At 67.0% G+C, this 56,820-nt stretch carries 53 protein-coding genes and 1 pseudogene (1 of these 54 only partly in view); 25 read left to right on the forward strand and 29 right to left on the reverse strand.

Annotated elements, in window-relative coordinates; genetic code table 11:
• From A8M77_RS35560 to yjjJ, 7 genes and pseudogenes are all read left to right on the forward strand, one after another.
• Nucleotides 1-156: pseudogene (locus A8M77_RS35560) on the forward strand (maleylacetate reductase); the annotation flags it as partial.
• Between the two features lie 48 nt (nt 157-204).
• Entirely contained in the window at nt 205-1,458 is a 1,254-nt protein-coding gene (locus A8M77_RS26360) for an ABC transporter substrate-binding protein (protein WP_086924489.1), read from the forward strand.
• 13 nt (nt 1,459-1,471) lie between these two features.
• On the forward strand, nt 1,472-2,191 hold the full coding sequence (locus A8M77_RS26365) for an ABC transporter ATP-binding protein (protein WP_086924490.1): 720 nt from the start codon (nt 1,472-1,474) through the stop codon (nt 2,189-2,191).
• A 55-nt stretch (nt 2,192-2,246) separates the two neighbouring features.
• Entirely contained in the window at nt 2,247-2,948 is a 702-nt protein-coding gene (locus A8M77_RS26370) for an ABC transporter ATP-binding protein (protein WP_086924491.1), read from the forward strand.
• An 18-nt stretch (nt 2,949-2,966) separates the two neighbouring features.
• Entirely contained in the window at nt 2,967-3,827 is an 861-nt protein-coding gene (locus A8M77_RS26375) for a branched-chain amino acid ABC transporter permease (RefSeq protein ID WP_086924492.1), read from the forward strand.
• A 4-nt stretch (nt 3,828-3,831) separates the two neighbouring features.
• On the forward strand, nt 3,832-4,875 hold the full coding sequence (locus A8M77_RS26380) for a branched-chain amino acid ABC transporter permease (RefSeq protein ID WP_238136973.1): 1,044 nt from the start codon (nt 3,832-3,834) through the stop codon (nt 4,873-4,875).
• Nucleotides 4,876-4,974: 99 nt separating this feature from the next.
• Complete coding sequence (gene yjjJ / locus A8M77_RS26385) at nt 4,975-6,348, forward strand: type II toxin-antitoxin system HipA family toxin YjjJ (RefSeq protein ID WP_337590030.1); 1,374 nt, start codon at nt 4,975-4,977, stop codon at nt 6,346-6,348.
• 172 nt (nt 6,349-6,520) lie between these two features.
• On the opposite strand, the gene A8M77_RS26390 is transcribed toward yjjJ, so the two are convergent.
• From A8M77_RS26390 to A8M77_RS26410, 5 genes are all read right to left on the reverse strand, one after another.
• Nucleotides 6,521-8,452, reverse strand: coding sequence for an ATP-binding protein (locus tag A8M77_RS26390; protein WP_086924494.1), 1,932 nt, complete (start codon nt 8,450-8,452; stop codon nt 6,521-6,523).
• A 284-nt stretch (nt 8,453-8,736) separates the two neighbouring features.
• A complete protein-coding gene (locus tag A8M77_RS26395) occupies nt 8,737-9,270 on the reverse strand; it encodes a 2,4'-dihydroxyacetophenone dioxygenase family protein (protein ID WP_086924495.1) in 534 nt (177 codons plus the stop codon).
• Between the two features lie 8 nt (nt 9,271-9,278).
• Nucleotides 9,279-10,673, reverse strand: a complete 1,395-nt coding sequence (locus A8M77_RS26400) for an MFS transporter (protein ID WP_086924496.1) — start codon at nt 10,671-10,673, stop codon at nt 9,279-9,281.
• 130 nt (nt 10,674-10,803) lie between these two features.
• Nucleotides 10,804-11,625, reverse strand: a complete 822-nt coding sequence (locus tag A8M77_RS26405; RefSeq protein ID WP_086924497.1) for an alpha/beta fold hydrolase — start codon at nt 11,623-11,625, stop codon at nt 10,804-10,806.
• Nucleotides 11,626-11,665: 40 nt separating this feature from the next.
• Nucleotides 11,666-12,886, reverse strand: a complete 1,221-nt coding sequence (locus tag A8M77_RS26410; protein ID WP_086924498.1) for an alpha/beta fold hydrolase — start codon at nt 12,884-12,886, stop codon at nt 11,666-11,668.
• A gap of 336 nt (nt 12,887-13,222) precedes the next feature.
• Here A8M77_RS26410 and A8M77_RS26415 point away from each other — a divergent pair, with 336 nt between their 5' ends.
• The gene (locus A8M77_RS26415; RefSeq protein ID WP_086924499.1) at nt 13,223-14,296 is read left to right on the forward strand and encodes a LacI family DNA-binding transcriptional regulator; all 1,074 of its coding nucleotides are present in this window, start codon (nt 13,223-13,225) and stop codon (nt 14,294-14,296) included.
• Nucleotides 14,297-14,686: 390 nt separating this feature from the next.
• A complete protein-coding gene (locus A8M77_RS26420; RefSeq protein ID WP_086924500.1) occupies nt 14,687-15,892 on the forward strand; it encodes an MFS transporter in 1,206 nt (401 codons plus the stop codon).
• A 163-nt stretch (nt 15,893-16,055) separates the two neighbouring features.
• On the opposite strand, the gene A8M77_RS36625 is transcribed toward A8M77_RS26420, so the two are convergent.
• The 20 genes from A8M77_RS36625 to A8M77_RS26515 form a co-directional block, all read right to left on the reverse strand.
• Nucleotides 16,056-16,562 carry an L-dopachrome tautomerase-related protein gene (locus A8M77_RS36625; RefSeq protein WP_202820659.1) on the reverse strand — a complete coding sequence of 169 codons (507 nt, stop codon included), beginning with the start codon at nt 16,560-16,562 and terminating at the stop codon, nt 16,056-16,058.
• Nucleotides 16,553-16,966 carry an L-dopachrome tautomerase-related protein gene (locus A8M77_RS36630; protein ID WP_202820660.1) on the reverse strand — a complete coding sequence of 138 codons (414 nt, stop codon included), beginning with the start codon at nt 16,964-16,966 and terminating at the stop codon, nt 16,553-16,555. Before A8M77_RS36630 ends, A8M77_RS36625 begins: the two co-directional genes overlap by 10 nt.
• Nucleotides 16,967-17,423: 457 nt before the next feature.
• A complete protein-coding gene (locus A8M77_RS26430) occupies nt 17,424-18,347 on the reverse strand; it encodes an alpha/beta hydrolase (protein ID WP_086924501.1) in 924 nt (307 codons plus the stop codon).
• Nucleotides 18,348-18,369: 22 nt separating this feature from the next.
• A complete protein-coding gene (locus A8M77_RS26435) occupies nt 18,370-19,089 on the reverse strand; it encodes an SDR family NAD(P)-dependent oxidoreductase (protein ID WP_086924502.1) in 720 nt (239 codons plus the stop codon).
• A 594-nt stretch (nt 19,090-19,683) separates the two neighbouring features.
• Nucleotides 19,684-21,276: a phospholipase D family protein gene (locus tag A8M77_RS26440; protein ID WP_158101000.1), complete on the reverse strand. Its 1,593-nt coding sequence runs from the start codon at nt 21,274-21,276 to the stop codon at nt 19,684-19,686.
• Between the two features lie 17 nt (nt 21,277-21,293).
• Entirely contained in the window at nt 21,294-22,187 is an 894-nt protein-coding gene (locus A8M77_RS26445; RefSeq protein WP_086924504.1) for a glycine betaine ABC transporter substrate-binding protein, read from the reverse strand.
• A complete protein-coding gene (locus A8M77_RS26450) occupies nt 22,184-23,032 on the reverse strand; it encodes a VOC family protein (protein WP_086924505.1) in 849 nt (282 codons plus the stop codon). The genes A8M77_RS26445 and A8M77_RS26450 overlap by 4 nt, the downstream gene beginning before the upstream one ends.
• A 34-nt stretch (nt 23,033-23,066) precedes the next feature.
• Nucleotides 23,067-24,134: a major royal jelly family protein gene (locus tag A8M77_RS26455; RefSeq protein WP_238136974.1), complete on the reverse strand. Its 1,068-nt coding sequence runs from the start codon at nt 24,132-24,134 to the stop codon at nt 23,067-23,069.
• A gap of 495 nt (nt 24,135-24,629) precedes the next feature.
• Nucleotides 24,630-25,181 carry a substrate-binding domain-containing protein gene (locus tag A8M77_RS26460; RefSeq protein ID WP_158101001.1) on the reverse strand — a complete coding sequence of 184 codons (552 nt, stop codon included), beginning with the start codon at nt 25,179-25,181 and terminating at the stop codon, nt 24,630-24,632.
• A 158-nt stretch (nt 25,182-25,339) separates the two neighbouring features.
• Complete coding sequence (locus tag A8M77_RS26465) at nt 25,340-25,897, reverse strand: hypothetical protein (RefSeq protein ID WP_086924508.1); 558 nt, start codon at nt 25,895-25,897, stop codon at nt 25,340-25,342.
• Nucleotides 25,898-25,967: 70 nt separating this feature from the next.
• Entirely contained in the window at nt 25,968-26,948 is a 981-nt protein-coding gene (locus A8M77_RS26470; protein ID WP_086924509.1) for an NAD(P)H-dependent flavin oxidoreductase, read from the reverse strand.
• A gap of 61 nt (nt 26,949-27,009) precedes the next feature.
• Nucleotides 27,010-28,266 (reverse strand): CaiB/BaiF CoA transferase family protein, encoded by a 1,257-nt coding sequence (locus tag A8M77_RS26475; RefSeq protein WP_086924510.1) that lies wholly within the window; start codon nt 28,264-28,266, stop codon nt 27,010-27,012.
• A gap of 31 nt (nt 28,267-28,297) precedes the next feature.
• The gene (locus A8M77_RS26480; protein WP_086924511.1) at nt 28,298-29,845 is read right to left on the reverse strand and encodes an AMP-binding protein; all 1,548 of its coding nucleotides are present in this window, start codon (nt 29,843-29,845) and stop codon (nt 28,298-28,300) included.
• Nucleotides 29,842-30,663, reverse strand: coding sequence for an SDR family oxidoreductase (locus A8M77_RS26485; RefSeq protein WP_086924512.1), 822 nt, complete (start codon nt 30,661-30,663; stop codon nt 29,842-29,844). Before A8M77_RS26485 ends, A8M77_RS26480 begins: the two co-directional genes overlap by 4 nt.
• The gene (locus A8M77_RS26490; RefSeq protein ID WP_086924513.1) at nt 30,660-31,868 is read right to left on the reverse strand and encodes an ABC transporter substrate-binding protein; all 1,209 of its coding nucleotides are present in this window, start codon (nt 31,866-31,868) and stop codon (nt 30,660-30,662) included. The genes A8M77_RS26485 and A8M77_RS26490 overlap by 4 nt, the downstream gene beginning before the upstream one ends.
• Nucleotides 31,865-32,512: a TetR/AcrR family transcriptional regulator gene (locus tag A8M77_RS26495; protein WP_086924514.1), complete on the reverse strand. Its 648-nt coding sequence runs from the start codon at nt 32,510-32,512 to the stop codon at nt 31,865-31,867. The genes A8M77_RS26490 and A8M77_RS26495 overlap by 4 nt, the downstream gene beginning before the upstream one ends.
• Nucleotides 32,512-33,459, reverse strand: a complete 948-nt coding sequence (locus A8M77_RS26500; protein WP_086924515.1) for a branched-chain amino acid ABC transporter permease — start codon at nt 33,457-33,459, stop codon at nt 32,512-32,514. The genes A8M77_RS26495 and A8M77_RS26500 overlap by 1 nt, the downstream gene beginning before the upstream one ends.
• 4 nt (nt 33,460-33,463) lie before the next feature.
• Nucleotides 33,464-34,333 carry a branched-chain amino acid ABC transporter permease gene (locus tag A8M77_RS26505; protein ID WP_086924516.1) on the reverse strand — a complete coding sequence of 290 codons (870 nt, stop codon included), beginning with the start codon at nt 34,331-34,333 and terminating at the stop codon, nt 33,464-33,466.
• Nucleotides 34,333-35,073, reverse strand: coding sequence for an ABC transporter ATP-binding protein (locus tag A8M77_RS26510; protein WP_086924517.1), 741 nt, complete (start codon nt 35,071-35,073; stop codon nt 34,333-34,335). Before A8M77_RS26510 ends, A8M77_RS26505 begins: the two co-directional genes overlap by 1 nt.
• Nucleotides 35,057-35,776 carry an ABC transporter ATP-binding protein gene (locus A8M77_RS26515; RefSeq protein ID WP_086924541.1) on the reverse strand — a complete coding sequence of 240 codons (720 nt, stop codon included), beginning with the start codon at nt 35,774-35,776 and terminating at the stop codon, nt 35,057-35,059. Before A8M77_RS26515 ends, A8M77_RS26510 begins: the two co-directional genes overlap by 17 nt.
• 227 nt (nt 35,777-36,003) lie before the next feature.
• Here A8M77_RS26515 and A8M77_RS36230 point away from each other — a divergent pair, with 227 nt between their 5' ends.
• The gene (locus tag A8M77_RS36230; protein WP_158101002.1) at nt 36,004-36,153 is read left to right on the forward strand and encodes a hypothetical protein; all 150 of its coding nucleotides are present in this window, start codon (nt 36,004-36,006) and stop codon (nt 36,151-36,153) included.
• A 290-nt stretch (nt 36,154-36,443) separates the two neighbouring features.
• Here A8M77_RS36230 and A8M77_RS26520 read toward each other — a convergent pair whose 3' ends face one another.
• Entirely contained in the window at nt 36,444-37,403 is a 960-nt protein-coding gene (locus tag A8M77_RS26520) for a Bug family tripartite tricarboxylate transporter substrate binding protein (protein ID WP_086924518.1), read from the reverse strand.
• 46 nt (nt 37,404-37,449) lie between these two features.
• A complete protein-coding gene (locus A8M77_RS26525) occupies nt 37,450-39,021 on the reverse strand; it encodes an alkaline phosphatase family protein (protein ID WP_202820662.1) in 1,572 nt (523 codons plus the stop codon).
• Nucleotides 39,022-39,123: 102 nt separating this feature from the next.
• Between A8M77_RS26525 and A8M77_RS26530 the strand changes: the two genes are divergently transcribed.
• Nucleotides 39,124-39,918, forward strand: coding sequence for a helix-turn-helix domain-containing protein (locus A8M77_RS26530; protein WP_086924520.1), 795 nt, complete (start codon nt 39,124-39,126; stop codon nt 39,916-39,918).
• 35 nt (nt 39,919-39,953) lie between these two features.
• On the opposite strand, the gene dhaK (A8M77_RS26535) is transcribed toward A8M77_RS26530, so the two are convergent.
• Both dhaK (A8M77_RS26535) and A8M77_RS26540 read right to left on the reverse strand, forming a co-directional pair.
• Nucleotides 39,954-40,940 carry a dihydroxyacetone kinase subunit DhaK gene (gene dhaK / locus A8M77_RS26535; protein WP_086924521.1) on the reverse strand — a complete coding sequence of 329 codons (987 nt, stop codon included), beginning with the start codon at nt 40,938-40,940 and terminating at the stop codon, nt 39,954-39,956.
• A 58-nt stretch (nt 40,941-40,998) separates the two neighbouring features.
• Nucleotides 40,999-42,030 carry a LacI family DNA-binding transcriptional regulator gene (locus A8M77_RS26540; protein WP_143694763.1) on the reverse strand — a complete coding sequence of 344 codons (1,032 nt, stop codon included), beginning with the start codon at nt 42,028-42,030 and terminating at the stop codon, nt 40,999-41,001.
• Nucleotides 42,031-42,247: 217 nt separating this feature from the next.
• On the opposite strand from A8M77_RS26540, the gene A8M77_RS26545 reads away from it, so the two are divergent.
• From A8M77_RS26545 to A8M77_RS26610, 14 genes are all read left to right on the forward strand, one after another.
• Nucleotides 42,248-43,585, forward strand: a complete 1,338-nt coding sequence (locus A8M77_RS26545; protein WP_086924523.1) for an ABC transporter substrate-binding protein — start codon at nt 42,248-42,250, stop codon at nt 43,583-43,585.
• A 23-nt stretch (nt 43,586-43,608) separates the two neighbouring features.
• Nucleotides 43,609-44,562 carry a carbohydrate ABC transporter permease gene (locus tag A8M77_RS26550; protein WP_086924542.1) on the forward strand — a complete coding sequence of 318 codons (954 nt, stop codon included), beginning with the start codon at nt 43,609-43,611 and terminating at the stop codon, nt 44,560-44,562.
• Nucleotides 44,559-45,506 carry a carbohydrate ABC transporter permease gene (locus A8M77_RS26555; RefSeq protein ID WP_086924524.1) on the forward strand — a complete coding sequence of 316 codons (948 nt, stop codon included), beginning with the start codon at nt 44,559-44,561 and terminating at the stop codon, nt 45,504-45,506. The genes A8M77_RS26550 and A8M77_RS26555 overlap by 4 nt, the downstream gene beginning before the upstream one ends.
• The gene (locus tag A8M77_RS26560; protein WP_086924525.1) at nt 45,503-45,691 is read left to right on the forward strand and encodes a hypothetical protein; all 189 of its coding nucleotides are present in this window, start codon (nt 45,503-45,505) and stop codon (nt 45,689-45,691) included. The genes A8M77_RS26555 and A8M77_RS26560 overlap by 4 nt, the downstream gene beginning before the upstream one ends.
• Before the next feature lies 1 nt (nt 45,692).
• On the forward strand, nt 45,693-46,805 hold the full coding sequence (locus A8M77_RS26565; protein WP_086924526.1) for an ABC transporter ATP-binding protein: 1,113 nt from the start codon (nt 45,693-45,695) through the stop codon (nt 46,803-46,805).
• The gene (locus A8M77_RS26570; RefSeq protein ID WP_086924527.1) at nt 46,792-47,823 is read left to right on the forward strand and encodes an ABC transporter ATP-binding protein; all 1,032 of its coding nucleotides are present in this window, start codon (nt 46,792-46,794) and stop codon (nt 47,821-47,823) included. Before A8M77_RS26565 ends, A8M77_RS26570 begins: the two co-directional genes overlap by 14 nt.
• Entirely contained in the window at nt 47,820-48,452 is a 633-nt protein-coding gene (dhaL, locus tag A8M77_RS26575) for a dihydroxyacetone kinase subunit DhaL (protein WP_086924528.1), read from the forward strand. The genes A8M77_RS26570 and dhaL overlap by 4 nt, the downstream gene beginning before the upstream one ends.
• The gene (dhaK, locus tag A8M77_RS26580) at nt 48,449-49,432 is read left to right on the forward strand and encodes a dihydroxyacetone kinase subunit DhaK (RefSeq protein WP_086924529.1); all 984 of its coding nucleotides are present in this window, start codon (nt 48,449-48,451) and stop codon (nt 49,430-49,432) included. Before dhaL ends, dhaK (A8M77_RS26580) begins: the two co-directional genes overlap by 4 nt.
• Before the next feature lie 68 nt (nt 49,433-49,500).
• On the forward strand, nt 49,501-49,941 hold the full coding sequence (locus A8M77_RS26585; protein WP_086924530.1) for a thioesterase family protein: 441 nt from the start codon (nt 49,501-49,503) through the stop codon (nt 49,939-49,941).
• 52 nt (nt 49,942-49,993) lie between these two features.
• Nucleotides 49,994-52,849, forward strand: coding sequence for an ATP-binding protein (locus A8M77_RS26590; protein ID WP_086924531.1), 2,856 nt, complete (start codon nt 49,994-49,996; stop codon nt 52,847-52,849).
• Between the two features lie 117 nt (nt 52,850-52,966).
• The gene (locus A8M77_RS26595) at nt 52,967-53,185 is read left to right on the forward strand and encodes a hypothetical protein (RefSeq protein WP_086924532.1); all 219 of its coding nucleotides are present in this window, start codon (nt 52,967-52,969) and stop codon (nt 53,183-53,185) included.
• A gap of 40 nt (nt 53,186-53,225) precedes the next feature.
• On the forward strand, nt 53,226-54,677 hold the full coding sequence (locus tag A8M77_RS26600; RefSeq protein ID WP_086924533.1) for an efflux transporter outer membrane subunit: 1,452 nt from the start codon (nt 53,226-53,228) through the stop codon (nt 54,675-54,677).
• A 20-nt stretch (nt 54,678-54,697) separates the two neighbouring features.
• Nucleotides 54,698-55,873 (forward strand): HlyD family secretion protein, encoded by a 1,176-nt coding sequence (locus tag A8M77_RS26605; protein ID WP_086924534.1) that lies wholly within the window; start codon nt 54,698-54,700, stop codon nt 55,871-55,873.
• A gap of 10 nt (nt 55,874-55,883) precedes the next feature.
• On the forward strand, nt 55,884-56,820 hold the 5' portion of the coding sequence (locus A8M77_RS26610) for a DHA2 family efflux MFS transporter permease subunit (protein WP_272947455.1). 593 nt of this gene lie beyond the right edge of the window; only the first 937 of its 1,530 coding nucleotides appear in the window; it begins with the start codon at nt 55,884-55,886; the stop codon falls past the right edge of the window.

Here is a 56,820-nt window from a genome sequence, read left to right on the forward strand (position 1 = left end):
CTGAAGGACATCGGCATGAAGGAAGCCGACCTGGACCGCGCCGCGGACATCGCAGTGGCCAACCCCTACTGGAACCCGCGCCCCTTCGGCCCGGCCGAGCGCGATGCGATCCGCGCGCTGCTGCAGCGCGCGTACATCGGCGCGCCGCCGGCCTGAAGGCATCGAACCGTTTTGTGCAGGTAGACAACGAAGAAGGAGACAACCATGGCCCTCAATCGCAGACAGTTCACCCAGGCCGCAGCGGCTCTTGCTGCCGGCAGCGCCGCGCCGCTGGCGTTCGCCGCCGACACCCTCAAGATCGGCTACGTCTCGCCGCAGACCGGCCCGCTCGCGCCCTTCGGCGAGGCCGACAAGTGGGTCATCGACCAGATGAAGACCGCCTTCAAGGACGGCCTGAGCGTGGGCGGCAGGAAGTACGCGGTGCAGATCGTCCTGAAGGACAGCCAGTCCAATCCCAACCGCGCGGGCGAGGTCGCCAACGACCTGATCCTCAAGGACAAGGTGGCGCTGGTGCTCACCGCCGGCACGCCCGAGACGGCCAACCCGGTGAGCGACGCCTGCGAGCTCAACGAGGTGCCCTGCATCTCCAGCGTGGTGCCCTGGCAGCCGTGGTTCTTCGGCCGCAAGGGTGACCCGGCCAAGGGCTTCGCCTGGACCTACCACCTGTTCTGGGGCCTGGAGGACGTCATCGCCAACTTCACCAACGGCTGGAAGACGGTCGCCACCAACAAGAAGGTCGGCGGCCTGTTCCCGAACGACGGCGACGGCAACGCCTGGGGCGACAAGGAGCTGGGCTTTCCCAAGCCGCTGTCGCAGATGGGCTTCACCCTCACCGACCCGGGCCGCTTCCAGAACGGCACGCAGGACTTCAGCGCGCAGATCGCCGCTTTCAAGCGCGACAACGTCGAGATCGTGACCGGCGTGGTGATCCCGCCCGATGCCAAGACCTTCCTCACCCAGGCGCGGCAGCAGGGCTTCAAACCCAAGGTCATCACGCTGGGCAAGGCGCTGCTGTTCCCCGGCGCGATCGAGGCGCTGGGCGACCTGGGCGACGGCCTCTCCACCGAGGTGTGGTGGAGCCCCTCGCATCCCTTCACGTCCAGCCTGACGAAGCAGAGCGCCAAGTCGCTGGCCGAGGCCTACGAGGCCGGCGCGAAGAAGCAGTGGACCCAGCCCATCGGCTTCGCGCACGCGCTCTTCGAGGTGGCATCCAATGCGCTCACGCGCGCCAAGTCGGTCAAGGCCGCCGACGTGCGCGACGCCGTCGCCGCGACCTCGCTCGACACCGTCGTCGGCCCGGTGAAGTGGGGCGGCCAGGGCCCGTTCAAGAACGTCAGCAAGACACCGCTGGTGCTGGGCCAGTGGGGCAAGGGCCAGAAGTACAAGTACGAGCTGACCCTCGTCAACAACGAGGCCGCGAAGAACATTCCCACCAGCGGCACTTTGAAGCTGCTGTGAACGGTCAAGTGCCATGACCCTTCTCGCGCTGCACGGCGTTCGCAAGTCCTACGGGGCGCTCAAGGTCACCGACGACATCACGCTCGCGGTGACCGAGGGCGAGACCCTGGGCATCCTCGGGCCGAACGGCGCGGGCAAGACCACGCTGTTCAACCTGATCTCGGGCGACGTGCGCGTCGACGCCGGGCGCGTGGAGTACCAGGGGCGCGACGTGACCGGCCTCAAGCCGCACCAGCGCTGCCATGCCGGCATCGGCCGCAGCTACCAGGTGCCGCAGCCCTTCGGCAACATGAGCGTGTTCGAGAACCTGGTCACGGCCGCCTGCTTCGGCGGCGGCCAGGCCGAGCGCGAGGCCTGGCAGACCGCGCACGAGGTGCTGGCCGAGACCGGGCTGATGGCCCATGCCAACAAGCCGGCCGGCGGGCTCACGCTGCTCAACCGCAAGCGGCTCGAACTGGCGCGCGCCTTGGCCACGCGGCCGAAGCTCCTGCTGCTCGACGAGATCGCGGGCGGCCTGACCGAGCCGGAGGCGCAGGAACTCGTGGAGGAACTCCAGCGCATCAAGGCGCGCGGCGTGACCATGATCTGGATCGAGCACGTGGTGCATGCCCTGCTGTCGCTGGCCGACCGCCTCTTCGTCATCAACTTCGGGCAGAAGCTGGCCGAGGGCGAACCGCGGGCGGTGATGAACGATGCCGAGGTGCGGCGGGTGTACATGGGGATGGAAGCATGAGCCGCCGGGCCGCTCCCAAGGCGAATACCGCAGCGCGGAGCGCGGAGGTTTTCCAATGACGAACCTGCTCGAATCCCGCGGCCTGCAGGCCTTCTACGGCGATGCCCAGGCACTGTTCGGCGTCGACGTGTCGCTCGCGCAGGGCGAACTGGTCGCCATCATCGGCGCCAACGGCGCGGGCAAGTCCACGCTGCTGAAATGCCTGACGGGCCTGGTGCGCGCGCCGCGCGAGGCGGTGCGCTTCAAGGGCGATCCCATCGGCGGCCTTCCGCCCGGCGAGATCGTCAAGCGCGGCCTGGCCATGGTGCCCGAGGGTCGCCGCCTCTTCCCCAGCCTGAGCGTGGAGGAGAACCTGCTGATCGGCGGCCTCACCGGCCGCAAGGGGCCCTGGAACCTGCAGCGCCTCTATGGCCTGTTCCCCATCCTGGCCGAGAAGCGCCACAGCCCCGGCACGTCGCTCTCCGGCGGCCAGCAGCAGATGGTGGCGCTGGGCCGCGCGCTGATGAGCAACCCCGAGCTGCTGCTGTGCGACGAGCTGTCCCTGGGCCTGGCGCCGATCGTCATCCGCGAGATCTACGCCGCCATGCCCGCCATCACCGGCGAGGGCATGACGGTGGCGATCGTCGAGCAGGACGTCACCATGGCGCAGCGCGTGTCGCAGCGCATCTACTGCCTGCAGGAGGGCCGCGTCTCGCTCACCGGCCGCTCGGATGCGCTGTCGCGCGAGCAGATCTCGCAGGCCTACTTCGGCCTCTGACAAGGACACGTACGCGCCATGCTCGACATCCTCGTCCAAGGCATCCTGCTCGGCGGCCTCTACACGCTCTTCGCGCTGGGCCAGTCGCTGATGTTCGGCGTCATGCGCCTGACCAACACCGCGCAGGGCGACTTCATCATCCTCGGCGCCTTCGCCGTCATCGCCGGCACCGCGCTGGCGGGCGGCGCGCCCTTCCTCGTCGCACTGGCGGTGCTGCCGCTGGCCTTCGGCTTCGGCTATGCCATGCAGCGCTATGTGCTCAACGGCACCCTGGGCAAGGACCCGCTGCCGTCGCTGGTCGTGACCTTCGGCCTCTCGATCGTGATCCAGAACCTGCTGCTGGAGCTGTTCTCGGCCGATCCGCGATCGATCGAGACCGACGGGCTCAACACGCGCGGCCTGGCGCTCGGCGATTCGCTCTCGGTCGGCGTGCTGCCGCTGGTGATCCTCGCCGTCGCGGTCGGCGCCACCGCCGCGCTGCAGTGGCTGTTCGCGCGCACCGCGCTCGGCCGCTCCTTCCGCGCCGTCTCGGACGATCGCGAGATCGCCGAACTGATGGGGCTCAACGCGAAGAAGGTGTATGCCTTCGCGACCGCCATCGCCTTCGTGCTGATCGCCGTGGCCGGCGCGCTGCAGGGCATGCGCACGACGGTCTCGCCCTCCGACGGTCCGTTGCTGCTGCTGTTCGCCTTCGAGGCCGTGATCATCGGCGGCATGGGCTCCTTCTGGGGCACGCTGGCCGGCGCCATGATCCTGGGCATCACGCAGCAGATCGGCTTCCGGCTCGACCCCGGCTGGGGCATCTGGGTCGGCCACATCGTGTTCCTCGTCGTGCTGGTGCTGCGGCCGCAGGGACTGTTCCCGAAGACGCGAGGTTGATGCGATGACCAAGAACCCCGTCCTGACGACGGCCGCCACCCATCCCGGCTTCGAGGTGGTGCGCGGCACCGCCGCGAGCCGGGCCGCGCTCGGCATCTCCATTGCGCTCGTCCTGCTCGCCGCGAGCCTGCCCTTCTGGGGCGAATCGAGCTGGATGCGCGAGTTCGTCGAGATCGCCTGCTACTTCATCTTCGCGATGATGTGGAACCTGCTGGCCGGCTACGGCGGCATGGTCAGCATCGGGCAGCAGGCCTTCTTCGGCTTCGGCGGCTACGTGATGCTGATGCTGGGCAACTTCGCGGGGCTCAATCCCTTTGTCGCCATCCCGCTGGGTGCGCTGGCCGCGGGGGCGATCGCGGTGCCGGTGTCCTATGTCGCGTTCCGGCTCTCGGGCGGCTACTTCGCCATCGGCACCTGGGTGATCGCCGAGGTCTTCCGCCTCAGCTTCGCCAACGTCTCGGCGGTGGGCGGCGGCTCGGGCACCACGCTCACCGCGCTGCGCGGCATCGAGCGCGCCACGCGCGAGAGCGTGACCTACTGGATGGCGCTGGCCTGCGTGGTCGCGGCCATCGCGCTGGTCTATCTGTTCCTGCGCAGCAAGCGCGGCCTGGCGCTGCTGGCGATCCGCGACAACGAGGTGGCGGCCGAATCGCAGGGCATCCCGGTCGCGCGCATGAAGCTCGCGGTCTACGTGGTCGCGGCCTTCGGCGCGGGCCTGGCGGGCGCGCTCTACTTCGTGGGCAACCTGCGTATCAGCCCCGACGCGGCCTTCAGCGTGAACTGGACCGCCTTCGCCATCTTCATGGTGGTGATCGGCGGCATCGGCCGCATCGAGGGGCCGCTGGTGGGGGCGCTCATCTTCTGGGCGCTCAACAAGTTCCTGAGCGACTACGGGACCTGGTACCTGCTGGGCCTGGGCGTGCTGGCGATCGTGGTGACGATCTTCTTCAAGCAGGGGCTGTGGGGGTTTGCGCAGCAGCGCTGGGGGTGGTCGCTGTTTCCGACGCAGCGGGTGCTGGTGCGGGGCGAGCCTGCCCCGAGGCGTTGAGTGGCAGCCTTGACCGAAGTATTTATTCAGATTAATATTCAGATATCTATTCATCTTGCCGATTCCCAAAGGGAAAACTAGGGAACTGAATCTATTCAAATGAGCGACCTGACGGAGCGCGTTCGTCAAACGCTCCAGGGGGCCGGTGCAGTCCGAAGCCCCGAGCTGCAGCAGGTCACTGGAGCCAGCCAGGCTTCGATTTCGCGCGCCTTGGCGCCGCTGCTTGCCGCCGGCGAGGTGCTCAAGGTCGGCCGCGCACGAAACCAGGCCTATGTCATGCCGCGCCGTGTGGAGGGTGCGGGCACCACCGGCACGATCCCGATCATGAAGGTGGACGGCACCGGCAAGGTCTCGGAGTTCGGCTCGCTGATCCCGTCCATGCGCGGCCGATGCTGGGTCGAGGAGTTCGATCCGCCTCTCGCGCAACTACACGACGGTCTCCCTTGGTTTCTGGCCGACATGCGGCCCCAGGGCTTCCTGGGGCGTGCGTTCGCGCATGCCCGGAGGGATCTGCGCCTGGCCGACAACCCTGAGCATTGGACGGACGACGACGTTCTGAAGGCGCTGTGCCAGGCCGGCGAGGACTTGCCGGGCAACCTGATCATCGGTGCGCAGTCTTTCGAGCGCTTCATGCACTCCCTGCCGGCTGATCGAGTGCCTCCCAGCAAGTATCCCGAGCTGGCCGAGGCCGCAATGCATGGCGCGCTTCCTGGATCGTCCGCGGGCGGCGAGCAGCCCAAGTTCTGCACAGTCCGCGAGGACGGCCAACCGGTGATCGTCAAGTTCTCGCCTGCTGGCGGCTCCGCGCCCGAGCGCCGGTGGGCGGATCTGCTGGTGTGCGAGCACCTGGCGCTGGCGACGCTGAGCGCGGCGGGCGTGCCCGCGGCGAAGACCCGGATCTTCAGCGGGGGCGGCCGTATCCTGCTCGAAGTGGAGCGCTTCGACCGCACGTCGCGCGGCCGCATCGGCATGGTCTCCCTGCTGGCCTTCGACAGCGAATACATCGGCCAGATCGACAACTGGGCGGCCACCGCCGAGCGCATGAGCACCCGCGGCCTGATGCGGTCGAGCGATGCCGACCGGCTCCGGCTGCTGGAGGCATATGGGCAACTGATCGGCAATACCGACCGGCACTACGGGAACATCTCGCTCGTCATCGATCCCTCGGGCAACTGGGCGCTGGCGCCGGCGTACGACACCCTGCCCATGATCTACGCGCCCGTGGCGGGCGAGCTGGTGTCTCGCGAGGACTTCGACCCGGGAAAGCTGGCGCCCACGGCCGACACGCTGCGGGTGTGGGACCAGGCCAGGGCGCTCGCCATCGCGTTCTGGCGCAGCGTGGCGGCGGAGAAACGAATCTCGAGCGCGTTCCGCCGGACGGCCAAAGGTCACGCGGGCAGCCTGGAGGCACATGAAGAACCGTTGCTGCCCGGCGCGGACGAACCCGTGTTTCAGCGAGCGCGGCCGAGTTGACGCCAGCGGGCCTCGTCGCGACTGCGCGGAGTGGTCGAGGCAGGGCGCCTGGAAGTGGCTGCCGTCGGCGCCGGAAGCAGGCCGCGGCGCGGTAGCGCCACGCGCGAATGCTGGCGCGCCGCAGAAGCTTCGAAGAATTGGGATGCGGCAGAGTTTCGCAAGTGCGGCGTCTTCAGCCGCCATGGCACCTATAGCGTGTTTCGATGGTCTGGATCGTTTCCTCGTTCTTGCCGCCAAACAGATGGTAGGCGGCCAACATTCGAAGACAGCGGAGGCGAAAATCAATGTGGCCTATCCGATCGGCAATTTCCAATGCGCGTTGCAAAGCCTTCTCGACCTGAGGCACGCAGCCTTGCAAAAACATCGTCGTGCCGGCGAGCGAGGCCTGAAGCTGCATCTCGAATGCGGCACCGGCGAATTGCGTCGCATCAAGCTGCCCGATGGCCCGTACGACATGTTGCCGACACTCCTCCATCAGCGACAGGTGCTCCCACAGCACGATACCGGCCACAGTCAGCTCGATCTGCAAATCTGCGCGGTCTTGGTCTTGTCCGGCCCAGGCAAGCGCACTGCGCAGGTCGTCTATGAATTGTTTGTAGGTCGCACCCCATTCAATAGCGGGGCGCTCCCCCCGTTCACGCGCGGCGCAGCGCAGCAGCTCAAGGACATGTTGAGCATGTCGGCTGCGAACTTCGTCTTCGACGCCGCTCGATCTCAAGAGGCCGGCGCAATAGTCGCGCGTCGTTTCGAGCATGCGGTAGAGAACATCCTCTCCATCCAGCTCCGTCGCGAGCAATGACTTTGACGCGAGTTGCGCAAGCCCTTCCGATGCATCGGGAACGGCGATTGCCGCGACGGCCGAAGCACTAACGGAATCGAAGCATGCGGGGAATGCCGAGACTGCGCGCAGGAGCGTGGCTTCATCTTCCGATAGCAGCCCATAGCTCCAGTCAAGCGTTGCAGTCAGTGTGCGGTGTCGCTTCGGTCCCGCTCTCCGACTTCCTAAAAGTCGGGACCCATCTTCAAGCTGCTTGAGTATGCCAGCGACACCGAATGCCTCAATGCGTGTCGCTGCAAGCTCGATGGCCAGCGCAACACCATCCAGCCTCCGACATATCTCCGCAATTGCCGGAACGTCGGCATCCCGCAGCTTGAACCGATCCAGGGTTTCAGCAGCCCTGTCGACGAACAGCTGGACGGCTGGAAATGTGAGCGCCTCCGTCGCACGGAGATGGGACGACTCGAAAGGTGTGCCTAGGCCGGGAAGGCGACGGACGCGTTCTCCCGACACCCGCAGTGGCTCCCTACTTGTCACAAGAATTCGTGGGCATACAGTTGTTGCCAGAATCCGCTCAACGCATTCGGCCGTCGCGTTGATCATCTGATCGCAGTTGTCAAGAACAAGCAAGACATGTCGCCCATGCAATGCTTCACACAGCGCGCCAAGCACGTCTGCCGTGTGAACCGTCAGCCGCATCGTTGCTGCCAGCGCGTTCGGGATCAGAGCGGGGCTGTTCACCAAGGTCAGGTCGATCCACCATGCGCCGTCCCTGAATCCGGAAGCCGCTTGCTCCGCGGCGGCCAGCGCGACAGTTGTCTTTCCGATGCCCCCGGCACCGACGATCGATACGAGGCGCGTGACGCCGAGGTCATGTTGAATCGCGTTGATCGCTTCCCGTCTCCCGAAGATCTTTGTTCGCGCGATCGGAAAGTTGTGCCCAGGTCCACTTGGTTCGGCCAAAGGAGCCGAATGACCCATTTCGTCCCCAGTTTGAACTCCCGCGATAAAGCGGTACCCCCGGCCGTTCACTGTCGCGATGTACCTGCAGGGGCCAGGACCGTCGCCGAGAACTCTTCTTAGGTTGGCAATGTTGACTTTGAGGTTGCCCTCTTCCACGACGGTTTTATGCCAAACACGCTCCATGAGTTCTTGCTTGCTCACGAGCTGACCAGAGCGCTCCAGAAGCATCAACAAGATGTCAATTGCGCGCCCGCCGATGCGCACCTGAACGCCGTCCCGCAGAAGGAGTTGGCGCCCAGGCAGCAACTCAAACGGCCCAAAGATGTATGAGCAGTGAGTTCTGTCGACGAAGTCATTCGGCAATGCCGTCTCCTGGTGGCGATCTATTCTTTCGCGAACAGTGTCAGATTCCGAAACTCCTGCCCCCTGAGCCACCTGTCGCCGGCAGGCTTGGCGGACCTCACCTGCATCAGCTCCATCGGAGCAGGGTCGGTCGGGATCCGAACAATCGGAAGCTCGCGAGCCGAATCCAATGGCTCCGCTGCGACCTGGGCGCGTCGCTGAGGCGCCCGTGGTGACGTCGCCAGCGGGCGCAATCGTCGCCGTGGGTCCAGCCGCATTAGCACTCCCAGTGCAAGCGGCGGTCCTTAGCGGATGAACTGCTTCACGTAGTCTTCGCCGAGGCCGACGGTCTCGTAGTGCTGGGCTGCCGCTTCGATCTTGGTGAACACGTCTTCGTGTCCGACCGGCATGCCCTCCCCGTTGAGATAGGTGTAGGCACCGGTGACGTGGAACAGCGTCATCATTTCGCTCACGTCGTCGGGCACGTACAGGGTGTGCACCTCGCCGGGCACTTCGTGGGCGTAAGAGCCTTCGGTGGCCGTCCATTCGTGTTCGAGGTAGTACCAACGGCCTTTCAGCACGTGAGCATGAACGGGGCCGTCGTGCCGATGGCGCGACAACACGCCAGTCTTGCGCACACGAAGGATGTTGACGAAGTATCCTTGCGTGACATTCAGCATGAGCGGGCGGAACCAGACGTTCGCAGATTGCGGCACCCACTGTCTTTCATCCTCGGGAAGGACCTCCGGAATCACGAGCTCGGGCGCAGCGAAGCGTGGGATCGGCACGCGGAAGCCGACGAGGCCAGGCGGATGGGAGCGGGCAGTTGATCGGGACATGAGGAGCCTTATTTGAGGTTGCAGGAAGCCTTAGAGACGATGGCGCGATCGAAACGGCGGAACCAGCCCGTGGTTTCGCGCGTAAAGAAGGCCGTGAGGAGGAAGGCCACCAACATCAGACCGGAGATGAAGTACAGAGCGTCGTTGTAGCCCTCGACCACGCCGAAACCGCCCTTTGCCCCGATCAGCGCGCCGATCACGAAGGGTCCGAAGCCGCCAAGGTAGATGCCGACGTTGATGATTGCGCCGGCGATGCCCGAAGTGCCGGGCTTCGTCGAATCGAAGGCGATGGCGTAGACCAGCGTGTACGGCGCGTTCAGTGCCAGCCCGGCGAACAGCTGGATCGCGACCAGCGCTGCCAGGCTGACGTAGGTGTACTTGAAAAGCAGCAGCGCCACCGCGAGCCAGACAAAAAGAATCATCAGGCAGAGCTTGCGGCCGATCCGATCGGAGAGCCAGCCCCAGCCGATCTGTCCGAGGCCGCCGGTGATCGTGAAGAGCACGCTGTAGGCCGCCGCTTCGGCGAAGTTGTACTTGGCGACGAAGGCGAGGTACTGCGGCAACCAGAAGCTGATGCCGAAGTAGCCGACGATCGCCAGCAGCGAAACGATGGCGATGACCAGAATGTTCGGATTCTTCAGCGCGACCAATAGTGAGCCCTTCGGCGCGCCGTTGCCGTGCCCGGCGAAGTCCGCGGAAGGGGGCGTCTCGCCGGCGGCGGCCACGTGCTGTTCGAGCGCCTTGTAGTTTTTCTCACTGCAGTAGCGCCAGTAGATGAGGAACGCGATGAACATCGGGATAGGAAACAGCAGGAACGCGAGGCGCCACTGATCTGGCCCATAGACGCCGAGCAGTGCGCTAACGGCGAGGCCCCCGATCAGGGTGCCCCACGGATAGCCAGTGTGATGCACGCCGAGAGCGAAACCGCGGCGCTCGCGCGACCACCATTCGGAGAGAGACGTGACCTCGATGGCCTCCCCGGCGCCGCCGAACGCGTGCGACAGCACCTGCATCAGCACGAGCAGGCCGATGGTGCCAGTCCAGGCATTGATGCCGGTGAAGAAGGTGAAGATGGTGTAGCCGATCACGATCGGCAAATGGCGATACTTGCGCCGCCAGCCGTGGCCGCCGCGATCGGCCCACACCATCGCTGGGATCGCGATCAGCGCCGTGGCCATTGTGATCATCGTGGCATAGAGGCCCATGGTGGCTGCGTCAGTGCCGAACTCCTGCGTGATCGAGGGCAGCACCATGAAGAACATCTGGCGCGAATTGGCATCGAGCGCATAGATGACCCACAACAGTGCGAGCGCGATCCAGGATTGTCGGGCGACGCCCGACCGCTTCGTGCCGTAAGCGCCGATCGAACCGGCAGTGCCCTTGTGGGCGGAGATGGATTCCATTGCAAGCTCCAGTTAGGTGGGTGGCGGCAACGGCACGGCCGCCCGCGGCGCCGTGACGCGCCACGAGTTGCCTGCGATTGCGATGAAGGAGGGCGGCACGGCCCGCTCGGGGCCGCTCAGTCCGTCTGCGTTAGACGCGCGGCTCGACGAAGAAGCCGACAATCTCGGGCAGCACCTGCTCGGGTGCTTCGAGCGTCGGGCTGTGGCCGATCTTCTTGAGACGGATTAGCTTTGAATTTGGCAGATTGGCCTTCATCTGATCGGACCAGGCGGGCGGACGCGGCATGTCTTCCTCTCCGTTGATGATCAGCACCGGGATGTGTATTGAGGGCAGCAATTCCACCGAGCTCTCACGGTGCATCACGCCCTTCATCGCCGGCCGCAGCGCCTTCGGTAGCGACGCGATCCGCTCGCGCCAGTACGACACCATCGCCTGCTTGGCTGGATCAGCGCGTGTAGTCTCGCCGAACATCACGCGCATGGTCATTTCCAGGATCTCGCCAGTGAAGCCATGGTTGCCGGCATCGACCACCCACTGCGCGAACAGCGCCCCCTGGTCCGCCGGCTCGGAACAGGCGGAAGAGCCCGCGACGATCAGCGATCGGAACAGCTCCTGGCGCCTTGCGATCAGGCGGAACGCAACGTCGCCGCCCATCGACTGGGCCATCACGTTGATCGAGCTCAGGCCCATCAACTCGATCAGTGCTTCCATGTCGTCCGCGCATTGATCCATCGTGATGATGTCGACGTCTTCGATCGCGCTGCGGCCCTGACCACGGAAGTCCGGACGAACGACACGGAACCGGCCTTCGGCGGCCTGAACCAGTTCATCGAACATCGTGCCGTCGAGAAAGCAGGAGTGCAGGCAGAGGATGATCGGAAGATGCTGCTCCCCGGTGTCCTCGACCCAGAGTGTCGTGCCGTTGACCCGCATGAATTTGCCTTGTGCCATGAGAAGTGCTCCGTCGTAAGTGTGTTGATGGGATTGAAGATCAATGCCGGGCGTGGCGCGCGTCGGTCTTTTCGAGGAAGGCGCGTACCGTCTCGCAGAACTCCAGCGGGTTCTCGATCATCGGGTAGTGTCCGGTGCCGGCGAGCACCGCGATCTCGCTGCCCGGAATGCGCGACGCGGTGTCTTCCACGCGGCTCTGGCTCACGAGCCAATCTGCATCGCCGCGCAGCAGCAGCACGGGGGCGTCGATGCGGCCGACACGTTCGCGCTGATCGAAGTTGCCATAGCCCGTAAGGTCGCCGCGCATTACTTCGGGCGTCGTGCGCGAGATCTGCCAGACGACGTCGCGGGCGCGGTCCGGTGGCGTGCGGTCTCCGGTCATTGAACGCGACCAAGCGGCGATGATGTCGGTGCCGTTCATCAGCAGCATGTCGAGAAAGAACTCGGAGACGGTGGGCGTGTGGTCCGCGCCTTCGGCGGCGACGATCGCGCTGTAGGCGCCCGGCCGGCGGGCGCCGAGCTCGAGCACCATGTTGCCGCCCATCGAGCAGCCGATGATCACCGGCTTCACCAAGCCGAGCTGATCCATTAGTTTCTCGTTGAACTCGGCGTGGCGGGTGAGGTTGCGAAACGGGCCATCGGCCGGCAGCTGCGATTTCGCATGGCCCGGCGCATCGACCGCGATTACACGGTACTGGTCTGAGAGGCCCTCGAGCACGTGGCGGTACATCAGCGTGTCCTGCGATGCCGCGTGGAAGCAGACGATCGGCGTACCTTCGCCGGCCTCTTCGCAATAAACGCGGATGCCGTCGACCTTGAGATACCTGCCAATGATCTCCTTGCCGGAGGGCCTGCCATCCGGCGATGGCGCCACCGTGCGGACGTTGGTTCTGCCGACGCGCGGCATCGCATCGAAGGCCCGCGCCATCATGTCCACAAAGCGCCAGGCGGCCACCGCGTTGCCGGAAAGCGCGAGGTGGCCCAGCCCGGGCGACAGCGCCTCGAACCAGTCGATTCGGCCCTCAAGTACCCGCTGCCACTCCTCGTTAGGGCCGCCAACCACGATATCAGCACCTAGCGGAAAGCCGCTGGCGTGAGCCGCGACCGCTCGACCGCCGACCACGCTGAGCGTGGCGTGGCCGTGGTCATGGTCGAAACGGATCTGGCCACTGAAATACTTGGCCGCCTTCGTCCACTCGACGTCGGCATTGAGTTCGGCGGTGTAGAGGCTCCACCAGGTATCGTCCGAAAGTTGAAACATGAGCAGTCTCCGAAGTAATTGCCATCTGGTATCTGAAGCGCTTCAAAAATGGAGGGAACTTGCGCGCAGAGATCCAAAGGAGGGATGAGTCAGAAGAGGATATGAAGCGCTTCAAGTATGGACGATCATGTTCGCGCATGAATAGGTAGAAACCCGCGGAATGACATTTCTGCTAAGTGAATTTCCCAGCGTGCCTGCCCCCGGAAAAGCCGCCTCGTCCGCCAAGTGAGGACAGTTCCATGAAGCGCTTCAAATCGACTGGATGCCTATCCGTAACTCCACTGAAGCGCTTCATCAACGAGCTATGATGTTTGCAACACTGCACCGAGACTCATCATGAATACACCGTCGGGCTCACGCCCAACGCTTGAGCACGTTGCGAAGCTGGCCGGCGTCTCGCTCGGCAGTGCATCGCGGGCGCTGTCCGTGCCGGATCAGGTGAAGCCCAAGACCCTTGCTTCGGTCAGGCGCGCCGTCGAGCAACTCGGCTATGTCAGCAATGGCGCGGCGCGGGCGCTGGCCTCGAGGCGCACGTATACGATCGGCGCGGTCTATCCGACGATGTACAACCAGGCCTTCGTCGAATCGCTGCACACGCTGCAGCAGACCCTGTGGGGCTACAACTACCAGCTCGTGCTGGCGATCCACGAGTACGATCCGGACCGCGAGTACGAAGTCGTGCGGGCTATCGTGGAGCGGGGGGTCGATGGTGTCGTCCTGGCGGCCACGTCTCACGCTGACAGAGTGTTCGATCTGATCCGCCAACGCCGTCTGCCGCTCGTCGTGACCTGGCAATCCGATGAGCCGCGATACGGCCAGAGTGTCGGCTTCGACAACCGCAGGGCCACTTACGAGATGACCCGTCGGGTGCTTGGACACGGCCATCACGACATCGCGGTTGTGTGTGGCTCGCGAATGCACAACCAGCGAGCGCGGCAGCGCGTGCAGGGCACGATCGATGCGATGAAAGAGGCGGGACTCGAACTGCGTCCCGACCGGATCGTCGAGGTCCCCTTTTCCATCGAAGGTGGGCGGACGGCCCTGCGGCAGCTCGCGGGCGGAAAGGGCCGTCCTACGGCGTTGATCTGCCACACTGATCTTCAGGCCATCGGCGTGTTGCACGAGTGCCGCGCGCTTGGGATCAGGGTACCCGAAGACCTCTCGGTCACCGGCATGGACGACATCGAGCTTTCGGCGCTGACCACACCAGGCCTGACCACGCTGCAGGTGCCTACGAGAGAGATCGGCAGGCTCGCGGCCCGTCGCATCGTAGGCATGATCGAGAACGAGACGGTCACTGATCCCACCGAACTCGATTGCCCTATCGTCCTTCGCGACAGCCTGGGGCCTGTTCCCTCTGGCGCGCCGAAGAGTGCGCGCGGGATCCGCGAGACTCAAGTCGAACTGTAGGGCGCGGGCTTGGCACTTCAAGTCCGGGTGCGTCGAAGCCCGAGCGGTCTCCGAATGCTCACTGGCGCGCCTGTCTGCTAACGCAGGGCTGTGCAGTTCCGCAAGACTTCAAGAAGCAGCTCGCGCGATGAGCTCATTGCGATGGCGTGCCGCCTGTTGTTGAGGTTCTTAGGTGCCAGGAGTGCATCATTTCTGGTAGGACGTTACCCTCTCCCGATGAGATGCGGCGGCCGTCCATCTTTGTGCGCTGCTGGTTAACCAGATCCCCGTCCGCCCGCAGCGCCGCCATTCACCCTTGTTGACCACTCTTAACGCGTCATTTCTGCGGTTCCCACCTAGAGTTGGCGCTGGTCGCACTGCTGTACTACGCAAGGACATTGGGGGGGCTGCATGCCATTCGCCGTCTACATCTTCGCGTTGAGCGCTTTTGCACTCGGGCTTGCAGAATTTGCACCCATTGGCCTCAGCGCGATTGTCGCGGCAGACATGGGCGTGGATCTTGCCCTGGCCGGTAAGTCCATCACGCTCTTCGCGCTCGGCGCCACGATTGCAGCGCCCATTCTGTCGGCGCTGACGTCGCACTGGACACGCAAGAACACGATGCTCATCACGATGGCCGTCTTCTGGATCGGCAGCGCCATTGCCGCCTTCGCGCCAACGATCACCGTGCTCCTGATCGCGCGGTTCATTGCAGGCCTTGGGCATGGGCTTTTCCTCGCCGTGGCCTCAAGCACGGCGGCCAGGCTGGTCGGGCCCGCGAAGGCTGGGGCGGCCGTGGCTGTCGTCTTTGGAGGCTTCACGCTGGCGATGGCAGTGGGCGTACCCATCAGCACGTACCTGGGCGGCATCGTTTCATGGCGCCCCATATTCGCCGCGATCGCGGTGTTCGGTGCGATGGGCATGGTGGGCCTCCGGTTCGGCATGCGCTCGAGCGAAGAGCCCAGTTCAGTCGAGACATCGGGAACAGTCAGACAAGCGGTGGCCGCATTGGCCAGCCCGTTGCTGCTGTCCTCGGCGCTGATCACCGTACTGGGATTCGGTGGGTCCTTCACGGTCTACACCTACATCGCGCCACTGCTCACCCAGGCCGCACAGGTCGGCGCATCGACGGTGGGCGCATTCATGCTCCTCTATGGCGTCTTCGCCGCCGTGGGCAACCTGATCGGCGGTTCGCTCACCGACCGCCTGGGCGCAAACCGCGCGGCGATGACAATCATCGGAGGCATTGCGCTCGTGGCTTTCGGTATTTGGTTGTTCGCTGCCTCGCCCGTCGCGATGGGCATTCTGGTCGCGCTGCTGGGCCTGTTCAGCTTCGCGTCGGTGCCTGCGCTCCAGGCTCGCTTGATCGGCATGGCTGCGCAGTGCTCACCGGAGGCTCAGAATGTGGCCGCCGGCCTGAACGTCGCCGGCTTCAACTTTGGCATCGCATTGGGCTCGTTGCTGGGCGGCGCCATCGTGGCAACTTCGGACATCGCGTACACCGGCCTGGCAGGCGCCGCGATGTCTGCGCTGGGCCTCGTGGTGTTGGGCATTCAAGTATCGCGTGGCATGGGCTCCACGTCGCGCGCGGTCCGCACCGCAGGGCACTGCGTCTAGCCGAAGCAGTGGCGGTCGGCATCTGCCGACTGTTTGCTGACCACTTCTCGTGCTCAAGCCACGCAGCAAGGACCGCCAGTTCGCAGGCAGACGCGGCCCGCAATGAGGAGGATTCCAGTGTTCGACGCGTGCTAAGCCGGCGCTTCACCGCGCCGCTGGGCCTTCAACGGCCTGGTTGACCGCGAGTGCCGGTCCAAACCCGCGCAATCAAATAGGGAGCGCGCCGCGTATCAGCCTCGCCCGTGAAGGCGGGATTGCGATGCAGCTGGGTGATGGCCACGTACAGCCAGGAGTCTGGCCCGAAGTGCAGGTTGTCGGGCCAAAGGAATCGGGGATCGCGCACGAACGGCTTCAACTCTCCCTTTGACGTCAGGATGTCGATGCCGTTGTCGGCCAGGTTCGTGATGAAGTGGTTACCTTCCGCGTCCGTGCTTGCACCGTCTGAAACGGGCTTGGAGCCGACACGCTGAATGGCTGAAGCAATCTGGGCATCTGCAGCGCCCTCCCGTAACAGTCGGGCGGGAACCGAGTACCAGTTGATGCCGTTCATGGCTCCGAAGTAAATGGTTTCGCCATTGGCCGATAGGGTGATCGGATTGATGCCGATGCGTGCCGGTGATTTGCTTCCCCCTTCACCGCCCAAAAGGAAGGGCTTGCCCTCTACCACCACGTCGATGTCTTCGGCGGCCAGCGACGGGTGACCCCGGAAGCGGCGCGCCGTGTTGCGCTGGATGTCGACGATGACGATGGCCGATCGGCACCACAGTCGGCAACGTAGACAAAGCCTCGATCCGTATCGATCGCCAGATCCTGAAGGACTTGCCCGTCCGGTGCCATGGAGCATTCGAAGTCGTGACGATGGGTCAGCTTGCGACTGTGGATGTCGAACGCGACCAGCTTGGGTGGCTGAGGCTTCGCGATCCAGTTGCCATGATCGATGATCCACAGTCGATCCTTGGTGTCAATTACCACGCCATGCGGTGTGTTGAGTACCTTGCGGCCTGATGCCGTCAGTTCGTTCCAGCTGATGTCCGGGAAGGGGATGTGCGACCGGCGACCGGTGATCTCGATCAAGCCGGGGGCGCTCGCCCAGCATGCTCGCGAACACGCGTCCCGTCCGGGAGGCGGTGACATTGCCCGGCGCGATATCGAGTTCGGCGACGATCTCGATCTGCCCGACCTTCGGCTCGCCCTGGGCTTCGCTCGCAGCGGTACGCTGGTCATAGCGATCTCTCCGTATGAGCCTCAGGCGACCGTCCGCAGTACGCGCTGGTCTCTGAACAGCGGTGCGTCCCACCATCCAACACCGGCAAGCGACGCGGCTGTATCAGCCCGCCCCTGGTCACAATGGCGATGGCTTGCGTTCGGAAACGTGCAAGCGGGAGCCTGACTGCTGGTTGGCCTCGAAGCAGTGCAGCTCTGCGTGCGATGCAGCGTCGCCATCAGGCCGGTCCGCAGCATCGGGTTGCCGAAGATCACCTGGACCTTGATCACCTCAGTGGCAGCCATGGGGGCGTCCGGTGGCCTGGGTTCAGCACGGCGCTTTCAAGGATTCATCGAGAAAGGCGGCCGCGCGCTCTAACGCCTTCCTGCCTTCGGGCAGTTCTGCCGCGAACAGATGCCACACGTGGAACATGTCGGGCCAGACTTCCAACGTGACCCTGACGCGGTTCTCGCCGAGATGCGCGGCGAGCCGCATGGCATCGCTAAGCATCACTTCCCGCTCACCGATGTGAACTAGGATCGGTGGCAGGCCGCGCACGTCGGCAAAGATGGGCGAGGCATCGGGATCGCTTTTGGGCGTACCGTTCAGGAAAGCCTTCGCCATGAGGTTCAGGCCGGCCAGGTTGACCGTGGGATCGATGCCGTCGCGCGTAAGCATGGATGCGCCTGAGTGCTCGAGGTTGGGCCACGGTGACAAGGCAGCGCCCGCCGCGGGCAGCGGCAGCCCCTCCCGCTTCGCCGCCACCATGACCGACACAGTCATCGCGCCGCCAGCTGAATCGCCGGAGAAGACGATGGAGTCGGGCGCAATGCCCTGATCGAGGAGCCAGCGATAAGCCGCCAACGTGTCCTCGATCGCCGCCGGAAACGGATGCTGCGGCGCCAGGCGGTAGTCGGGCATGTAGACCCGCGCGTTCAGCAGCTTGGCGTAGTTCCCGGCAATGCCGTGGTAGCCCGATGGGCTGCCCGCCACGTAGCCGCCGCCGTGGATGTAGAGCATCGCTCGATCGTTGATCACTTCCTGCGGCGTGACCATGGTTGCCGGCACTTCAGCCATATGGATTTCTTGGACAGACACGCCGGCAGGCGTTGGGTGCTGGGCTTGATGGTTCGCATAGTTCCTGCGCGCCGTTGCCCAATCGTCGGACTCGCCGAGCAGCAACGGGCCGAACGCCAGTGACACTTCGTTCCAGGCGTCGATGCGCTGCTGAACAACTTGGTTGAACTTCATACTGCCCTCGCACCGCTGCCGGTTACTGCGCCAGGTAGCCCCCGTCGATGATCAGTTCGACGCCGGTGGTGAAGCTCGACTCGTCGGAGGCAAGATACAGGCAACCGTATGCAATCTCAGCAGGCTTTCCGCCGCGCTTCATCGGCGTCGCGTCGATGACCGCCTTGTTGAGGGCCTCGTCCTGGGAATCGGTCAGCGGCGTTACGATGAAGCCCGGATGCACCGAGTTCACGCGAATGCCTTCGCCCACATAGGTCATCGCAGCGTTCTTAGACATGTTGCGTACGGCGCCTTTCGCGGCGTGGTACGAGTGCGCACCGGAGACGGCGGCGCTGCCCCAGATCGACGAGATGTTCACAATGGAGCCGGATTTTTGCTTGCGCATGACCCGCACCGCCTCGCGCATGCCAAGAAAGACACCCGTCTGGTCGACGGCGATCATTCGATTCCAGGCCTCCATGCCCAGCTCGTGCAGCGGCTCATAGGCGATGATGCCGGCGTTGTTGATCAATACATCGAGCTTGCCGTGCTTCTTGATGATGCCGGCCACCGTCTTTTCCCATTCGCCTTCACTGGTGACGTCCAGCTTCATCGACTCGACGCCAGCGGGATAGACCTTCTTCGGCTCGGCGATGTCGGTGGCGATGACGGTCGCGCCCTCTTTGGCAAAGAGTTCCGCTATGGCATAGCCGATGCCGCTAGCCGCGCCCGTTACCAGCGCTACTTTTCCTTGAAGTCTCATTTCGGATCTCCGCGATGCTTGAGTGCCCCTTCGACAAGGGCAAGGATTGCGATCCACCATAGAGTTGATGGCGTGACGTGTCTTGCTAATGCTTGACCAACGGGTTTCGCTGGCAGGGAGCAGACCGCACAACATTAGCCTCGGACCGCCTTTAGCGGGGTTAAACGAAGTCAATAGGAGTCAATGCGTCACGACGAGCATGCCTCGATCACTTGCCCGAGAGGCTGAAAACACTAAGCAATGCGTAGAGGCGGCCGAGCGTGTGCCTCAAAGCCAAAGCGAGCAAAAGGCTTTCTGTTCGAAATCGTAGAAGGTCGCGACGTCCACGTAGCCAAAGGCCCCGATGGAAGCGGCAATGCTCCCCTCGCATGACATGAAGCGCTCGTCGAGGTCGACGAACTGCCACCCGAGCCGCTAGGCCAGGATGGGGCAACCGAGGTCTTTCCGGCACTGCCGGATCCAACGTGATGATGAACTGTCATCACCACTCTTGAAGTGCAGCGTCAAGGAGCTGGACGTTGCCGAGGTGGCACGAGCGAGTGCGAGCGGCAGATCGCCGAGAGCTAGCCGCGGCGTGGATGTCTCTGCACGCCTTCAAAGCATGCTCTCGGCTACCAAGGGTGCCAGCAGCTGCAGATAGAGACGCATCGAGAAGTCCACGTCCGGCTCATCCCGGCGGACGACTTCCTCGTACTCGTCGATGCCGACCCATTCGAGTGCCTTGTCGATCGGCGACAGGCGCACCAGGTAGGAACTCTGCAGCTTGTCCAGGTTCATCAGGCGAAGTACTTCCCTGGCGAGTTGGGGACCTTCGAAGACGACGCCGATCTCTGTGTTCAACGCATCGGATCGCGGATCGAAATTCATGGATCCGATGAAGACCGTGGACCCATCGACAACCGCAGTCTTCGCATGAAGCCTTGCGAGCGACTTGCTGCCCATCAGCCCGAAGCCGCGGTCGCGGCTGGCTCGCGTCGGACTGAGCTCGTAGAGTTGCATGCCCATCTCCAGCATGCGGCGCCTGTACCGCCTGTAACCCGAATGAGCCAGCGGCTCGTCGGTGGCGGCGAGCGAATTCGTCAGCACCTTGAAGCTGATTCCGTTGCGAACACCCTCTTGGAAGAGGTCCATTCCGTTGCTCCCTGGAATGAAGTAGGGCGAGCTGAATGTGACATCTCTCCGGGCGCCGCGCATCATCTCCTCGACCTTCAACCTGACGGTGTGAAGGTGAGGCGCGGTGCTTCCCTCAGGAATCGGACGGCAGTTCCACACCTTGTCTGTCAAGTCGACCCACGCATGCGCCACGCCCCAAATCAAGCCGAGCCGCGCGTCGTCCAGTTCTTCCGCGATCGGACCGTAGCCCAGCACGTCGATGGTCCCGCGGACCGCCAGCGTCGCGATGGTCTCGTCGTCGGTCAACTTGAATTTTTGCTGATGCGCCTGCGGCATCGGGCCACGCGCGAAATGTTCGATCGGAATGGAGAGTTCGCTGTTCCAGTAGTCGTCGAACGCCTTGGCGAGTTCGCCGACGACGGCGCCCACCATCAAGGCGTCTACGTCGGCAAAGTTCTGGTTCGGGTCCCTCATGAAGTAGGAGTCCGCGATGTTTCGACCACCCACGATGGCCATCGCGCCATCAGCGACGAAGAGCTTGTTGTGCATCCGATGATTGACACGATGGAAGTCAGATGCCGATGCGGCGAAACGCGTCAGAACGCTGCCCCGCCCTGCAGTGAAGGGATTGAACAAGCGGACCTCCACGTTCTCGTGGGCCGCCACGCCTGCCAGCAGTTCGTCCATGCCGGCGGTGTACATGTCGTCGAGCAGCAGGCGAACGCGCACGCCGCGTGCCCCGGCGGCCTTGAGGAGGTGCAGAACATGCCGGCCCGTGACGTCGTCTTGCAGCAGGTAGTACTGGAGGTCGAGCGTACGTTGCGCCCGCTCGATCAGGGCCGTGCGCGTGCTCAGGGCGAACGGCCCTGTGGGCAGGAGGCGCACGCCGGTGAGCGTCGGGTCCGGGGTGGACCGCAGGGCGAGTCGACCAAGGCTGGTCTGCTCGGACGCATCGACCGCATAGGAATCGGGGCGGCCGCGCACATCCGGCAGCGAGGCGCAGCCGAAGAGACAGGTCGCAGCAATCATCGCGGCCAGCAGGCGCAACAGGGCAGTCGACCAGGCGTCTCGCATTGCTAGCTCGATGGACCTCAGGCCTGCAACCATGAGGCGAACCGGGATTCATTGGCCCCGATCCACGCCCTGGCGGCATCGCGCGGCGTGAGCTTGTCGACGTTGACCCGCCAGTCCATCTCGTTGACCGCATCCAGTCCCAGATCGATCCTCGAGAGGGCCGCGCGCGTCGGCGCCGGAAGTTCTTGCCACCTGGCTCTCGGCGCCACCAGTGCCCCGCGATTCACGCCCCCTAGCACGCCCTGCGGATCGCGCAGTGGCCGCAACTTTCCGCCGCGGTTCAGGTACTGCGGCGCCCAGGTCGGAAACACGAACCAGCGCCCATCGCGGACCGCCGCCTCATAGGCGCTTAGCCATTCCCCCGGCGTGCCTGGACGCAACGAGTAGCCCAGCGCATCGAGCCTGTAGGCGCGCACGGCCGCCTGCGAGACAGTGGTAATGGTCGCCGCGGTGCCGATGCCCTGGATCTCCCGCGTCATCCGGCGCGCCACATCGGGTTTGGCCAAGTCGGCGATGGTCTGCACCTCGCTCGCCGGCACGTAGTCGGGCACCGCCCAGAAGAAGTGCGCGCCGTCGTAGAGCTTTGCCACCTCCAGGGCCTGCGCGCCGTAGCGCGACCAGTACCCGGCATGCCCCTCGGGCAGCCAGGCTGCGGCCATGATGTCGATGCTGCCCTGGCCCAGCAAGGGGAACATCTCGTCGTGAGGCCCGGTGCGCAGATGGACCGGATGACCCAGTCGTTCCAGCACCTCCTGCACGACGGCGCCGGTCACGGCATAGAAGCTCAGCGACACCTGTCCCAATGTCATCACGCGGGCCGCCGGCGCCTGCGCGCGCGCCAGGCCTGCGACGCCGGCAAGCGCACCGGAGGCGAGTACGCGCCGGCGCGTCATCGATGCATCGTTCATCATGCCGATCTCTTGCTGCGTCGCGCTGCGAAGGCATCGTCGAACACCTTCTTCACCGGGCCCAGGGCCTGCACGAACTCGAGCTGCTCGCCGTCGGGACCCTTGCAATAGATCAGGCGCCAGCCGTTGGACTTGCCCTCCGTGATGCCGTTAGAGTTGGTGCTGAGGGGCGCCGCCAGGCGCTCCGCCTCGGTCGTGACGGTGACCACGCGATTCGCCCTGACCTGCGTCATACCGCGGCGCGCGCTCTCGGCTTCCATGTCGCTGATGAAAAGGTTGAAGTCGACGTCGTCGCGCAGGTGGAAGCAGATGTGCATGGAGCGCGGAAAGGCCGGGCTCATGAGATCGCGCGGCTCGGCGAAGCTGTCGCCGCTGCCCATGGGCTGCTGCGCATCGCGGTACTGCAGCAGTTCGATCACGACGTTGTCGAACTGGATGAAGCGCACGTCGAGTCGCTGCGCGCCGGTGCGCAGATCCGGAATGCCCATCGTGCGCGGATTGACCTTGCGCTCGCGAGCCAGGATCTCCTGGTCGGTCAGCAAGGTGTTGTGGATGCGCTCTCCCTGGAAGTCGCCGTCGCGCATGACTTCGGTGCCGCCCAGCACCTCCACGTAGAAGGCGTAGGAGCGGTCCATGTTCTGCACGGTGACGCCGAAATGCTGCACGCCTTGCAGCCGGGCGCCCAGCGGCGCCTTGTTGCGATCGCCCGTAGCAGCCGGCCGCGGGGCCGTGGGCTGAGCGAGGCTCCGGTTCGCCATCGCGCCGAGCGCGACTGCGCCGGCCGCCTTGAGCGTGGTCCGGCGCATCGCGTCGAGTTTGCCGTTTCCTTCGCTGGATGCGGGCGTCATGTCGGAGCTCCTCGAATCGTTGGCGGGTTTCATCTCAGCGACCGGGCTGGCCCTTGGTGCCGGTCCAGATGCGTGCAATCAGGTACGGCGGGCGGCCGGTGTCAGTGGTGCCGGTGAAGATGGGGTTCCGATGCAGCTGGTTGACCGCGACATACAGCCACGAGTCCTGGCCGAAATGCGCGTTGTCGGGCCACAGGAAACGCGCATCGCGCACCAGCGGCTTGAGCTCGCCGTTCTTCGACAGGACGTCGATGCCGTTGTCCGGCAGGTTGGTGATGAAGTGGTTGCCTTCGGCATCGGTGGCCGCGCCGTCAGACACCGGCTTCGGCCCCACGCGGCGGATGGCGGATGCGATGCGCTCGTCAGGCGCGTCCTCGCGCAGCAGCCGCGCGGGCAGCGCGTACCAGCTGGTCCCATTCATGGCGCCGTAGTAGACCGTCTCGCCGTCGGCGGAAAGGGTGATGGGATTGATGCCTACGCGCGCCGGCCCCATGCGGCCGCCCTCGCCCGGAAACAGCAGTGGCTTGCCCTCCATCACCAGGTCGACGTTCTCCGCGGCCAGCGAAGGATGGCCGCGGAAGCGGCGCGAGCTTCCGCGCTTCGTGTCGACGACCACGATGGCCGGATCCAATCCGCAGTCTGCCACGTAGACGAAGCCTCGCTCGCCGTCGACGGCCAGGTCCTGGAGGATCTGCCCTTCCGGCGCGGTCCAGCGATTGAAGTCGTGCCGGAAGACGAGCTGGCGGGTATGGATGTCGAAGGCCAGCAGCTTGGGCGGCTGCGGGCGGTCCATCCAGTTGCCGTGGTCGATGACCCAGAGCCGATCGTTGCCGTCGATGACGACGCCATGCGGCGTGTTCATCACGTTGGGCCCGGAGCCGGGCTTCGCGTTCCACGATGCGTCCGGAAAGGGCACGTAGCTGCTGCGGCCGGTGATCTCGATCAACTGGACCGGCCCGCGGCGCATGCCGTGGACGCTCGCGAACATCCTGCCCGTCTTCGATGCGGTCACGTTGCCGGGCGTGATTGCCAGCTCGGCGACGATCTCCACCTGCCCGACTGCCGGCCTGTCGGGATTGCCGAAGGCGCTGAGCGAACACACAAGGAGCAACGAAGCCGCGAGCTGAGACAGGCGAGCGTTCGTTCCAGTGCTCCGGCCCGCTGTCGGATCGGCGAGCGTACCCATGGTATTAGGAGAAGTAGATCTATGCATGATTGGCCCTTGTTGATTGCGCTACTCCAACGCCGCCATGCCATTCCTACGTTAAAGCGGCGTCCACATCTTCCCGACCCAAGCAGCAGGACATCTAACTCGCATCGGATTGCGCTACTAGCATGAAGCTGGTCGGAGCATTGGGGCAAGTTAAATGCGGTTAAAAGGCTCTGGCAGACATTGCTGCGAGTCGGCGGCTTAGGTAGATGCGGTCCCGACTGGAACGACCTTGTTTAGCAAGCCTCCTATCCAGAGCATCGCAGTGTGGTCCTGCAAAGCTGCCATCCTGACGAGACAACGCGAACGTAGTGCGGTGCAATGCAGCGCCGCGTTCAGCGTCGCGACGTCTTTGCGTGATCCGAGAGAAGTCTGATGTGCGCTAACTCAAGGACATTGCCAGATTGCCCTCAGGGCTTCAACGGCAGCGAGGATCGCGGCATCCCCTTCTCTGCTCGTCGAGTAAACGAACGAAAGGCGGCTCTTCTCGCGCAGGTCCGAAACGAATGCGAGCTCGCCCTTCTGGACACCGATGCTTGCCAAGTCTCCGCGAATCAGGCCGATACCCACACCAGCCGCGACCAGAGACTTGATCAGGGGCTCATGGTCGGCTTCGACGAGCTCGACAGGTTTGATCGCATGCTCGCGCAGGATGCTGTCCACCATCTCGTGGTTCGCACTCGGCTTTGTCGTGCGAATCCATGGGAGCAATGCAATGTCGGACCACGAAGCACCTTCGACGCGGCTCTTCCAACTCGCGGGTGCCACCAGCCGGAACGACAGCTCGGTCATGACAAGTGCGGAAGTGTTCTGAGGGATCGTCCTGCCCAGCGTGATTGCTGCATCGATCTCGGTGATCGCGACGGCACCGTTCAGCGACGCACAGCGGTCCACTGTTCTGCCGCAAGGCCATCTGCTGACCGACACGCGAAAGCTCACCAACTATTTCCGCATCACGCCCGACGGCCGCCTGCTCTTCGGCGGCCGGGGAGAGCTGCTGGGCCGCGACGTGCCGGCTTCCGGGGGCTCGGAAAACTCGTGGCAGCAATGGCGTGCGGGGAACCTGTCGACGCAGGTCCCATGTCTCGGGCGAGCTTTTAAGCCCATCCCGCTTCACGGACTTCGTGTGCCTGGCATGCAGGCGGTGGCGGCTTGGTACAAGTGGCGAGATCTTCTAGCCGCACAGCACGATCGACCCGACGGTGCTGCTCCGCAGACGTGAGCGCATTGCTCCACAGATAAGCCGGGATCTCAGTGAGGATGCGCGTCAGCGTCGCATAGCGCGCCAGCGTCCAGACGCTCTCGAAGCGCTCTCGCCCAGGGCCGAAGTCGAAGTGCGACTCGGGTTGCGGCTGCCTGGCGCGCAGCGCCTGGGTCGCGGCCTCGTCGACGCTCCCCGTAGCATCGACCACGACGCCTTGGGCCTCGCACGCCCTTCCGAGCGACACGAATCCCGCGCGGACGTCGTCACGCACCTTCTCGATCTCGCGCTCGAAAGGATTGCCTTGGCCACCGCCGGCCGAGCCCTGGATGCGGATCACGTCGCCGGGAGCGCAAGTCACCAGGTCGGTATCGCCCAACTCGACGGCCGATGGCGTGCCGGAGTTCTTCGTGAAGCGCGAGTTGGCGCCTGCCTTGCCGCCCAGTACATCCATACGGCCAGGTCGGTCCGATTGCGGTTGCGCGCCGTGACGGTGGCATTGGGGGAGAGCAGCTTGAATCAGATCACTCCTGAACTGCGAATGCCCCCAATCGGCCTCGAATGACTGAGTTCGCCTCCTTCATGATGCGCTCCACCAACTCGCCTGCTGAGGGAATGTCATCGATCAGGCCGGCCACCATGCCGCAGCTCCATGCACCAGCGTCCATCTGGCCTTCGTACATGACCTTCGGATAGACGCTCGCGACTTCCGGTGCGATGTCGCTGAACTGGATCTTCTTGCCTAGCGTGCGCTCTTTCTCCAGCAGACGCTCCACCGCTGCGTTGTTGAGAACCCGTTCCGTGTTGCGAAGCGGACGCAGGACCAGTCGAGTATCCAGTTCCGAGGCGCGCAAGATGGCGTCCTTCACGTTCTGATGCACCGGCGCCTCTTCGGTGGCCAGGAAGCGGGTGCCCATGTTCACGCCGTCCGCACCCAACGCGAGTGCCGCCACCAGGGAGCGGCCATCGGCCATGCCGCCAGATGCAATGAACGGAATCTTCAGCGACTGCGCCGCCCGAGGCAGGAGAATGAAGTTGGGTACGTCGTCCTCGCCGGGATGGCCCCCACACTCGAAGCCGTCGACGCTCACCGCGTCGCAACCGATCTTCTCAGCCTTGAGGGCATGCCGAATCGAGGTGCATTTGTGGATGACCTTCACACCCGCCGCCTGTAGAGCAGGCAGCACCCTCTCGGGGTTGTTGCCGGCGGTCTCCACGGCCTTCACGCCGCCTTCGATGATGGCGCGCACATAGCCCGGGTAGTCCGGCTGCCGCACGCTCGGGAGAAAGGTGAGATTCACGCCAAAGGGCTTGTCCGTCATATCGCGGCAGCGCCGGATCTCCTCGGTCAGCTTGTCGGCCGTGGGCAGGGTCAGTGCGGTGATCATGCCCAGGCCGCCTGCGTTGGATACGGCGGCTGCCAGGGGTGCAAGGCCCACGCAGTGCATGCCGCCCTGGACGATGGGATGCTCGATGCCGAACAGCTTGGTGATTCGTGTCTTCATGGATGGATCTAGGTAGGTGAATGAAAAGAGGCGGGGCTCGCGGAGCCGAATGCTGTGGATGTCACACGTTCAGACTCAGCGCTCCTGAATCAAGGAGCTCCTGGATGCGCGCTTCATCAAACCCGGCGGCGCGTAGCACGTCGACCCCATGCTCCCCAAGCCGCGGCGCGGGGCGCAGTCGAGGTGCCGGTGCGTCCGACCAGGTGACGGGCGTGCCCAGTGTGCGCAGGCGCCCCTCGCTCGGGTGAACCTCTTCGGCCACCAGTCCGGTAGCACGCAGATGAGGATCTTCGAGCAACTCTTCCAACGTCGCGGGAACCTGGTTGGGAATGTCGAGCTTGTCCAGCAATTCCACCCACTCGCGGGTCGAACGCGTGCTCATCACTTCGCCGACGAAGCCGTAGATTTCGTGGATGTGTCGTGAGCGGGCCGCCTGGCTTGAGAAGCGAGCGTCCTGCAAGAAGCGCTCGTGCTGACCGATCGCGCCCAGGAATCGCTGCCAGTGCGCATCGTTGTAGATCAGCACGCACAGGTGGCCGTCCGACGTCCTGTAGGGGCGCCTGTTTTCCGAGAGCAGCCGATCGTAGCCGGCCCTTCCGAGCGCTGGCATGAAGGTCTCGCCGGCCAGGTGATCGGCAAGCACGAAATGCGCAACGCACTCGAACATTGGCACCTCCACCCGCGTGCCGCGTCCGCTCCGCTCGCGCTCGTACAAGGCAGCCGTCACCGCATAGGTCAGGTGCAGACCTGTCACGCGGTCGGCAAGAGAAACCGGCATGTAGCGCGGGTCGCCCCCGACATGCTGTTGCATCAACCACGAAACCCCGGCCGCGCCCTGGATCAAGTCATCGTATGCCGGCTTGCCCGTGTAAGGTCCGCCAGAGCCGTAGCCGACGGCAACCACGTGGATGAGCCTCGGCATCCGTTCGCGCAGCGAGTCTGCGTCCAGGCGCAGACGCTTGAGCGCCGCTGGTCGCACGTTCGTGACGAAGACATCCGCAGTGCCAAGCAATTCGAACAGCGCTTCGCGCGCGCTGTCCTGCTTCAGGTCGAGCGCCACGCTTTGCTTGCCACGGTTGCCGTGCAAGAAGACGTGGCCCATGCCTTCGCTGCGCATCACGCCGGCGGAGCGCACGTTGTCACCTTCCGGCGCTTCGATCTTGATGACCTCGGCGCCCAGCCCGGCCAGCGTGAGCGTGGCCAGGGGGCCAAGCACGACCGTGCTCAGGTCGATGATCCGCACACCCCACAGCGGCAATGCCGTGCGCCCATCGGCACTGGCGGTCGGCTTCGTGTCGTTTCCTGGAAGGCTCGTCATGAGTCGCTCCTCGATCCGCTCGCGCAAGGCCTCAAGTCGCGTCCGTCACGGCGCGACGCGCCAGGAAGGCATCACGCACGCGTCGCTTGTAGACCTTGCCGGTGTCTTCGCGCGGCAGGCTCGCTTCGACACTGACGAACTTCGGCACTTTGTAGCCCGCCATGCGTTCGCGCACGAACTCGCGCACCGACTTCTCGTCGATGGGTTGGCCCGCAACAGGTTGCACTGCGGCCACCAAGGCTTCGCCCCATTCGTTGTCTGGCACGCCGAACACGGCGCAATCGGCCACGCCGGGCATGCGGCACAACACCGCCTCGATCTCGGCCGGATAGATGTTCACGCCACCGGAGATGACCATGTCCGATTGCCGGCCGGAAATGAAGAGGTAGCCGTCTTCATCGACGTAGCCCATGTCGCCCACGGTGACCAACCCGTCCCGCTCGATCTTTGCACGTGCCTCGGTGTTGTTGATGTAGGTGAAATCGGGCGACGCCGGTTGCCGGCCGTAGATGACGCCGATCTCGCCCTTGCCAAGCGCCTGCCCGTTGTCATCGAAGATCTTGACGACGGCGCTGCCAACCGGACGACCCACCGAGTTCGGCTTGCGCAGCCATTCCTCGGCCGTGATGAACGTGAGGTAGCCCGTTTCACTCGAGGCGTAGGCCTCATGGATCACCGGTCCCCACCAATCGATCATGGCGCGCTTGACGTCCGCCGGACATGGCGAGCCCGTGGAGGCCACGAACTGCACCGAACTCAGGTCGTACTGACGACGTTTCTCGAGAGGCAGGTTCAGCAGCCGCTGGTACATCGTCGGCACCAGGTAGAGGTGCGTGATGTGCTCTTCGCTCACCCGCCGCAAGATCTGCTCGGCATCGAACCGCGGCTCCAGTCGCAGCCAGGCGCCGACCCGGGCGCACGCCGCCGCGTAATTGCCCGGCGCGCTGTGGTACAGCGGTGCGGCAAGCAGGCAGCGCGACTGCGGGGTCACTCCCAGCACGCGGGTGCTGAGTTCGGCGGTGGCGGCAGCCAGCTTCGCGGCCTGTTCTTCAGGCAATGCAATGCGGACCACACCCTTGGGACGGCCGCTGACACCCGAGGTGTACGGCATCAGTCCCTTCGGTCGCTTGGGCGTGGACGTGTTTTCCGGATGCTGGTCCAACCAGCTTTCCCACTCGAGTGCACCGTCAGGCAGGGCCACTTCGTCACCAAGGCCGTACATGCTGCGCGTCATGGCGCGCGGTTTCACCGCAACCACTGGAAGCCCTTGCGGCAGGCCGGCCGCCACCTGGGGAATCAGGTCCCCATGAATGAAGAGCGCCTTGGCCCGCGAATCTCGCAGCACCCAGGCAGCCTCCTCTTCCTTGAAGTGCCAGTTCAGACCACACCAATAGGCTCCCACGTGGCCGGCAGCCAGAATGGCCTCCATGGTCTCGGGCTCGTTCCGCATCATGACGGCCACAACGTCGCCCTCCCTCACGCCAAGCGATGCCAGGCCTGAAGCGGCCCTCAGTGCCCGCGCGCGGACGACGCTGGCCGGAATCTCCGTGTCGTCGAAGGCAATGGTCGGGTGGCTCATGACGAGGCCCTTGCCTTGCTTGCCTCGACCATGGCCTCGGCCTCGGCCACGAGTTTTGGCGAATAGCGCCCGAGGTTGAGACCGCCATCCACGGGAATCACCTGCCCGGTCACCATGAGGGAGGCCGGCGACGCGAGGAACCGCGCCACGGCGGCGATTTCATCCTTGCGCGCCCAACGGCCCAGCGGAACGATGTCGGTGAGTTCCTTGGCCGCCTGCGGCGTTGGCGCAAGTCGGACCATGCCCTCGGTGTCGGACACCGGTCCGGGTGCGATCGAGTTGATGCGGATGCCTTCGCCCGCCCACTCCATGGCCAGCGTGCGCGTCAGCATGTCGATGCCGGCCTTGGCCGCACACACGTGGCTCTGCATCATCATCGGCACAAACGCCTGGGACGCGGAGATGTTGATGATCGACGCACCGGGCTTGCGCAGGAACTCGTGCGCCGCGTACAGAACGTGGAAGGTTCCGATCAGGTCGATGTCGATCACGGTGCGAAAGCCCTTGGGCGACATGCCGAGCGCCGGCGCGCGGAAGTTGCCCGCGGCGCCTGAGATCAACACATCGATGACACCGAAGCGAGCATGAAACGCGCTCAAGGCAGCCTTGACATGCTCGAACTCGCGCACGTCGGCCGGCCAGCCCGCGGCACGCTTGTCATTGAGCGATCCCAAGCGCTGCACTGCAGCGTTGACCTTGTCGCTGTCGCGCGAGAGCACGCCGACGTTTGCACCCGCACTGGCGAACGACTCGGCAATGGCCAGGTTGATGCCGCTGGTGCCACCAGCGACGAAGACGTTGAGCGTTGAAGTGGTCATACCGAGAGCGCCTTTCCAAAGGGGACCCACGAGTTGCCGTCAAAGCGCTGCAGCCACAGGTGGCCATACAGCTCGTGGTCCTTCTCGCTCGTGCTGAGCGTGATGCCCGGCATCAGCAGCGGCGTGCTGAGGCCGGAAAGGCTGCTGGCCTGCTTCATGATGTTCTCGCGCGTCAGGTCGTCGCCGCAGCGCCGCAGGATGTTCTCCAGGACCTGAGCCGCCGTGTAGCCGCCACCGACCAGCGAGTCGGTCGGATCGGCTTCGGGCAACCATTTCTTCAGGAACTCGCGCAGCCCCACCACCCCTGGGTCCTTGTCGAACTGCGGGTCGGAGACGGGCTTGTTGTAAACACCCGTGATGGCGCCCTTGCCGGCCTCCGCGCCGGCCGGCCGCATGATCGCGGCGAGCGACGAACTGCCCAGCGGCAGGATGACCTGCGGCTTCCAGCCGATGTCGTGCGCCTTCTTCATCGACTGCACAGTGAACTTGCCGTTGGACAGCGAGATGAACACGTTCGCACCGCTGCCCTTCAGGCTCACCACCTGGGAGTCGACCGACGCATCGGTCGTCTCGTAGGTGCTCTGCGCGACGATCATGTCTTTCGCCTTGTCACCCAGGCCGGCCTTGATGCCGGCCAGGTAGTCCCGGCCGAAGTCGTCGTTCTGCATCAGCACGGCAATCTTGGCCGTGGGCATGTTCTCGAGAATCCAACGCGCATACACGCGCCCCTCGGCGTCGTAGGTGGGCATGCCCGAGATCGTGAAAGGCGCGCTGGCCACGTCCTTCCACTTGCTCGCGCCGCTGAAGATGAGCAGTTGCGGAATCTTCTTGCCGTTGAGGTAGCGGTAGATGGCATTGTTGGTGGCCGTGCCCACCGTCTCGAAGATGAACGAGACCTCGTCCTGCTCGACGAGCCGTCGCGTGAGCTCCAATGCCTTGCCGGGGTTGTAGCCGTCGTCATACTGGATGAGCTTGATGCGCCGCCCGTTGATGCCGCCTTCCTCGTTGAGCTTGTTGAAGTAGGCCAGCGAGGTCTTGCCCAGCGTGCCCAGGATCGACACCGGGCCACTGAAAGGCATCGTCGATCCGATCCTGATCTCGGTATCGCTCACGCCCGGTCCGTAGCGCTTTTGCGCCAGCGCGGGCAGCGGTGCTGCCACCGAAGCGATCGCGCCCAGCACGACCGTACGTCGATTCAGTTTCATTGGGTCTCCTTGACGGGTTTCGAAGTGGAACGGGACTGCGTTTGCGCGTCGGCGTGAAGCCCCATGAATAGCCAGCGCATGGTGTTGCGATAGGCCTCACGCACGCTGTCCGCGCTGGAAAACTTGCCTGCCATGTAGAGCACGCACACGCCGTGGGCGGCCGACCACAGCGAATGCGTCACTTCCTCGATGTCATCGGGCGCGAGGCCGGCATCGATCAGGTCCTTGGACTGGCGCGACAAGATTTCCTTCGCGCGAGCGCTCTGGAATGCGAGGTCCGGGTACTGGTCTTCGTTGGGTTGCGTCAGGTCGAAGATCAGGCGATAGGCATTGGGCTCTGCCAGGGCAAAGCCCAGGTAGGCGGTGCCGATGGCGCGGGCGCGCGCGGCAGGCGTCTTGCCGCTGGCGAAAGCGGCCTCGATCGTGTCGGAAAAGCGCGAGAATGCCGCGGCCCGCACGGTGGCCAGGATCTCGGCCTTGTCCTTGAAGTAGCGGTACGGCGCCATCGGGCTCAGACCCAGCTCGGCAGTCAGGTCGCGCATGCTCACGCCGTTGACGCCACGCTCGACGAACATTCGCTCGCCGACCTGGCAGATGAGCTCGCGAATCTCCTGGCGCTCTTGCGGTGTTTTTGCGCGCGGCATCAGAAGCTCGCATTCTTGCGTTGGGGAAATCGCAGCATTCCGGCAATGCCGCGTGGCTGCATGAAGACGACGAGCAGGATCGCCACGCCGAAGATGGCCCAGGGCGCCGCGGTGGAGATCCGATCGGCGACCGATGGAACGAACTGCACGAACACAGCCCCGATCCAAGGGCCCAGCGCCGTGCCGAGCCCGCCCACCACCAACCCGGCCACCATGGTCAGCGACAGAAACAGAGTGAAGCTGTCAGGCGTGACGAGTTGGACGTTGAGCGCGTAGAGCGAGCCGCCGACACAGGCGCACACCGCGCTCAGCATGAAGGCCAGCGCCTTGCTGCGCGACACGTCGATGCCGCAGGCGGCCGCAGCCACCGCGTGGTCGCTGAGCGCGCGCAGTTCCAGCCCCAAGCGGCCGCGTGCCAGGCGGCGGACAGCGAGCACCACCGCAACGGCCAGCACGAGCGCGACCCAGTACATCCACATGTCCTGGTTGACCCAAGGGTCGAGCCAGGCAGGCGGCGACGGACGATCGAGTTGCAGGCCTTGCGCCCCGCCAGTCCAGCGCTCGACCGCCGCGTTGCGCACCAGTTGCGGCACGGCCAGCGCGATGGCGAATGTGGCGAGTGCAAGGTAAGTGTGTTCCAGGCGCAAGATGGGCTTGCCGATGAGGAAGGCCAGCACCGCACCAAGGACGCATGCCAGCGGCAGTGCCGTCCACCACGGCAGTCCCGCTTCAACGAGCATCGCGGTTCCGTAGGCGCCGATGGCGAAGAAGGCACCATGGCCGAGCGAAGGTTGGCCCGCCATGCCCGTCAGCACGTTCAGCCCGACCAGCGCGATGCCCAAGCCGATCGTCTGGGTCAGCTGGAAGGTCAGGAAGTCCGGCACCAACAGCGGCAGCAATGCGGCTACCAGCGCCACGACAAGAATCGATCGTTTGGAAATGTTCATGACATCAGACTCGCTTTGCACTGGGCCGGCCCATCAGGCCATCCGGGCGCCACACCAGCATGCCGACGATCAGCACCATGGCCACGGTGAGCTTGAGCTGCGTGCCGACCACATAGGCACCTAGTAGGTTCTCCAGTACGCCAAGCACCAGGCCACCTATGACGGCGCCGGGAACGCTCTGGATGCCGCCCATCAAGGCTGCCGCAAATCCGTAGATGAGCACGCCGCTCATCATGTTGGTGTCGAGGTAAAGCTGCGGCGCGACCATCATCCCGGCCACGGTGCCCATGGCTGCAGCCAAACCCCAACCGAACGCCGCCATCGCCTTCGTCGAGATGCCGCTCAGTCGCGCAGAACCCGGGTTCTGCGCCGCGGCGCGGACGGCCAGGCCGACCGAAGTGAAGCGGAAGAAGGCCCACAACAACACGAGCAGCACGGCCGTGACTGCCGCCACGCCCACTTGATGGCCGGACACCAGACCGCCCGCCAGCGCGCCACCCGGGAAGGGACTTGGAAACTCGCGCACATCGTGCCCCCAGATGTATCCGGTAAGGCTGTGGATGATCATGAACAGGCCGATGAAAGCGGCCACGGTCGCCATCGGCGACGACGCGCTGAGGCGCCCGATCACCCAGCGCTCCAGGCTTGCAGCAAGGAGGAACGCAGCGCAGATGGTGAGCGCAAAGGCCACCCAGTACGGCACGCCGGCTTGCAGCAAGGACCAGGCGACATAGGTCGTCAAGGTCGCCATCTCTCCTTGCGCAAAATTGACGTGGCTGGTGGTGCGGTAGACGATGACCAGCGCCAGGCCAATCAGCGCATAGGCGCAGCCCGTGGTGAGGCCCGCGACGATTTGATTGACAAGAGCCTCCATCAGTGCGCTCCCAGGTAGGCGTTGTGCAACTCGTCGCTTCCACGCAGTTGCGCTGCGGGGCCGCTGGCGACCACGGTGCCCGTGCGCAGGACATAGGCGTCATCGGCCAGCCCCAGCGCGATCTCGATGTTCTGTTCGACCAGCAGGATGCCCATGCTCGTCTCCGATTGAAGCCGGCGCAGCAAGCGCATGATGTCTGCCGCTACGCGCGGCGCGAGGCCAAACGACGGCTCGTCCAGCAGCAGCACCTTGGGCTTGGCCATCAACGCACGGCCGATGGCCAGCATCTGCTGTTCGCCGCCTGAGAGGCTTCCGGCGCGCTGCTTGCGCCTCTCGGCAAGCCTGGGCAGCCAGCCATAGATGCACTCCATGGTCTCCCGTGCTCCGTCCTTGCTCGGCCTGGCAAAGCAGCCAACTCGCAAGTTCTCTTCGACGCTCAGGTCGATGAAAGTGCCGCGGCCTTCGGGCACATGGGAGACGCCAAGACGGGCGATCTGTTCTGTACGCCGCCCCGACAAAGCGTCCTGGCCAAACACGACCGAGCCCGTGAACCTGACCATGCCGCAGATGGCGCGCATCAGCGTGGTCTTGCCGGCACCGTTGGCACCGAGCAATGCGGTGATCTGACCTTCCTTGATGGCGATCGACACGTCGCGCACCACCGCCGGCCCTCCGTAGCCCGCTGTCACGCGGTCCACCTTGAGCAACGCGGCCTTGTCTGCTTCAGTGAAGTTGCTCATCGCCAGCTCCAAAGTAGGCGGCCTGCACGGCGGGGTTCGCGCGGACCTCATCAGGCGTACCTCCGGCAATCAACTTGCCGAAATCGAGAACGAAGATGTGCTCACACAAGGTCATCACGAGGCTCATGTCGTGCTCCACCAGCAGCACGGAGCCACCCCGGTCCCTGAACTCGCGCATGCGCTCGGAGAACTCGGTGATCTCGCCGCCCGTCAGGCCCGCAGCGGGTTCATCCAGTAGAAGCAGCTTTGCATTTGCCACGGTGGCACGTGCCATCTCGACGCGCTTGCGGGTGCCCAGCGAAAGCACGTTGACCGGCTCATCCGCGAGCTGCGCAAGCCCGAAAGCATCGAGAGCTGCGTCGACTGCACCGCGCAGGTTCGGATCGTCGTGGGCGTGGAGGGCGCCGCAGGCGACGTTCTCCCAAACCGACAGTTTGTGGAACAGCGCCAGGTTCTGGAAGGTGCGGGCCAGGCCTGAGCGCGCGCGCCGATACTGGGGCCAGCGCGAAACGTCTTTCCCGTGCCAGAGGATGCGGCCGGCGGTAGGCACGATCGTGCCCGTGATGGCATTGATGGCCGTCGATTTGCCTGCGCCATTGGGGCCGATCAGGCCGTAAATGCGGCCTGGCTCGATGGCAAGCGAAACGCCCGAGAGCGCATGCACACCACCAAAGGACACGCCAAGTTGTTGAGTCTCGAGCATCTGGTGCACCACCTGTCTCTGCATTGTTTGAGTTCGCCACCCCATCCAGAGATCAGGTGGAAAAGGAACCCATCGCGGTTAGGTTCGATGGGTTGCGTATGGTGTAAACAATGTAGTTTATGGCGTAAACAATTTGCTTTAGGGTTTACCCCAGATGGGCGAGCGCGCAGTTCATCCCAGCAGTCGGTCGACGAGCTTTTCGGCGTAGGCGGTATCGCGAGCAACTCGTGCTGGCGCTGCCCCACGATGAGGTGCAGGACCGGGCGCAGGTCTGGGAGTACACCGTACTGGCGGCCAACGCGAGCTACGACATCGCGGTGATCGGCCAGCTCTCTACCGTGATCGCTGCGACTGCGAGAACAGCTTGGACGAGTTGAAGAAACATGGGGCTGGGGCGGCTTCACCACGCGGGACATGCACCGCAGCCAGGTCACCGCGCGCGCCGCGGCACTTGTCTGCAACTGGTGGAGTTGGCACGTGCGGGCAGCCAACCTGCAGGCCAGACGCGAGGCGTTGACGAGTCGGCCACTGCTGCTGGCGGCGGTCGGTCAAGCTCGACCGCTGGCCGACGTTGCTGGCCTGCATCTGCCGCCGTATCGTCGGTCAAATCGGATTGCCGATCCCGCCTCTGACGCTCCCAGCGCCCGGGTAACTGCTGCTTTCAGGGTCAGTCCAGCTGCAGCCGCACCTTCTCGTTGACCGCGCCCCACTTCCTGTCGTCGGCCCGCATCTGCCGCGCCGCCTCCGCGGGGCTCGAGGCGACGACCTCCAGGTCGGCGGCGGCCAGCGTTTCCCTCGCCTTCGGATCTTGGAGCGCCTTGGCGATCTCCGACTGCAGGCGGTCGATGGCGGCCGGCGGCGTGCCGCGCGGCGCGGCGACGATCTCGAAGAAGCTGGCGTCGTAGCCCGCCACGCCGGCCTCGGCCACGGTCGGCACCTGCGGCAGCGAGGCCGTGCGCTTCGTGCCCGACACCGCGAGCGCGGCCAGCTTGCCGGCGCGCACGTGCGGCCCCACCACGGGCGAGGCGAGGAAGCCGCAGGGCACCTGGCCGGCCAGCAGGTCCTGCGTGGCCGGGGCAGGGCCGCGGTAGGGCACGTGGTTGAGCGTGATGCCGGTCTCGGCCATCAGCATCTCCATCGCCAGGTGGCCCGGCACGCCGGCGCCGCCGGAGGCGTAGTTGAAAGGCTTGCTCCTGGCCAGCGCGACGAAGTCGCCCAGCGACTTCACGCCCGTGGACGGATGGCAGGCGAGCAACTGGTTGAAGCGCGCAAGGTAGGTGACGGGCACCAGGTCCTCCGTCGGCTTGAAGTTCAGCTTGAGGTAGAGGTGCGGGTTGACCGTGAGCATGGTGTCCGGCCCGACCAGGAAGGTGTGGCCGTCGGTGGCGCGCGCCACCTCCTGCGCGCCGATGTTGCCGCCGGCGCCCGGGCGGTTGTCCACGATCACCGGCTGGCCGAGCGCCTGCTGCAGCTGCGGCTGGATCAGCCGCGCGACGATGTCGCCCGGTGCGCCCGGCGGGAAGGCGACCATCAGCCGCACCGTCTTGGTCGGCCATGTCTGCGCGCCCGCGGCGAGCGCGAGGCCGGCGAGCGCCGCGGCAAGGGCGCTCTTGATCTTTCCGTTCATGGGTTGTCTCCTGGTTGTCGAAAATCCGGATCGCTGTCGTGCAGCCCTACCAGTGGCCGATCTGGATGCCGGCCTTCACTTCGCGCCGGTTCCACTGTTCGATGTCCTCGTGGCGGATCGTGGGAAAGCGCTTGCGTGCACGCAGCCATGCGAACAGCCGCGCCGCCATCTCGGCGCGAACGCCGGCGTGGGCCTCCGAGCGGCCGAGGTCCTCGAACTCGCCGGGGTCCTGCGCGAGGTCGAAGAGCTGCGGCGGCAGCCCCTGGTAGTCGATGTACTTCCAGCGCCGCGTGCGCACCATGGTCATCTGGCAGGCATCCACCGGCTGCCCCGAGGGCAGGCGCACCTCGTCGCGGAAGGCATAGCTGTTCTCGCTGAACACGGCCTCGCGCGGCGCCGCCTCGGAGCGGCCGTGCAGCAGCGGCTGCAGCGACCGGCCCTCCAGCCATTCGGGCGCAGCCGGCAGGCCCAGCGCCTCGAGGAAGGTCGGCACCAGGTCGATCGCCTCGACCAGTTGGTCGCAGGCCGTGCCCCGCGTCGCATCGGCCTCGGCACGCGGATCGACGACGATCAGCGGCACCTTGACGATGGTGTCGTGGAACAGCTCCTTCTCCCCCAGCCAGTGGTCGCCGAGGTAGTCGCCGTGGTCGCTGGTGAAGACGATCAGCGTCTCGCGGTCCAGCCCGCGCTCGCGCAGGAAGGCGAACAGGCGGCCCAGTTCGTCGTCGATCTGGGTGATCAGGCCCATGTAGGTCGGGATCACGGTGGCGCGCACCTCGTCGCGGCTGAAGCTGCGGCTGGGCTCGGTCTGGCGGAAGCCCTGCACCACGGGATGGGCGTTCTGCCGCTCGGCCTCGGTGCGCTGTGCGGGCAGCACGTCGCCCGCGCTGTACATCGCGTGGTAGGGCGCGGGCGCGACGTAGGGCCAGTGCGGCTTGATGTACGACAGGTGCAGCACCCAGGGGCGCTCGCCCTGCTCGGCGATGAAGTCCATCGCGCGGCGCGTCATGTAGGGTGTCTCGCTGTCCTGCGCGGGCACGCGCGCCGGCCGGCCGGCCCAGCGCATCTCCCAGCCGGAGAGCAGCTCTCCCTGGTCGCCCAGCGCCGAGTTCGCATGGTCGTGCCACGGGTTGTCGCCGCCGTGGCCCCGTGCGCGCAGGTAGTCGCAGTAGCGGTTGCCCTCCACCTTGAAGCCCGGCGGCCAGATGCCGTCGTCGCGCTCGAAGGGCTCGAAGCCGCCCTCCATCGCCAGCAGGCCGGCGCCCTGTGCGGCGTCCAGGCCCAGGCGGCGGGCGCCTTCGAGGTCGGCCTCCACGTGCGTCTTGCCCACCACGGCGCAGCGCACGCCATGCGGGCGCAGGTGCTCGCCCAGGGTCTTCTGCCCGACCGACAGCGGCACGAAGTTCCACATTGAGCCATGGCTGGACACGTAGCGCCCGGTGTAGGTCGACATGCGCGAGGCGCCGCACACCGGCCCCTGCACGAAGGCCTGCGTGAAGCGCAGGCCGCGCGCGGCCAGTGCGTCGATGTTCGGCGTGCGCAGGTGCGGGTGGCCGGCGCAGCCCAGGTAGTCCCAGCGTAGCTGGTCGGCCATGATGAAGAGAACATTTCGGACCACGTCGGTCTCCTTTGCAACTGTGGGAAAGGCTAGTTGCCGGGGGAGGTCGATTCAACGAATATCGAGTGCCATTCCGCCTGGCGGAACGTTTGAAAGGAAGGCATGGCGGCAGACGAATCGGTGCGCAGCGTTTCGCGCGCGCTGACGCTGATGCGGGCGTTGCAGGCCCGCGGCAAGGCGACGCTGGCCGAGCTGCAGCGCGAGACCGCGCTGCCCAAGCCCACCCTGCTGCGCCTGCTGCACACGCTGGAGCAGGAGCGCGCCGTCTGGCGCGCCGAGGGCGACGGCCTGTGGCGGCCTGCGCTGCAACTGGTGCCCACGCGCATCCTCTCGCCGGCGCACCAGCGGTTGATCGAGGTGGCGATGCCGGTGCTGGAGGCGCTGCGTGCGCGCATCGTGTGGCCCTCCGATCTGGCAGTGCGCGACGGCAGCGGCATGCGGCTCCTGGAGACCACGCGCCGCAACAGCGGCCTGGCCGTCAACCGCGACGAGATCGGCCTGGCGATCGGCATGCTGCGCTCGGCGGTGGGCCGCGCCTACGTTGCCTACTGCCCGGCGCCGGAGCGCGGGCGCCTGGCCCGCCGGCTGGCGCGCGAGTCGAAGTGCGCGCCGGAGGCGGTGGCGGCGGAGATGGAGGCGATCCGCCTGGCCGTGCACCGGCGCGGCTATGCCACGCGCCACCCTCGCTTCGGCGGCCACGACGAGGCCATCGAGCGCTTCGACGACCAGCTCGCGGCCATCGCGGTGCCGGTGCTGCACGGCGGCGAGGTGCTGGCGAGCATCAACATCGTCTGGCTCAAGCGCTTCGACGCGCAGGGGCGCATCGTGGCGCGGCACCTGGCCCAGCTCAAGGCGGGCGCGGCCAGCATCGCCGCCGCGTGGGCCGCCGCGTACTGATCATCCAGTGGACAGGCGCGGCCGCCAGGCGCCGGCTACCAGCGCAGCGCAGGCGTGTGCACCGGCGCGTCCCACAACCGCTTGGCCTCTTCGTCGAGCGCGGTGACGGTCAGCGAGGCGCCGGCCATTTCCAGCGAGGTCGTGTGGTTGCCCACCAGCGTGCGCGCCACCGCCAACCCCTCGGCGGCCAGCCGGCGGCGCGCGTGGTGCTGCAGCAGGTAGAGCTCCATCAGCGGCGTGCCACCCAGGCCGTTGACATGCAGCAGCACCTCGCGGCCGCGCGCGAGCGCGAGGTCCTTGAGGATGGGACCGAGCAGCAGGTCCACGATCTCGACTGCCGGCGCGAAGGGCAGGCGCTGCCGGCCCGGCTCGCCGTGGATGCCCACGCCCATCTCCATCTCGTGCTCGCCGATCTCGAAAGTGGCCACACCGGAGGCCGGCACGATGCAGCTGTTGAAGGCCACGCCCATCGAGGCGGTGCAACTGTTGATGCGGTCGCCCAGCGCCTTGCACTCGAACAGGTCGGCGCCGGCCTCGGCCGCAGCGCCGACCATCTTCTCGACGATCAGCGTGCCCGCCACGCCGCGGCGGCCGCTGGCGTGCGTCGAGTGGTCGATGGCGACGTCGTCGTCGACCACCACCATCAGGTGGTCGAGGTCGACCAGCATGTCGCTCGCCATCTGGAAATTGAGGCGGTCGCCGGCGTAGTTCTTGACGATGAAGAGCACGCCGCGGCCGGCGTTGACGCGGTGCGCGGCGGCCATCCACTGGTCGGGCGTGGGTGAAGTGAAGACCTGGCCCGGGCAGGCCGCGTCGAGCATGCCGCGCCCCACATAGCCGGTGTGCAGCGGCTCATGCCCGGAACCGCCGCCGGACACGACGGCCACTGCATCCTTCTTGGGCGCGCGCCGGCAGACGAAGGTCGGGTCGAACTCGACGGCGAGCAGCTCCTCGTGCGCCGATGCGAGGCCCGACAGGCTTTCGACGACCGCATCGTCGACGTAGTTGATGAATTTCTTCATCGCAGGTCCTCGCATGGCGAAGGTGAAAGGAGCATGGTCGGGCGATCGTGCGCGGCTGTCATGCGAGGTTCTCCGCAGTGAGGATGTCGACCCGCGGGTTGCTGACCGCCAGCGCGCCGCGCACCCCTTCGCACAGCGCCCGCAGCACGCGGGCGGCGGTGGTCACGGCGTAGTGCACGTCCTGGTGCAGCACGAAGGTCAGCGCGCCGGAGATCAGCATCGTGCGGTGCATGTCCAGCAGGTCGTGCGCGACCACGCCCAGCGAGGCGTCGTAGCCGTGCTCGGCCAGCGCGCGGTGCACGCCGTGGCTGCCGGGGCCGACGTTGTAGACCGCCGTCAGCCGCCCGCCGGTGGCCTTCGGGTCCAGCGCCTCGTGTGCGCGGCGGTAGGCCTCGTCCTCGGATTCCGGCATGTCGTCCACGCGCAGCAGCGTGGCGCCGGCGAAGCGCTCCTCCAGCACCTGTGCGAAGCCGATGCCGCGGTCGATCTCGGCGGCGTAGCGCGTGGCCGGCGACAGCAGCGCGCAACGGCCCTGGCCGGAGGGCGCCTCGCGTCCGAGCAGCAGGCCCGCCGTGCGGCCGGCGGCGCGGTTGTCGGCACCGATGAAGGTCTCGCGCATCGAGCCCGCGACGTCGGAGAACAAGGTGACCACGTGCACGCCGTTGCGCACCAGCTCGTTGACGGCCAGCTTGACGGCCGGCGTGTCGGGGGCGAGCAGGGCGATGCCGTCCATGTCCGCCAGCTGCGCCAGCGCCTCGGCGAAGGCGCCCGCATCGTGGGCCGGCAGACGGCGCGTCACCTCGGTGATGTGCTGGTGGCGGAAGTCGCCGGCCGCCTGCGCGACCACGCGGTCCACCAGGTCGAAGAAGCCGCGCCGGGTCGAAGGCAGCACGAAGGCGAAGCGGTAGCTCTCGGTGGAACGCGGCCGGCCGCGCATCGGCAGGGCGCCGCCCAGCTCCTTCATGGCGTCGCGCACGCGCTGCACGGTGACCGGGTTGACGCCGGGACGGCTGTTCAGCACGCGGTCGACGGTGGCGGTGCTGACGCCGGCCGCCTCGGCGATCTGGGTGATGGTGACGGAAGTGGCCAAGTGCGGAAAGCGCCTCAATAAATCAATCAGGAGTGTCGCCCATCTTCCGGGCCCGACGCACCGGGCTATCCCGGGCCTGCCTACCTTCGCTCGGCGATGTCATGAGGTCTTAGGGTTTGCGTTGATTGATTTATTTATTGCCATCTTTATTCTTCCATTCAGTTCCTTCTGCGGCACGTGCCGCCGGCCATGTCACCCCCACACAGGAGATGAGCACATGAAGAGCTTGAACAGGCGATCGACTTTGGCCGCGGCACTGCTCGCGGCGCTGGGCTTGGCTTCGGGCGCCGCGCAGGCGCAGACCAAACAGCTCACGCTGTGCTGGGCGGCCTGGGACCCGGCCAATGCGCTGGTGGAGCTGTCGAAGGACTTCACCGCCCAGACCGGCGTGCAGATGAAGTACGAGTTCGTGCCCTGGCCCAACTTCGCCCAGCGCATGCTCAACGAGCTCAACTCCAAGGGCAAGCTGTGCGACCTGCTGATCGGCGACAGCCAGTGGATCGGCTCGGCCGCCACCGAGGGCCACTACATCAAGCTCAACGAGTTCTTCGACAAGAACGGCATCAAGATGAGCGACTTCATGCCCGCCACCGTCGAGGGCTATTCGACCTGGCCCAAGGGCACGAAGAACTACTGGGCGCTGCCCGCGATGGGCGACGCGGTGGCCTTCACCTATCGCAAGGACTGGTTCGCGCGGCCCGAGCTGCAGGCCGAGTTCAAGACCAAGTACAACCGCGAGCTCGCCCCGCCCGCGACCTGGGACGAGTTCAAGCAGATCGGCCAGTTCTTCCAGAACCGCACGATCGACGGCAAGAAGGTCTACGGCGCGGCCCTCTACACCGAGCGCGGCTCCGAGGGCATCACCATGGGCGTGACCAACGTGCTGTACGCGCACGGCATGCAGTACGACAACCCGAAGAAGCCGTACGACATGAAAGGCTTCATCAACGGGCCCGAGGCCGTGGCCGGGCTCAAGTTCTACAAGGAGCTGTTCGACTGCTGCACCCCGCCCGGGCATTCCAATGCCTACATGACGGAGGACCTGGACTCCTACAAGTCGGGCCAGGTCGCGATGCAGATGAACTTCATCGCCTTCTTCCCCGGCATCGCGAAGGACCCGAACGTGGGCGGCGAGAAGACCGGCTTCTTCACGATGCCCAAGGCGAAGATCGCGGCCGCGCAGCTCGGCGGGCAGGGCATCTCGGTCGTGAAGTACTCCGACAAGAAGGATCTGGCGCTCGAATACATCAAGTGGTTCGCGCAGCCCGCCGTGCAGCAGAAGTGGTGGGACGCGGGCGGCTTCTCCTGCCACAACGCGGTGCTGTCCAAGCCGGGCTTCGAGAAGAGCACGTCGTACGCGCCGGTGTTCCTCGATTCGATGAAGATCGTCAAGGACTTCTGGCAGGAGCCCAGCTACGCCCAGCTGCTGCTCGCCATGCAGAAGCGCACGCATGACTACGTGGTGGCCGGCAAGGGCACGCCGCAGGAGGCGATGGACGGCCTGCTCAAGGACTGGACCGAGGTCTTCAAGGAAGACGGGAAGATCAAGCCTTGAAGCGCGACACGGTGGAGCCCGGCATGAGCGCAATCCCTGTGGCCACGGCGGTTCGCGCCGAGCCTGCCGAGGCACCCGCCGTCCCCGGCCGCCTGGCCCAGGGCCTTTCCGACCGGGCCCTGGCCTGGCTCTTCGTCGGCCCGACCATCCTGCTGCTGCTGGCCTTCAACATCTTCCCGCTGGTGTGGACGATCTGGCTGTCCTTCACCAACTACCGCGCCAACCGGCCCGGCGCCGATGTGCTGTGGGTCGGCCTCGGCAACTACTCGCGGGTGCTCAACGACGAGGCGATCTGGGAGAACATGCGCGCCACCGCGCACTTCCTGACCTGCTCGATCACGCTGCAGCTGCTGCTGGGCTTCGGCCTGGCGCTGATGCTGAACCGGCGCTTCAGGAGCCACAGCTTCTGGAGCACCGCCATCCTGCTGCCGATGATGCTGGCGCCGGCAGTGGTCGGCACCTTCTGGAAGTACTTCTTCGAGCCGCAATACGGCATCTTCAACTACATCGTCAACTTCTTCGGCGGCCCTGGCAGCTTCACCATGCTGGGCGACACGCAGCTCTCGCCCTGGGCCATCGTGCTGGTCGACACCTGGATGTGGACGCCCTACGTGATGCTGCTGCTGCTGGCCGGCCTGCGCTCGATCCCGCCCTACCTCTACGAGGCCGCCGAGATCGACCGCGCCAGCGAGTGGACCAAGTTCTGGCGCATCACGCTGCCGATGGTGATGCCCTTCATCATCCTCGCGGTGCTGTTCCGCCTGATCGAGAACTTCAAGATGTTCGACCTGGTGGACCAGCTCACCAACGGCGGGCCGGGCTCGGTGACCGAGCTGGCCTCCATCAAGCTCAAGCGCGAGGCCTTCGAGAAATGGCGCACCGGCTACAGCTCGGCGCTGGCCATCATCCTCTTCGTGGCCATCTACGGGCTCTCGCTCGTGACGGTGCGCTTCCTCGACCGGGTGAAGCAGCGATGAAGAACACGGTGCACAGTCCTTTGGACCCGACGCCGCGCGCCAAGGCCTTCGCCGGCATCGTCGTGATCGGCTACGCGCTGATCTCGCTGATCCCGCTGGTGTGGATCCTGATGACCAGCTTCCGCACGCCGCAGGATGCGATCGCCTACCCGCCCCAGGTGGTCACCCAGCCCTCGCTGATCGGCTACGTCAACCTGTTCACCACCCGCTCGCGCGTCGGCGCGCAGGAGCTGGCCGCACTGCCGCCGCCGGCCACCTGGTACGAGGGCCTGGTGCGCGAGCAGCAGATGATCCTGGCCGGCCCCTCGCGCTTTGCCGACCGCTACCTCAACTCGGTGCTGATCGGCTTCGGCTCGACCTTGCTGTCGGTGGTGCTGGGCACGCTCGCGGCCTACGCCTTCTCGCGCTTCCGGGTGCCGGGCAAGGACGACCTGCTGTTCTTCATCCTGTCGACGCGCATGATGCCGCCCATCGCGGTGGCGATCCCGGTGTACCTGATGTACCGCGCGGTCGGCCTGTCGGACACGCACCTGGGCCTGATCCTGCTCTACACGGTGGTCAACCTCTCGCTCGCGGTATGGCTGCTCAAGGGCTTCATGGACGAGATCCCGCGCGAGTACGAGGAGGCCGCGATGGTCGACGGCTACACCCGCTTCCAGGCCTTCGTGAAGGTGGTGCTGCCGCAGGCGGCCACCGGCATCGCGACCACGGCCATCTTCTGCCTGATCTTCGCGTGGAACGAGTACGCCTTCGCGCTGCTGCTCACCAGCGGCACGGCGCAGACCTCGCCGCCCTTCATCCCGACCATCATCGGCGAGGGCGGCCTCGACTGGCCGGCCATGGCCGCGGGCACCACGCTGTTCCTGCTGCCGGTGCTGGTGTTCACCGTGCTGCTGCGAAAGCACCTGCTGCGCGGCATCACCTTCGGAGCCATACGCAAATGAAGCCAATGAATGTGCCGACCCGACGCTGGTTCGCCCGTTCGCGCTGGGAGCCGGCCAGCATGGCCCTGATCGGGCTGGGCCTCGCGATGCTGATGCAGCCCTGGTCGCTGGACATCTACAGCTGGTCCTTCGCCGTGCTGCTGGCCGGCGTCGCCGGCTACACGGTCGCCGGAAAGCTGCACTGACATGGCCGAGATCCGCATCCGGAACCTGCACAAGCGCTTCAGCGATTTCGTCGCGGTGCGCGACTCGACGCTGACGCTGGACGACGGCAAGTTCGTCGTCCTGCTCGGCCCTTCGGGGTGCGGCAAGACCACCACGCTGCGCATGCTCGCGGGGCTCGAGTTCCCGACCTCCGGCTCCATCACCCTGGCCGGCCAGGACGTGACCTACCTGCGCCCGCGCGAGCGCGACATCGCGATGGTGTTCCAGCTCTTCGCGCTCTACCCGCACCTGGGCGTGCGCGGCAACCTGGAGTTCCCCCTGCGCAACGAAGGCCTGCCGCGTGCCGAGATCGACCGCCGCGTCGCCGACGCAGCCGCCATCCTGCGCATCGAGCACCTGCTGGGTGCGCGCGTGGGCGGGCTCTCGGGCGGCGACCGGCAGCGCGTCGCGCTGGGCCGCGCCATCGTGCGCCAGCCCCAGGCCTTCCTGATGGACGAGCCGCTGGGCACGCTCGACGCCGAGTTCCGCGAGCTGATGTGCGTGGAGCTGCGCAAGCTGCACGCGCGCCTCGCCACCACCACCGTCTTCGTCACCCACGACCAGAACGAGGCGATGGCGCTGGCCGATCACATCGTGGTGATGGACCGCGGCGAGATCCTGCAGTCGGACACGCCGGGCGGCATCTACAACGTGCCGAGCTGCATGTTCGTGGCGCGCTTCATCGGCCGGCCGCCGATGAACTTCCTGCCCGTCGCGGGCGCGCTGCGCGCGGGCGACGAGGCGGTGTCGCTGGCCGGCGTGCGCGTGGGGGTGCCGCGTACCGACGCGGGCGCGGCCGCCGCTGTCCTTGGCGTGCGGCCGGAGCATGTGCGCATGGGCGCTGCGGAGCAGGGGTTGGCGGCCGAGGTGCGCCATGTCGAGTACTTCGGCTCGCACTGGATCGCCGAGCTCGCCACCGCGGGCGGCACGTTGAAGGCGGTGGTCGACAAGTCGCAGCGCCCGGCGCCGGGGGAGCGCGTCGCCGTCGGCTTCGACACCGCGCGCGTGGTGCTGTTCGACGCCGCCACCGAGCAGTTGCTCGCCAGCGCCGCGACGCGCGAACACCGGGAGGGCCTGCGCCATGGCCAGCATTGAGCTCAGCGGCGTCAGCCGCGCCTTCGGCGAGGTCCGGGCCGTGACCGACCTGAGCCTCCAGGTCGCCGACGGCGAGTTCCTGGTGCTGCTGGGCCCGAGCGGCGCGGGCAAGACCACCACGCTGCGCCTCGTCGCCGGCCTGGAGCGGCCGGATGCGGGGCGCGTCCGCATGGACGGCCGCGACGTCACCGACAGCCTGCCGGCGAGTCGCGACTGCGCTTTCGTGTTCCAGCAGTATTCGCTCTACCCGCACCTGAGCGTGTTCGACAACCTGGCCTTCCCCCTGCGATCGCCCCTGCGGCGCAGCGAACCGGCCGAGGTCAGGCGCCGCGTGGAGGAGGTGGCGGCCCTGCTGCACATCGAGGCCAAGCTGGCCCGCCGCGCCACCGAGCTCTCGGGCGGCGAGATGCAGCGCGTGGCGATCGGCCGCGCGCTGGTGCGCCGGCCGCGCGTGTTCCTGATGGACGAGCCGCTGTCCTCGCTCGACGCCCAGCTGCGCGAGGAGCTGCGCGTCGAGCTGCGCCGGCTCCAGCGCAGCACCGGCGCCACCGTGATCTACGTGACCCACGACCATGTGGAAGCCACCACCATGGCCGACCGCATCGGCATCCTCGAGCGCGGCGTGCTGCAGCAGCTGGGCACGCCGCTCGAGGTCTACGGCGATCCGTGCACCCTGCCGGTGGCGCAGCGCCTCGGCTCGCCGGCCATCAACGTGCTGCCGGCGCAGTGGTTCGATGGGCGCGCGCCCGCCGGCACCGCGCACGTCGCGATCCGGCCCGAGGACGTGCGCCTGTCGCCGGAGGGCGAGGCCGCGGGCTTCCGCGTCATCGAGTGCTCGCTGGTGAAGCACCAGCTGGTGGCCGAGCGGCAGGGCATCGAGGTGCACGCGCGCGTGATGCTCGACCAGCCGCTCGCGCCGGGATCGCCCGCGCGCTTCGGCTTTCCGGCCGAGCACTGCCTTTTCTTCGACGCAGCCGGCCGCCGCCTGGCGGCCGCCGCACATCCGGGAGTCCTATGAAGACGCACCACATCATCGAGGCGGTGGAGGCCGTGCAGGCGGCGATCCTCGCCAACGAGAGCCAGATCGAGTCGCTGGACCGCGCCATCGGCGACGGCGATCACTTCATCAACGTGCGGCGCGGCTGCGAGGTGCTGATGGGCCTGCGCGGCGAGATCGCGCCGCTGCTCCCGGCCGAGGCCTTCGGCAAGATCGGCATGAAGCTGCTGTCCACCATCGGCGGCGCCTCGGGGCCCCTGATCTCGAGCTTCTTCATCGCGATGGGCAAGAGCCTGGCCGGCCTGGCCGAGCCCGATCGCATCCAGTTCGCCGCCGCCTTCGCCGCCGGCGTCGAGGCCATCAAGAGCCGCGGCAAGGCCGACCTGGGCGAGAAGACCATGCTCGACGTGCTGATCCCGGTGTCGCGGCTGCTGCAGCGCCTGGCCGAGCAGGGCGCGCCGCTGCAAGCGGTGTGCGGGCAGCTCACGGCCGAGGCGCACCGCAACATGCTCGCCACGCGCGACATGACCGCCACCAAGGGCCGCGCCTCCTTCCTCGGCGAGCGCGCCATCGGCCACATCGACCCCGGCTCGAAGACCTGCGAGGTCGCCATCGCCGCGGTCTGCGACACCCTCAAGGAGCCGGCATGAAGAAGTTCGTCAACGAGGTGGATTCGATGCTGCGCGAATCGCTCAGCGGCCTGGTGGAGGCGCACCCGCAGCTGCTGCGCGTCGAGTTCGAGCCCACCTTCGTCGCCCGGCGCGAGGCTGCGGCGAACAAGGTGGCCCTGATCTCCGGCGGCGGCTCGGGCCACGAGCCGCTGCATGCCGGCTTCGTCGGCCGCGGCATGCTCGATGCGGCCTGCCCGGGCCAGGTCTTCACCAGTCCCACGCCCGACCAGATGCTGGCCGCCGCCGCCGCGGTCGACACCGGCCGGGGCGTGCTCTTCATCGTCAAGAACTACGCCGGCGACGGCATGAACTTCCAGATGGCGGCCGAGATGCTGGAAAGCGGAAACGCCACCGTGCTGGTCAACGACGACGTGGCGGTCGAGAACTCCACCCACACCACCGGCCGCCGCGGCGTGGCCGGCACGCTGGTGGTCGAGAAGATGGTCGGCGCGCTGGCCGAGCAGGGCGCGGCGCTGGCCGAGTGCAAGGCGCTGGGCGACCGGGTGAACGCGGCGACCGCCTCGATGGGCGTGGCCTTCACCAGCTGCACGGTGCCGGCGGCCGGGCGGCCCACCTTCGACATCGGGCCCGACGAGATCGAGATCGGCGTCGGCATCCACGGCGAGCCGGGCCGCCGGCGCGCGGCCCACATGCCGGCCGACGAGATCGTGCGCACGCTGCTGGATGCGATCCTGGGCGACCTGAAGCCGCAGCGCGGCCGGCAGTTGCTGCTGCACGTCAACGGCTTCGGCGGCACGCCGCTGATTGAGCTCTACCTGCTGCACCACGCGGCCGGCCGGCGCCTGAAGTCCGAGGGCCTGGCGCCGGTGCGCTCGCTGGTCGGCAACTACACCACCTCGCTCGAAATGGCCGGCGCCTCGCTCACCGTGACCTTGCTGGACGACGAGCTGATGGCGTTGTGGGATGCGCCGGTGCACACGGCGGCGCTGCGCTGGTAGGCAGCGTTCGACCGCCCGGGCGCTCCACGACGGGGCCCGCGATCTGCCGTTGGACAGAAGCCGCGACGATGCCTACCATCGCCCCGATGCAGCTCGAGATGCTGAAACCCGGCCTGCGCCACACGCAGTCCATCGTGGTGGACGAGCACCTCACGGTGCCCGCCGTCTCGCGCGCCTTCACCGGCTTCGCCGACATGCCGGAGGTCTTCGCCACCGCCTTCCTGGTGGGCTTCGTCGAGTGGACCTGTATCGAGGCCCTGAAACCCCTGCTGCCCGCCGGCACCCAGACCGTGGGCGTGCACGTCGACCTGAGCCACAACTCCGCGACGCCGGTGGGCATGCGCGTCACGGCCGAGGTGACGCTGGCCGAGGTCGAGGGACGGCGCCTGGTGTTCCACGTGCGCTGCCGCGACGAGGTGGACCTGATCTGCGAGGGCGTGCACGAGCGCGCCCTGATCGACGGCGCGAAATTCAGGGCGCGGGTGGCCAGGAAGCAGGGCGCGGCCTGAACGTGCGGCGCCGGCGTTCCGGCGCGCACGATGAGGAGGAGGTGCGAGCGACATGGATCCGCTGTGGGTGCGCTTCGACCGCTTCGAGCTGGCCGAGGCCGAGGCACGGCTCTCGCGCGAGGGCCAGCCGGTCGCGCTCGCGCCCAAGGCCTTCGGCGTGCTGTGCGCACTGGTGCGCGACGCGCCCCGGCTGCTCACCAAGGACCGCCTGCTCGACGAGGTCTGGGGCCACCAGCACGTCAGCGAATCGGTGCTCAAGACCACCATCAGCGAGCTGCGCGTGCAGCTGGGCGACGACGCGCGCCAGCCGCGTTGCATCGAGACGGTCGCGCGGCGCGGCTATCGCTTCGTCGCCGCGCTGGCGCCGGCAGCCCAGGCGGCCGCGGGTCCGGCGATCGCCGAGGACGCCGCGCCCCTGATCGGTCGCGCCGCGGCGCTTCGTGAACTGCGCGCAGCCTGGGAGCGTGCGCAGGCTGGCCAGCGCCAGGTGTTCTGGATCGCCGGCGAGGCCGGCGTCGGCAAGACCACGCTGATCAACGGCTTCGTCGCCGGGCTGGGCGGCGGCGCAGTGTGCGCGCGCGGCCAGTGCGTCGAGCAGTTCGGTGCCGGCGAGCCCTACCTGCCCGTGCTGGAAGCCCTCGGCAGCGTCTGCCGCGGCGACCCGGCCCTGGTCACGCTGATGCGCAGCGTCGCGCCGACCTGGCTGCTGCAGATGCCCTGGCTGTGCACCGACGCCGAGCGCGAGGCGCTGCGCCGCGAGCTGGCGGGCAGCAGCCAGCACCGCATGCTGCGCGAGCTGGGCGAACTGCTCGATCGCCACACCGAGTCCCGGCCGCTGCTGCTGGTGACCGAGGACCTGCACTGGAGCGACGACGCCAGCCTGCGCCTGCTCGACCACATCGCGCGGCGGCGCGGCCCGGCGCGGCTGATGTGGCTGGCCAGCTTCCGTCTGGCCGAGGTGATCGCCGAGGACCATCCTCTCAAGGGCTTGCGCCACGAGCTGCGCCTGCACCGCCTGTGCCACGAGATCATGCTCGACCCCTTCTCCGAGCGCGAGGTGGCCGACTACATCGAGCGCCGCCTGCCCGGCGCCGGCCTGCCCGAGGCGCTGGTGAAGCAGCTCCATGTCCACACCGACGGGCTGCCGCTGTTCGTCGTCAACGTGGTCGACGACCTGGTGTCGCAGGACGCGCTGGGCGCCACGCCGTCGGCCGCGGCCCTGCCCGTGCCGGAGAACCTGGCCGGCGTGATCGAGAAGCGCATCGAACGCCTGCCGCCGGAGCAGTGCCGGCTCCTGGAGGCCGCCAGCGTGTGCGGGGTCGAGTTCCGGCCCGAGACGCTGGCCGATGCACTGGCGCTTGACCCCGCCTGGGTCGGCGAATGCTGCGAGGCGCTGGTGCAGCGGCAGCAGTGGCTCGGCCGCCCGGCCGTGGGCCGCCGGGCCGATGGCGTGGTGGAGGCGCGCCATGCCTTTCGCCACGCGCTCTACCGGCACGTGTTCTACCAGCGCGTCGGGGCGATGGCGCGGGCGCAGATGCACGGGCGCATCGCGCTGTCGATGGCGCGCAGTCGCGCCGCGGGCCAGGCCGTCGCCGCCGCGGAGCTGGCGACGCACTTCGAGCGCAGCCACGACGTGGCCGCCGCCCTGCGGCACTACGTGGAGGCGGCCGAGAACGCGCTGCAGCACTTCGCGCCGACCGAGGCCATGAGCCTGACGGCACACGCGCTCACGTTGCTGCCCCATTGCGCGGATGCACAGGAGCGCGACGCGCTCGAGATGGCGGTGCTGGGCCCGCGCGGCGTGGCGGCGACGCAGCTCATGGGCATCACCGCGCCGACTGCGGTCGCGGTCTACGAGCGCATCCAGGCCCTGTGCGGAGCCGTGCCGAGCCACATTTCGCGCGCGCTCGAAATGGGCCTGGGCTGGGTGCTCTACGCCCGCGGCGACTACGTGGGTGCCCGGGCCCAGGCCGCGCGCGTGGAAGCGCTGGCGGCGCAGCGGCAGGACCCGGTGCTGGAAGCAGCGGCCTGCAACCTGCTGGGCGCCACCCTGTGCCTGCAGGGCGAACTGGCCGCCGGCCTGGAGCGCCTGCATCGGGGCCTGGAGGTGTTCGCCGGTTTCGCCGAGCGCGTGTCCTACGTGCCCTTCGTCGTCGACCTCGGCGTGGCAATGCATGCGCGCCTCTCGGTGGCCCTGCTGCTCGTGGGCCGCGTCGACCAGGCGCGGGCCGAGGCGCGCGCGGCCGAGGCGCGGGCCGCCGCGGTGGGGCAGCCCTTCGCCAAGATGCTCGCGATGGCTTTCGACGGCAGCGTGGAGATGTACCTGGAGCGGCCCGCGCGCGTGCTGGAGATCGCCGATGCGCTGCTCAAGGCCGCCGAGGACAACGCCTTCCCCGAGGGCGCCGCGCCGGGCCGCTGGATGCGCGGCTGGGCGCTGGCGCAGACCGGTCAGCCCGAACTCGGCCACGCCCTGATGGTGGAGGCGTTCCAGATGCAGGCGGAGCGAGGTCGTGCGGGCGGCGGCAGCACGACCATCCTCGGCCATGCCGCGGCGGCGCTGCTGCAGGCCGGCCGACTGGCCGACGCGCGGGCACGACTGGACGAAGCATTCGCCCTGGCGGGGCGCATCGGCGAGACCACGTACCGGCCCGAGCTGCTGCTGCTCGAGGGGCGGTTGGCGCTCGCGCACGGTGAGCGCGAAACCGGCCTGGCCGCGATGCGCTCGGCAACGCGCGAGGCGCTGGCCCAGCAATCGCTGTGGCTGGCGATGGTGGCGCAGGTCGCGCTGTGCGGGCAGCCCGACGCCACCGCCGATGACCGCGACGCGCTGGCGCGCCTGTTCGCGACCCTGCCGGAAGGCCACGACACCCCGCTCGCCGCCCGGGCCCGCGCCCTGCTGGCCGCCTGAATCGTCCGCGCGTTCGGACTGAATCCGGACCCAAACCCGACCGAACGCCGACCGTTCCCGAACGACGCCGGGGCGCGGCGCGCCTACCGTTGAGGCCAGTCCAGCACGGCTTCAACGATGACCCTCGATCAGCACCCGCACTACCCGAGCAGCCTGAGCTACGTGCTCAAGCTGCACCGCGATGCCGCACCCGGGCGCGGCCAGCTCTGTGGCCGGCTCGAGAACATCGCCTCCGGCCACAGCTTCCGCTTCGCCAGCGTCGAGGAACTGCTGGCCGGCCTGGCGCGCGACGCGGCCGGCGGCGGCGCCGCGGGAAGCCTGCGCGAGGACAACTGAGCGACTGAGCAACCGAACCACCCGCACCACGGAGATCCCCATGTTCACCCGCCCCCCGCAAACCCCCGCGCCGCGCGCCGTCCGGCCCCTGCTGGCGCTCGCCTGCGTCCTCTCGCTCGCGGCCTGCGCCGGCCTGCCTTCGCGCGAGCCGGCGCCGGCCATCAAGGCGGGCGGGGACTACGCGAGCAGCCAGGCCTTCACCGCCGACACCAGGCCCTGGCCGCAGGACGCCTGGTGGACGGCCTACGGCGACCCCCAGCTCGACGCGCTGATCGCCGAGGCCCTGCAGGGCGCGCCCTCCGTCGCCGTGGCCCAGGCCCGCCTGCGCCAGGCCCAGGCGCTGGCCGACAGCACCGCCGCCGCGCGCGCACCGCAGCTCACGGCCAACGCCTCGGTCAGCGCGCAGAAGCAGAGCGAGAACTACCTGAGCCCGGCCTCGGCCACGCCCTCCGGCTGGCACGGCTACGGCCGAGCCACGCTGGACCTCTCGTGGGACCTGGACCTCTGGGGCCGCCAGCGCGCCGCGCTGGCCGCGGCCACCTCGGAGGCGGACGCCGCGCTGGCCGACGTCGCGCAGGCCCGCCTGGTGCTCGCGACCGCCATCGCCTCGGCCTATGCCGAGCTGGCCCGCCAGCACGCCGCGCTGGAGACCGCGCAGGCTGCGCTCGGCGTGCGCAGCCGGACCGCCACCCTGTTCGGCGACCGCTTCACGCATGGGCTGGAGATCCGCGGCAGCGTGCGCCAGGTCGATGCGCGCCGCGCGGCCGCCGAGGCCGAACTGCTGGCCATCGGCGAGCAACTCGCGCTGCAGAGGAACCGCATCGCCGCGCTGATGGGCGCCGGTCCCGACCGCGGCCTCGCGATCGCGCGCCCGGCGGTCCGGCTCGCCCAGCCCTTCGGCCTGCCGGCGCAGCTGTCGGCCGAGCTGCTGGGCCGCCGGCCCGATCTCGCCGCCGCGCGCCTGCGCGCCGAGGCGGCGGCCAGGCGCATCGACCAGGCCGAGGCCGCCTTCTATCCCAACGTCAACCTGGTCGCCTTCATCGGCGTGCAGTCGCTGGGCCTGGACATGCTCACGAAGAGCGGCTCGGGCATCGGCAGCATCGGCCCGGCCGTCTCGCTGCCGATCTTCGACGGCGGCCGGCTCCGGGCGCAGCTGCGCAGCGCCGACGCGGGCCATGCCCAGGCCGTGGCCGACTACGAGCGCATCCTGGTCCAGGCGCTGCAGGAGGTGGCCGACGCGGCGGTGAGCCAGCGCGCCATCGGCGCGCAACTGGACAAGACCGGCGAGGCGGTGGACGCGGCGCGCGAGGCCTGGCGCATCCAGCAGGAGCGCTACGAGGGCGGCCTCGCGACCTACCTCGACGTGCTGAACGCCGAAGACAGCCTGCTGGCCAACCTGCGCACCCAGAGCGACCTGCAGTCGCGCTCGTTCGCGCTCGACGTCGCGCTGGTGCGCGCGCTCGGCGGCGGCTACGCAGCGCCCCAACCCTGAACATTCCAAGGAGTCCGACCATGTCCAAGAACGAAACCGAGTTCCTCGAAGCCGTCGCCAAGACGGAAGTCGAGGCCGAGATCCAGACCGACCAGCGCAACCGGGTGCGCCGCCGGCGCCTCTTCGTCGCCCTCGGCGCGACCGTGCTCGCCGCCGGCAGCGCCTTCTGGGCCTACGAGCGCTTCTACGCCTCGCACTTCGTCTCCACCGACAACGCCTACACGGCGGCCGAGACCGCGCAGGTCACGCCGGCCGTGGGCGGCATCGTCCGCGAGGTGCGGGTGTCCGACACCCAGCCGGTGCGGAAGGACGAGGTGATCGTGCAGCTCGACGACACCGATGCGGTGCTCGCGCTGGCCCAGGCCGAGGCCGAGCTCGGCCGCGCCGTGCGCCGCGTTCGCGGCTACGTGGCCAACGACGACAGCCTGGCCGCGCAGATCGCCGCGCGCGCCTCCGAGGAGAAGCGCGCCGCCGCCCAGGTGGCCGCCGCCCAGGCCGACTTCGAGCGCGCCGAGATCGACCTGAAGCGCCGCGCCGCGCTGGCCGGCTCCGGCTCCGTCTCGGGCGACGAGCTGACCAGGGCCCGCAACGCCTTCGAGACCGCGCGCGCCAACCTCGCCGCCGCGCAGGCCCAGGCCGCGCAGACGCGGGCCACGCACCAGGCCGCCATCGGCTCGCGCGAGGCCAACGCGGTGCTGATCGCCGACGCGACCGAGGACAGCAACCCCGAGGTCGCCCTCGCGCGTGCGCGCCGCGACCAGGCCCGCGTCAACCTCGAGCGCACCGTGATCCGCGCGCCCATCGACGGCGTGGTCGCGCGCCGCACGGTGCAGGTGGGCCAGCAGGTGCAGGCGGGCGCCGCCCTGCTGTCGGTGGTGCCGGTGGCGCAGGTGCACGTGGACGCGAACTTCAAGGAAGTGCAGCTCGACCGCGTGCGCATCGGCCAGGCGGTGGAGCTGAAGTCCGACCTGTACGGCAGCGCCGTCACCTACCACGGCGTGGTCGCCGGCCTGGCCGGCGGCACCGGCTCCAGCTTCGCCACCATCCCGGCGCAGAACGCCACCGGCAACTGGATCAAGGTCGTGCAGCGGGTGCCGGTGCGCGTGTGGCTGGACCCGGACGAGCTCGCGGCGCGGCCGCTGCAGGTGGGGTTGTCGATGACGGCCACCATCGACACGCGCGGCACCGGCCACTGAGGGACTGGCCATGTCCGCTCACCACCCCCAGCCGCTGCAGGGCGGCATGCTCTGGCTCGCGGCCGTCGTGCTGGCCGCGGCCAACTTCATCGCGGTGCTCGACATGACCATCGCCAATGTCTCGGTGCCCAGCATCGCCGGCAGCCTGGGCATCAGCAGCAGCCAGGGCACCTGGGTCATCACCTCCTACGCGGTGGCCGAGGCCATCGTCGTGCCGCTGACGGGCTGGCTGGCCGGGCGTTTCGGCGCAGTGCGGGTCTTCGTCAGCGCGATGGCGCTGTTCGGGCTGTTCTCCGCCGTGTGCGGGCTGTCCACCTCGCTGGGCATGCTGGTGACCGGGCGCATCCTGCAGGGGCTGTCGGGCGGCTCGCTGATGCCGCTGTCGCAGACGCTGCTGCTGCGCATCTTCCCCAGGGAGAAGGCCGCGGCCGCCACCGCGCTGTGGGCCATGACCACGCTGGTGGCGCCCATCCTCGGCCCCATCCTAGGCGGCTGGCTGTGCGACCGCTATGCCTGGCCGGTGATCTTCTTCATCAACGTGCCGCTGGCGATCCTGTGCGCGCCGGTCGCCTGGCGCATGCTGCGGCGCTACGAGGAGGCGCGCGTGCGCGCCCCCATCGACAAGGTGGGCCTGGCGATCCTGATCGTCTTCGTCACCGCGCTGCAGCTGATGCTGGACCTGGGCAAGGAGCACGACTGGTTCTCCTCGGCGCTGATCCGCGCGCTGGCGGTGGTTGCGGCCGTCGGCTTCTGCGCCTTCCTGATCTGGGAGCTGACCGAGCGCCACCCGATCGTCGACCTGCGCGTGTTCCGCCACCGCGGCTTCGCCGCCGCGGTGCTGACGCTGGGCCTGGGCTTCGGCGCGGTGTTCGGCGTCAACGTGCTCACGCCGCTCTGGCTGCAGAGCTACATGGGCTACACCGCGACCTGGGCCGGCCTTGCCACCG

It is taken from the genome of Variovorax sp. JS1663, assembly GCF_002157355.1.
Taxonomy (GTDB): domain Bacteria; phylum Pseudomonadota; class Gammaproteobacteria; order Burkholderiales; family Burkholderiaceae_C; genus Variovorax.

Coding starts and splice junctions, on each gene's coding strand:
- A8M77_RS26360 (WP_086924489.1), top strand. CDS start 205: ATGGCCCTCAATCGCAGACAGTTCACCCAGGCCGCAGCGGCTCTTGCT.
- A8M77_RS26365 (WP_086924490.1), top strand. CDS start 1,472: ATGACCCTTCTCGCGCTGCACGGCGTTCGCAAGTCCTACGGGGCGCTC.
- A8M77_RS26370 (WP_086924491.1), top strand. CDS start 2,247: ATGACGAACCTGCTCGAATCCCGCGGCCTGCAGGCCTTCTACGGCGAT.
- A8M77_RS26375 (WP_086924492.1), top strand. CDS start 2,967: ATGCTCGACATCCTCGTCCAAGGCATCCTGCTCGGCGGCCTCTACACG.
- A8M77_RS26380 (WP_238136973.1), top strand. CDS start 3,832: ATGACCAAGAACCCCGTCCTGACGACGGCCGCCACCCATCCCGGCTTC.
- yjjJ (WP_337590030.1), top strand. CDS start 4,975: ATGAGCGACCTGACGGAGCGCGTTCGTCAAACGCTCCAGGGGGCCGGT.
- A8M77_RS26395 (WP_086924495.1), bottom strand. CDS start 9,270: ATGTCCCGATCAACTGCCCGCTCCCATCCGCCTGGCCTCGTCGGCTTC.
- A8M77_RS26400 (WP_086924496.1), bottom strand. CDS start 10,673: ATGGAATCCATCTCCGCCCACAAGGGCACTGCCGGTTCGATCGGCGCT.
- A8M77_RS26405 (WP_086924497.1), bottom strand. CDS start 11,625: ATGGCACAAGGCAAATTCATGCGGGTCAACGGCACGACACTCTGGGTC.
- A8M77_RS26410 (WP_086924498.1), bottom strand. CDS start 12,886: ATGTTTCAACTTTCGGACGATACCTGGTGGAGCCTCTACACCGCCGAA.
- A8M77_RS26415 (WP_086924499.1), top strand. CDS start 13,223: ATGAATACACCGTCGGGCTCACGCCCAACGCTTGAGCACGTTGCGAAG.
- A8M77_RS26420 (WP_086924500.1), top strand. CDS start 14,687: ATGCCATTCGCCGTCTACATCTTCGCGTTGAGCGCTTTTGCACTCGGG.
- A8M77_RS26430 (WP_086924501.1), bottom strand. CDS start 18,347: ATGAAGTTCAACCAAGTTGTTCAGCAGCGCATCGACGCCTGGAACGAA.
- A8M77_RS26435 (WP_086924502.1), bottom strand. CDS start 19,089: ATGAGACTTCAAGGAAAAGTAGCGCTGGTAACGGGCGCGGCTAGCGGC.
- A8M77_RS26440 (WP_158101000.1), bottom strand. CDS start 21,276: ATGCGAGACGCCTGGTCGACTGCCCTGTTGCGCCTGCTGGCCGCGATG.
- A8M77_RS26445 (WP_086924504.1), bottom strand. CDS start 22,187: ATGATGAACGATGCATCGATGACGCGCCGGCGCGTACTCGCCTCCGGT.
- A8M77_RS26450 (WP_086924505.1), bottom strand. CDS start 23,032: ATGACGCCCGCATCCAGCGAAGGAAACGGCAAACTCGACGCGATGCGC.
- A8M77_RS26465 (WP_086924508.1), bottom strand. CDS start 25,897: ATGGATGTACTGGGCGGCAAGGCAGGCGCCAACTCGCGCTTCACGAAG.
- A8M77_RS26470 (WP_086924509.1), bottom strand. CDS start 26,948: ATGAAGACACGAATCACCAAGCTGTTCGGCATCGAGCATCCCATCGTC.
- A8M77_RS26475 (WP_086924510.1), bottom strand. CDS start 28,266: ATGACGAGCCTTCCAGGAAACGACACGAAGCCGACCGCCAGTGCCGAT.
- A8M77_RS26480 (WP_086924511.1), bottom strand. CDS start 29,845: ATGAGCCACCCGACCATTGCCTTCGACGACACGGAGATTCCGGCCAGC.
- A8M77_RS26485 (WP_086924512.1), bottom strand. CDS start 30,663: ATGACCACTTCAACGCTCAACGTCTTCGTCGCTGGTGGCACCAGCGGC.
- A8M77_RS26490 (WP_086924513.1), bottom strand. CDS start 31,868: ATGAAACTGAATCGACGTACGGTCGTGCTGGGCGCGATCGCTTCGGTG.
- A8M77_RS26495 (WP_086924514.1), bottom strand. CDS start 32,512: ATGCCGCGCGCAAAAACACCGCAAGAGCGCCAGGAGATTCGCGAGCTC.
- A8M77_RS26500 (WP_086924515.1), bottom strand. CDS start 33,459: ATGAACATTTCCAAACGATCGATTCTTGTCGTGGCGCTGGTAGCCGCA.
- A8M77_RS26505 (WP_086924516.1), bottom strand. CDS start 34,333: ATGGAGGCTCTTGTCAATCAAATCGTCGCGGGCCTCACCACGGGCTGC.
- A8M77_RS26510 (WP_086924517.1), bottom strand. CDS start 35,073: ATGAGCAACTTCACTGAAGCAGACAAGGCCGCGTTGCTCAAGGTGGAC.
- A8M77_RS26515 (WP_086924541.1), bottom strand. CDS start 35,776: ATGCTCGAGACTCAACAACTTGGCGTGTCCTTTGGTGGTGTGCATGCG.
- A8M77_RS26520 (WP_086924518.1), bottom strand. CDS start 37,403: ATGAACGGAAAGATCAAGAGCGCCCTTGCCGCGGCGCTCGCCGGCCTC.
- A8M77_RS26530 (WP_086924520.1), top strand. CDS start 39,124: ATGGCGGCAGACGAATCGGTGCGCAGCGTTTCGCGCGCGCTGACGCTG.
- dhaK (WP_086924521.1), bottom strand. CDS start 40,940: ATGAAGAAATTCATCAACTACGTCGACGATGCGGTCGTCGAAAGCCTG.
- A8M77_RS26545 (WP_086924523.1), top strand. CDS start 42,248: ATGAAGAGCTTGAACAGGCGATCGACTTTGGCCGCGGCACTGCTCGCG.
- A8M77_RS26550 (WP_086924542.1), top strand. CDS start 43,609: ATGAGCGCAATCCCTGTGGCCACGGCGGTTCGCGCCGAGCCTGCCGAG.
- A8M77_RS26555 (WP_086924524.1), top strand. CDS start 44,559: ATGAAGAACACGGTGCACAGTCCTTTGGACCCGACGCCGCGCGCCAAG.
- A8M77_RS26560 (WP_086924525.1), top strand. CDS start 45,503: ATGAAGCCAATGAATGTGCCGACCCGACGCTGGTTCGCCCGTTCGCGC.
- A8M77_RS26565 (WP_086924526.1), top strand. CDS start 45,693: ATGGCCGAGATCCGCATCCGGAACCTGCACAAGCGCTTCAGCGATTTC.
- A8M77_RS26570 (WP_086924527.1), top strand. CDS start 46,792: ATGGCCAGCATTGAGCTCAGCGGCGTCAGCCGCGCCTTCGGCGAGGTC.
- dhaL (WP_086924528.1), top strand. CDS start 47,820: ATGAAGACGCACCACATCATCGAGGCGGTGGAGGCCGTGCAGGCGGCG.
- dhaK (WP_086924529.1), top strand. CDS start 48,449: ATGAAGAAGTTCGTCAACGAGGTGGATTCGATGCTGCGCGAATCGCTC.
- A8M77_RS26585 (WP_086924530.1), top strand. CDS start 49,501: ATGCCTACCATCGCCCCGATGCAGCTCGAGATGCTGAAACCCGGCCTG.
- A8M77_RS26590 (WP_086924531.1), top strand. CDS start 49,994: ATGGATCCGCTGTGGGTGCGCTTCGACCGCTTCGAGCTGGCCGAGGCC.
- A8M77_RS26595 (WP_086924532.1), top strand. CDS start 52,967: ATGACCCTCGATCAGCACCCGCACTACCCGAGCAGCCTGAGCTACGTG.
- A8M77_RS26600 (WP_086924533.1), top strand. CDS start 53,226: ATGTTCACCCGCCCCCCGCAAACCCCCGCGCCGCGCGCCGTCCGGCCC.
- A8M77_RS26605 (WP_086924534.1), top strand. CDS start 54,698: ATGTCCAAGAACGAAACCGAGTTCCTCGAAGCCGTCGCCAAGACGGAA.